We start from the raw sequence: 44628 nt of genomic DNA, 5'->3' as shown, positions 1-44628 counted from the left end.
CGCCATCGACGGTCTGGCCATGGCGCTGGTTTGCCGCCGGGTTGCAACCATTTACTCCGCGATGGTGGCCGGAAAGCCGATTCCGGACGCCTACTTCGGTTCGGTGCAGGACTTGGTGGACTTGGAGTCGGGGTACGAAGCCTCCGACGACTACGCCGAAGACAAGGCCTATTGGAGCGAGCACCTGCCGCCGGAGAGCGGACCGGTTGACCGCCTGCCCGAGGCCGTCGGCGAGCGCGACCATTACTCGCCGTCCGCGTCCGTCCAGTTGGACCCCTCGGTTGCCAACCGCATCAAGGAGCTGTCGAAAAAGCTTGCCATCAGGCGCTTTTCGGTCACCACCGCCGCGTGCGCCCTTTTGGTGCGCGGCTGGTCCGGTAGCGGCTCGGAGGTGGCGCTCGACTTCCCGGTCAGCCGGCGGGTGAGTCCGGAGTCGAAAACGCTTCCCGCGATGCTTGCCGGCGTGGTGCCGCTGGTCCTGGCGACGGAGCCGCAATCGACCGTCGCCGATTTCTGCAAGCACGTCGACAAGCGCATCCGCGAGCTGTTGCAGCATCAGCGCTTCCCGGTGCACACCCTGGACGGCGACGGGCTGCGGCAAGCGCCGAATCGGGTCGGGATCAATTTTCTCCCGATGAGATTGACCCTGGACCTCGCCGGCTCGCCGGCCACCGCGTCGTATACGAACCACGGCCCGGTCGGGCACTTCGGACTGTTCTTTCTCGGCGCGGGTGACCAGCTGCACCTCAGCACCGCGGGCCCGGGCCAGCCGTTCGCCAGCTTCGGCGTCGCCGACCTGGCGGGCCGCTTGCAGCAGATCCTGGAAGAGATGATCGCCGACCCGGAGCGGCCGCTGTCGTCGATCGATCTTCTGACACAAGACGAGCCCGCCCTCCTGGACGAGTGGAGCAACCGGCCGGCGCTGCACGAGCCCGTGCCCGCCCCCGAGTCGATCCCCAAGGCATTCGCCGAGCACGTGCAGAGCACGCCCGAGGCGGTCGCGGTGACATTCGCCGGCCGCTCCATGACATACGCGGAACTCGACGAGGCCTCCAACCGGTTGGGCCATCTGCTCGCCGACCACGGAGTCGGCCCGGGGGACTGCGTGGCGGTGCTGTTCCCCAGGTGCGCCGACGCCATCGTTTCGATGATGGCGGTGCTCAAGACCGGGGCGGCGTACGTGCCGATCGATCCGGCGCACGCATCGTCACGGATGGATTTCGTGCTCGAAGACGCGGCACCCAGCGCCGTGATCACGACGGCGGAGCTGCGCTCGCGGCTGGACGACCATGACGTTCTGGTCGTCGACGTGCACGACCCGGTCGTCGACAGCCAGCCCAACACCGCCCTGCCGCTGCCGGCTCCCGAGAACACCGCCTACATCATCTACACCTCCGGAACCACCGGAACCCCCAAAGGCGTTGCGATTCCTCACTTCAACGTCGTGTGGCTGATGGAGTCGCTCGACGCCGGCTTGCCCAAGGGGGATGTGTGGACGCAATGCCACTCCTCAGCCTTCGACTTCTCGGTGTGGGAGATCTTCGGCGCCCTGCTGCGCGGTAGGCGGCTGCTGGTCGTACCCGAATCGGTGGCGTCCTCGCCGACGGATCTGCACGATCTGCTGGTCGCGGAGAAAGTCAGCGTGCTGACCCAGACCCCGTCGGCGGTGGCGATGCTGCCGGCCGACGGCCTGGAGGCCACGGCGCTGGTGGTAGCCGGCGAGGCCTGCCCGACCGACGTCGTCGATCGGTGGGCAGCGCCCGGGCGGGTGATGCTCGACGCCTACGGTCCGACCGAGACCACGGTATGCGCGTCGATCAGCACGCCGCTGGTGCCCGGATCGCCGGTGGTGCCGATCGGCTCCCCGATAGCCGGTGCGGCGATGTTCGTACTTGACCAGTGGCTGCAGCCGGTCCCCGCCGGCGTGGTCGGCGAGTTGTACCTGGCGGGGCGCGGGGTCGGGCACGGTTATGTGCGCCGGCCCGGCCTGACCGCATCGCGGTTCGTGGCCAACCCATTTGGCGGCCCGGGCGCGCGGATGTACCGCACCGGCGACCTGGTCTGCTGGGGCCCCGACGGGCAGCTGCAGTACCTGGGCCGCGCCGACGAGCAGGTCAAGATCCGCGGCTACCGCATCGAACTCGGCGAAATCCAGGCCGTGTTGGCCGGACTCGACGGAGTGGACCAGGCCGCGGTGATCGCCCGCGAGGACCGCCCCGGCGACAAGCGTCTGGTCGGCTACATCACCGGAACCGCCGACCCCGCGGCGCTGCGCGCCGCGCTGGCCGACAAGCTTCCGCCCTACATGGTCCCGACCGCCGTGATGGTGCTGGACACCCTGCCGCTGACCGGCAACGGCAAGCTCGACAAGCGCGCCCTGCCCTCGCCCGAATACGCCGCGAGCGAGTACCGGGCCCCGGCCGACGCGATCGAGGAGATCCTGGCCGACATCTACGCCCAGGTGCTGGGCGTGGAGCGCGTCGGCGTCGACGACTCTTTCTTCGATCTCGGCGGCGACAGCATCCTGTCGATGCAGGTGGTGTCGCGGGCCCGCACGGCCGGCGTGATCTGCCGCCCGCGAGACATTTTCGTGGAGCAGACGGTCGCTCGCCTGGCACGGGTGTCCGAGGTGGCGGCCGACGGCGAGTTCGGTGCGGCCGACGAGGGGATCGGGCCCGTGGTGGCCACCCCGATCATGCGCTGGCTGCAGACCATCGACGGCCCGATCGACGAGTTCAACCAGACCATGGTGCTGGCGGCTCCCGCCGGCGTGAGCGAAGCGGACGTGGCGGCGGTGCTGCAGGCGCTGCTGGATCGTCATCCCATGCTGCGGCTGCGCGTGCAGGACGACGGCGCCGGCGGCTGGTCCCTGGAGGCGCCCGAGGTGGGCTCGGTGCAGGCCGGCGACTGCCTGCGCGTGGTCGAAACGTTGTCCGACGCGGCGCTGATCGAGGCCCGCGGCCGGCTCAATGTGGCCGACGGGGCGTTGGTGAGCGCGGTATGGGCAAGTGCGACAAGCCAATTGGCGTTGGTCATTCACCACCTTGCCGTCGACGGCGTCTCGTGGCGGACCCTGATCGAAGACCTCAACATCGCCTGGGCCCAGCTGCACAACGCCCAGCCGGTGGCCTTGCCGGCGCCCGGAACATCTTTTGCCCGTTGGTCTTCGCTGCTCGCCGACTACGCGCAGACCCCTGCGGTGACCGCGCAGGCCGACGCCTGGCGGCAGGTGGCCGCCACCCCGGCGGCACTGCCGGCGGTGCAGGCCGAGGACACCTACGCGACCGCGGGGCAGTTGACGGCGTCGCTGGATGTCGACACGACGCGGCTGCTGCTGGGGGAGGTGCCCGCGGCGTTTCACGCTGGGGTGCAAGACATTCTGCTGATCGCGTTCGGGCTGGCGTTCACCGAATTCTTGGGCGAAGCCGCCCCGATCGGCATCGACATCGAAGGTCACGGCCGCCAGGAAGAGGTGGCGTCGCGCGTGGACCTGTCGCGCACGGTCGGCTGGTTCACCACCAAATACCCTGCGGCGCTGAAGATCAACGGCACGCTGAACTGGTCGCAGGTGGTCGCCGGTGAGGCCGCGCTGGGCGCGGTGATCAAGGACGCCAAGGAGCAACTGCGCGCCCTGCCCGACGGGCTGACCTACGGGCTGTTGCGTTACCTGAACACCGAAGTCGACCTGGACGGTCCCGACCCGGTGATCGGGTTCAACTACCTGGGCCGGTTGGGGGCGGGAGCCGATCTCTCCGAGGATTTGTGGCGCGTCAGCGAGGACAGCCTGTCGTCGGCCGCCGTGGCCACCGCGGTCGCAATGCCGTTGGCGCACACCGTGGAACTCAACGCCGGCACCATGGACACCGAGGCCGGGCCGAACCTGCACGCCAACTGGCGGTGGGCCCCGTCAGCGCTGACCGACGAGCAGGTAAACCGGTTGAGCCAGTTGTGGTTTGAGGCCCTCACCGGGATCTGCGCGCACGTGCGTGCCGGGGGCGGCGGGTTGACCCCGTCCGACATCGCCCCCGCCCGCCTGGACCAGCAGCAGATCGACGAGCTCTGCCGGCAGCACCAGATCGCCGACGTGCTGCCGCTCAGCCCCGTCCAGCAGGGCCTGCTCTTCCACACCAGCTTCGCGCAGGAACTCGAAGACCTCTACGCGGTGCAGCTCGGCATCACGGTGAGCGGTTCCCTTGACCCGCAACGGCTTCGCGACGCGGTGCAGGCCGTCGTCAACCGCCACCCCAACCTGGCGGCCCGGTTCCTCGACGAATTCGGCGAGCCCGTGCAGATCATCCCGGCCAAGCCGGTGATGGCGTGGAACTACGTCGAGCTGACCGGCGGTGACGTCGACGAACAGGTCGAGCAGCTGTCCGCGGCCGAGCGCACCGCCGTCTGCGACCTGGCCGGCCAGCCCGCCTTCCGGGCCGCGTTGATCCGCACCGCACCCGATCGGCACCGGTTCCTGCTCACCATTCACCACATCGTCATCGACGGCTGGTCGTTGCCGGTCCTGATGCGCGAGGTGTTCGCCGGCTACTACGGCGAGCGGCTGCCCGCGCCCCCGTCGTATCGCAGCTACCTGATGTGGCTCGCCGCTCAGGATCGAGCCGGCGCCCAAGCGGCCTGGGCCGAGGCGCTCGACGGATTCGAAGCACCCACGCTGGTGGCGCCGCCGGGCAAGATCGGCCGGCGCGCCGTTGCCACCTATACGGTCTCGGCGGACACCACCCGCGCCCTGAGCGAATTGGCCCGCTCCAGCCGGACCACCGTCAGCACCGTGCTGCAGGGTGCGTGGGCGCAACTGCTGACCTGGCTGACCGGCCAGCACGACGTGGCCTTCGGCACCGCGGTCTCGGGCCGGCCAACCGAATTGCCCGGCGCGGACGCCATGGTCGGTTTGTTGATCAACACCGTTCCGGTGCGGGCCAACATCACCGCCGCGACCACCGTCGCCGACCTGCTCGAGCAGTTGCAACGCGTCCACGCCGAGACTCTCGAGCATGAACACTTGGCGCTCAACGAGATTCACCGCGTCGCCGGCCACGACCAACTGTTCGACACGCTCTTCTTGTACGAGAACTACCCGATCGATGCGGGTGCGCTGCTGGGCGTCCAGGAGTTGGCCGTCACCGAATTCAGCAGCCGCGAATTCAACCACTACCCGCTTTCTGTGGTGGCCACGCCGGGTCACGAACTGAGCCTGCGCGTCGAGTACGACACCGAGGTGTTCGAGGCGTCCGGCGTCGAAAGGCTGATCGAGCGGTTGCGTCAGGTGATGGCAGTCATGACCGCCGATCCCGCACAACGGCTTTCGTCGATCGATCTGCTCGAGGCCGCCGAGCACGAGCGGCTCGACGCCTGGGGCAACCGGGCGATGCTGACGCGCCGGCCGCGCGAGCAGGCGTCGATTCCGGAGTTGTTCGCCGCGCAGGTGGCCCGCGCCGCCGATGCGGTGGCGATCACCTGCGGCGAGCGGTCGTGGACATACCGCGAGGTCGAGGAGTCGGCCAACCAGCTGGCGCACTTGCTGACGGAGCAGGGCGCCGGTCCGGGGCAGCGGGTGGCAGTGGTGATCCCGCGGTCCGCCGAAGCGGTGATGGCGATCTTCGCTGTGCTCAAGACCGGGGCGGCCTACGTGCCGATCGACCCGGGCGTGCCGGCGGCGCGCCTGGAGTTCGTGCTCGGCGACGCCGCACCGGTCGCGGCCGTGACCACCGCCGAGGTACGCTCCCGGCTGGACGGGTTCGACGGCCTGATCGTCGACATCGACGACCCCGCCGTGCGCACCCAGCCGACGACCGCCCTGCCGGTGCCGGCATCAGAAGACATCGCATACATCATCTACACCTCGGGCACCACCGGAACCCCGAAGGGCGTCGCCATCCCGCACCGCAACGTGACGTTGTTGCTGGAGACACTTGATGCTCAACTCGGGTTGGGCCAAGTGTGGACGCAATGTCATTCGCTGGCGTTTGACTTCTCGGTATGGGAAGTCTTCGGGTCACTGCTGTACGGCGGACGCCTGGTGGTCGTGCCGGATGCCGTGGTGCGCTCCGCTGAAGACCTGCATGCGTTGCTGGTTCGCGAGCAGGTCAGCGTCCTGAGCCAGACCCCGTCGGCGTTCTACGCGTTGCAGAGCGCCGATGCGTTGGCGCCCGAATTGGGTGAGCAGCTGAAGTTGCAGACGGTGGTCTTCGGTGGTGAGGCGCTGGAGCCGCACCGGTTGTCGACGTGGCTGCACCGTCACCCGGGCCTGCCCCGCATGATCAATATGTATGGCATCACCGAGACGACGGTGCACGCCTCGTTCCGCGAGATCGTCGACGGAGACGTCGACGTCAACGTCAGCCCCATCGGGGTGCCGCTGGCCAACCTCGCCTTCTTCGTGCTCGACGGCTGGCTGCGCCGGGTGCCCGTCGGCGTGGTCGGCGAGCTGTACGTCGCCGGCGGCGGGCTGGCCGCCGGCTATGTCGGCCGCCCGGGACTGTCGTCCACGCGATTCGTGGCCTGCCCGTACGGGGCCCCGGGTGCGCGGATGTACCGCACCGGGGATCTGGTCCGCTGGGGTGCCGACGGGCAGCTGCAGTACCTGGGCCGCGCCGACGAACAGGTCAAGATCCGCGGCTACCGCATCGAACTCGGCGAAATCCAGGCCGCGCTCGCCTCGCTGGACGGCGTCGAGCATGCGGCGGTGATCGCCCGCGAGGACCGCCCCGGCGACAAGCGCCTGGTGGGCTACGTGACCGGAGCCGCCGACCCGGCGGAGGTTCGCGCCCAGCTCGGCGAGCGGTTGCCGAGCTACATGGTGCCCACGGCGGTGGTGGTGCTCGACGCGCTGCCGCTGACGGTCAACGGCAAGCTGGACACCCGCGCGCTGCCGGCGCCGGAATACCAGGACGCCGACCGCTACCGGGCGCCGGTGAGCGCGATCGAGGAGATCCTGGCCGGCATCTACGCCCAGGTGCTGGGGGTGGAGCGCGTCGGTGTCGACGACTCCTTCTTCGACCTCGGCGGCGACAGCATCCTGTCGATGCAGGTGGTAGCGCGCGCCCGGGCGGCCGGAGTGGTGTGCCGCCCGCGGGACGTCTTCGTCGAGCAGACGGTGGCCAAGCTGGCGCGAGTCGCCACGGTGGCCAGCGGCGACGACGACGTGGTCGACGAGGGGCTCGGCGCAGTGGTGGCCACCCCGATCATGCGCTGGCTGCAGAACATGGACGGCCCGGTCGAGCAGTTCAACCAGACCATGGTGCTGGCGGCGCCCGCGCAGGTCACGTTCGACGACGTGCCGGTAGTGGTGCAGGCGCTGCTGGATCGGCACGCGATGTTGCGGATGCGCGTCGAGGACGACGGCGTCGGCGGCTGGTCGCTCGAGGTGCCCGAGGCGGGCTCGGTGCAGGCCGGCGACTGCGTGGAGTCGGTCGACGTGTTGTCCGAAGCGGCGCTGGTGGACGCCCGGTCGCGGCTGAACCTGGCCGACGGTGTGCTGGTGCGTGCCGTATGGGCAAGTGCGACAAACCAATTGGCGTTGATCATTCACCACCTGGCCGTCGACGGGGTGTCCTGGCGGACCCTGATCGAGGACCTCAACATCGCCTGGGCGCAGCACCACAGCGGCCAGCCGGTGGCGCTGCCAGTGGGCGGCACCTCGTTCGCGCGGTGGTCGTCGCTGCTGGATGAATACGCGCGCCGGCCCCAGGTGGTCGAGCGGCTGGAGGAGTGGCGGCAGGTGGCCGCCATCCCGGCGGTGCTGCCGCAGGCGCAGCCCGAGGACACCTACGTGACGGCCGGACAGCTCTCGGCGTCGTTGGACGTCGAGACGACCCGGCTGCTGCTCGGTGAGGTGCCCGCGGCGTTCCACGCCGGTGTGCAAGACATTCTGCTGATCGCGTTCGGCTTGGCCTGGACCCAGTTCGTGGGCACCGGCGCGCCGATCGCCATCGACGTGGAGGGCCACGGACGCAACGAAGAGCTGGGCCCGCAGGTGGACTTGTCGCGCACGGTCGGCTGGTTCACCGCGAAGTACCCGGTGTCGTTGCGGATCGGTGGACTGTCCTGGGGCCAGGTGATCGGCGGTGACGCGGCCCTGGGCGGGCTGATCAAGGACGCCAAGGAACAGCTGCGCGCGTTGCCCGACGGCTTGACCTACGGGCTGCTGCGCTACCTGAATCCCGAAGCGGCACTGGATGTTTCGGATCCGGTCATCGGATTCAACTACCTGGGTCGGCTCGGCGGCGGCGCCGCCGAACTGTCGGCGGATCTGTGGCAGCTGGATCCGGACAGCTTCGAGCTGGCCGGTGCGGCCTGGGCGGTGGCGCTGCCGTTGCCGCACACGGTGGAACTCAACGCCGGCACCATGGACACCACGGACGGCCCGCACCTGCAGGCCAACTGGACGTGGGCGCTCTCGGCGCTGGACGAAAAGCAGATCAGCCGGCTCAGCGAACTGTGGTTCGACGCCCTGGCCGGCATCTGCGCGCACGTGCGCAACGGCGGCGGCGGCTTGACCCCGTCCGACATCGCGCCTGCCCGCCTCAGCCAGCGCGACCTCGACGAACTGCAGCAGCAGTACCAGATCGCGGACGTGCTGCCGCTGACCCCGTTGCAGCAGGGACTGTTGTTCCACACCGGCACCGCCCAGGGCGGCGAGGATCTCTACGCGGTGCAGCTCGACATTTCCGTGACGGGCGCAGTGGACCCGGAGCGGCTGCGGGAGGCGGTGCACACCGTCATCACCCGCCACCCGAACGTGGTGGCCAGATTCTCCGAGGACTTCGGGGAGCCGGTGCAGGTCATGACGACCGATCCGGAGCTGGCCTGGCAGTACGTCGAACTGGACACCGACTCCGACGTCGCGGAGCAGGTCGAGCTGTTGTCCACCGCCGAACGCGTGGCGGTCTGTGACCTGGCCGGGCAGCCGCCGTTCCGGGGTGCCCTGATCCGCACGGCGGAGAACACGTACCGGTTCGTGCTCACCAATCACCACATCGTGCTCGACGGCTGGTCCAAGCCAGTCCTGCTGCAAGAGATCTTCGCCAGCTACTTCGGGGTGCGGCTACCCGCGCCGGTGCCGTACCGCAGCTTCATCACCTGGCTGTCCGAGCAGGATCGTGCCGCGGCTCAGGCGGCGTGGCGCGAGGTGCTCGAGGGCTTCGACACCCCGACGCTGGTGGGCCCGTCGGGGCGCATGGCGCTTGGTCCGCGCGGGTTTGCGGAGTTCCACGTGTCCGCGGAGACCAGCCGTCTGTTGGGCGAATTGGCCCGCTCGTGTCGCACCACCGTCAGCACGGTGCTACAGGCGGCCTGGGCGCAGCTGCTGATGTGGCTGACCGGACAGCACGATGTGGTGTTTGGCACAGCGGTTTCGGGCCGTCCGACCGAATTGGCCGGATCCGAGGCCATGGTGGGCCTTTTAATCAATACCGTCCCGGTGCGGGCGACTATCGGCGCCGAAACCACCATCGCCGACCTGCTTGACCAGCTACAACGCACCTACACCGACACCTTGGATCATCAGCATTTAGCACTGAATGACATCCATCGTGTAACGGGACATGACCAAATTTTCGACACAATGTTCGTGTATGAGAACTATCCCATCGATACTGCCGCGCTTTCGGCCGTCGACGAGTTAACTATTACTGGATTCACCAATCGGGAATACAACCACTACCCGCTTTCGGTACAAGCCGTGCCAGGCCACGAAATAGGCCTTCGCGTCGAGTTCGATACAGACGTATTTGGCGAGGCGAGGATCGACAAGCTCGTAGAGCGGTTCAAGCGGGTGCTGGAAGCCATGACCGTGGACTTGGAGGAGCAGTCATGACCGTCGGTGCGGGACGGCGATTGTTGTCGATCGATCTGCTGGACGGCGGCGAGCACGATCGACTCGACGAGTGGGGCAACCGGGAGGTACTGACCAAGCCGGTCAAGACCCCGTTGTCGATCCCGGAGAGGTTCGCCATCCAGGTGGCGCGTGCTCCGCAGTCGGTGGCGCTGACCTTTGGCGATCGCTCTCTGACCTATCGCGAACTCGATGAGGCCGCGAACCGGCTTGCGCACCTGTTGGCCGACCAGGGCGCGCGCCCGGGCGAATGCGTTGCGCTGCTGTTCTCCCGTTCTGCCGAGGCGATCATCTCGATCCTTGCGGTGCTGAAAACCGGCGCAGCCTACCTGCCGATCGACCCGGCGCTGCCGTCGGCGCGGATGGAATTCATGCTCGGCGATGCCACTCCGATCGCGGTGGTGACCACGGCCAGCCTGCGCACCCGGCTGGACGGGTTCGACCTGCCCGTCGTCGATGTCGACGAAGCCGCGGCGGACGGCCAGCCCAGCAGCGCGCTGGCGGGGCCGGCGCCCGAGGACATCGCGTACATGATCTACACCTCGGGCACCACGGGGACGCCCAAGGGCGTCGCGGTCACGCACCGCAACGTGACCGAGTTCCTGCGGACGTTGCACGCCGATCTGCCGACCGGGCCGGGGAAGGTCTGGTCGCAGTGGCACTCGCTCGTCTTCGACGTCTCCGTCTGGGAGATCTGGGGCGCGCTGCTGCACGGCGGGCGCCTGGTGGTGGTGCCCGAGTCCGTCGCGGGCTCGCCCGACGAGCTGCACGCCCTGCTGGTCGCCGAGAAGGTCAACGTCCTGAGCCAGACCCCGTCCGCGGTGGGCATGCTCTCGCCGGAGGGTCTGGACTCCACGGCACTGGTGGTCGCGGGTGAGGCCTGCCCGGCCGAGGTGGTTGACCGGTGGGCGCCGGGACGCGTGATGATCAACGCCTACGGCCCGACCGAGGCCACCGTCTACGCGGCGATGAGCACGCCGCTGGCCGGCGAGTCGGGGGCTCCGCCGATCGGATCGCCGGTTCCCGGCGCGGCGTTGTTCGTTCTGGACAAGTGGTTGCGGCCCGCGCCGGAAGGCGTGGTCGGTGAGTTGTATGTGGCCGGCCGTGGTGTCGCCACCGGGTATGCCCGCCGGGCCGGACTGACGGCATCGCGCTTCGTGGCGTGCCCGTTCGGTGGGCCGGGCGCGCGGATGTACCGCACCGGTGACCTGGTCCGGTGGGGCGCCGACGGGCAGCTGCAGTACCTGGGCCGCGCCGACGAGCAGGTCAAGATCCGTGGCTATCGCATCGAGCTCGGCGAGATCCAGTCGGCCCTCGCCTCGCTGGACGGCGTCGAGCAGGCGGCGGTGATCGCCCGTGAGGACCGCCCCGGCGACAAGCGTCTGGTCGGCTACATCACCGGGACCGCCGACCCGACCGAGCTGCGCACCCAGCTGGGCAAGCGGCTGCCGGCCTACATGGTCCCGGCTGCGGTCGTCGTGCTGGAGACCCTGCCGCTGACGGTCAACGGCAAGCTGGACAAGCGCGCCCTGCCCGCGCCCGAGTACCACAAGCGGGGCGGCCAATACCGCGCCCCCGGCAACCACACCGAGGAGATCCTGGCCGGCATCTACGCCCAGGTGCTCGGCGTCGAGCGGGTCGGTGTGGACGACTCGTTCTTCGACCTCGGTGGGGACAGCATCCTGTCGATGCAGGTGGTGGCCCGGGCCCGCGCGGCCGGCGTGATGTGCCGCCCGCGTGATGTGTTCGTCGAGCAGACGGTCGCCCGGCTGGCCCGAGTGGCCACCGACGGCGCCGACGAGGCCGACGTGATCGACGAGGGGATCGGGCCGGTGCTGGCCACCCCGATCATGCACTGGCTGCAAACCGTGCAGGGCCCGATCGACGACTTCAACCAGACCATGGTGCTGGCCGCACCCGCCGGCGTCACCTCCGAGGACGTCGTGGTCGTGCTGCAGGCGCTGCTGGACCGTCACCCCATGCTGCGGCTGCGGGTGGAGGACGACGGCAATGGCGGCTGGTCGCTGCAGGCGCCCGAACCGGGCACCGTGCAGGCGGCCGACTGCCTGCAGTCGGTCGACCAGCTGTCCGACGCGACCCTGGTGGCCGCCCGGTCGCGGCTGAACCCGGGCGCCGGAGTGATGGTGAGCGCCGTCTGGGCAAGCGAGACAAGCCAATTGGCGTTGATCATCCACCACGTGGCCGTGGACGGCGTGTCGTGGCGGACCCTGATCGAGGACCTCAACATCGCCTGGGCGCAGCACCGCAGCGGCCAGCCGGTGGCGCTGCCCACGGGTGGCACTTCGTTCGCACGCTGGTCCTCGCTGCTGGCCGAGCACGCACAGAGCCCGGCGGTGGTCGAGCAGGCCGACGCCTGGCGCGAGGTGGTCGCGACGCCGGCCGTGCTGCCGGCGGTGCGCCCCGAGGAGGACACCTACCAGACCGCCGAGCAGTTGTCGGTGTCGCTGGATGTCGAGACGACCCGGCTGCTGCTGGGTGAGGTGCCCGCGGCGTTCCACGCCGGGGTGCAGGACATCCTGTTGATCGCGTTCGGCTTGGCCTGGACGGAGTTCCTGGGCAGCGGCACGCCGATCGGCATCGACGTCGAGGGCCACGGTCGTCAGGAAGAGCTCGGCCCGCACGTCGACCTGTCCCGCACCGTCGGCTGGTTCACCACCAAGTACCCGGTGTCGCTGACGGTCGACGGCCTGGATTGGGCGAATGTGGTCGCCGGCGACGGCGCGCTGGGCGCGGCGATCAAGGCCACCAAGGAGCAGCTGCGCGCCCTGCCGGACGGTTTGACCTACGGCCTGCTGCGCTACCTGAACCCCGATATCGACCTGGGTGGATCCGACCCCGTGATCGGATTCAACTACCTGGGACGGCTGGGCGCGGCCGCCGATCTGCCCGGTGAGCTGTGGCGGCTGAGCCCCGACAGCCTGTCGCTGAGCGGCGCGGCCGCGGCGGTGGCGATGCCGTTGATGCACACCGTCGACCTCAACGCCGGCACCATGGACACCGAAGACGGCCCCCACCTGCACGCCAACTGGACGTGGGCGGCCTCCGCGATGGACCGCGAGCAGATCAGCCGGCTGAGCCAGCTGTGGTTCGAGGCGCTGACCGGCATCTGCGCCCACGTGCAGGGCGGTGGCGGCGGGTTGACCCCGTCGGACGTCGCGCCCGCGCGCCTGAACCAGCCGCAGATCGACGAGCTGAGCAAGCAGCACCAGATCGCCGACATCCTGCCGCTGACCCCGCTGCAGCAGGGGCTGCTGTTCCACGCCAGCTTCGCGCAGGACCCGGGCGACGACGTCTATGCGGTGCAGCTCGGTATCACCGTGACCGGTGAGCTGGACTCGCACCGGCTGCACGACGCCGTGCACACCGTGGTCAACCGCCACCCCAACCTGGCCGCCCGGTTCTGCCCGCAGTTCGGTGAGCCCGTCCAGGTCATCCCGGCCGATCCGGTCATGGCGTGGCGCTACATCCAGCTGGGCGCGGAGGATCTCGACCCCGAGCAGCGGGTCGAGGAGCTGTGCGCCGCCGAGCGCGCCGCGGTGAGCGACCTGGCCAACCGCCCGGCATTCCGGGCCGCGCTGATCCGCACCGCGGACAAGAGGTACCGGTTCGTCCTCACCAACCACCACATCGTGATGGATGGCTGGTCGCTGCCCATCCTGCTGCGCGAGATCCTGGCCAACTACTACGGCGACCAGTTGCCCGCGCCGGCCACCTACCGCAGCTACCTGACGTGGCTGGCCGGACAGGACCGCACCGCCGCGCAAGCGGCGTGGCGCGAGGTCCTCGACGGGTTCGAGACGCCCACCCTGGTGGGCCCGGCGGGCCGGATGCGGCTCGGCCGGCGCGCCGTGGAGTCCTACCGGCTGTCCGCGGAGACCACGCGCGCCCTGGGCGAGCTGGCCCGCTCCTGCCACACCACCGTCAACACCGTGTTGCAGGCCGCCTGGGCGCAGTTGCTGATGCGTCTGACCGGCCAGCATGACGTCGCGTTCGGTACCGCGGTGTCGGGCCGACCGGCCGACCTGATCGGCGCCGAGTCCATGGTGGGTCTGCTGATCAACACCGTGCCGGTGCGGGCCAGCATCACCTCGGAGACCACCGTCGCCGACGTGCTGGAGCAGCTGCAGCAGCACCACAACGACACCCTCGAACACGAGCACCTGGCGCTGAGCGACATCCACCACGTCACCGGTCACGACGCGCTGTTCGACACCTTGTTCCTGTACGAGAACTACCCGATCGACACCAGCGTGCCGTTGGGCTTCCACGAGTTGGCCATCACCGATGTCACCAACCGGGAGTACAACCACTACCCGCTGTCGGTGATGGCGCTTCCGGGTCGCGAGCTGGGCCTGCGCGTCGAATTCGACACCGATGTGTTCGACGCGGCCGGCATCGAGAAGCTGACCGAGCGGTTCCAGCGGGTGCTGTCGGAGATGACGGTCGACCCGGCCCGACGGCTGATGTCGCTGGACGTCGTCGACGAGCACGAGCACGCGTGGCTCGACGAGTGTGGCAACCGCGTGGTGTTGAGCCAGCCGGCGACCGGCAAGTCCATCCCGGCCATGTTCGCCGCACAGGTGGCCAGCACCCCGGACGCGGCGGCGCTGACCTTCGACGGCCGCTCGATGACGTATCGGGAGCTCGACGAGGCCGCCAACCGGATGGCGCGCCTGCTGATCGAAGAGGGCGCCGGTCCGGGCGAGCGCGTCGCGCTGCTGTTCTCCCGCTCCGCCGACGCCATCGTCTCGATCCTTGCGGTGCTCAAGACCGGGGCGGCCTACCTGCCGATCGACCCGGCGCTGCCGGCCGCGCGGATCGAGTTCCTGCTCGCCGACGCCGAGCCGGTCGCCGTGGTCACCACCGCGGGACTGCGGGGCCGGCTGGACGGCTGCAGCCCGACGGTCATCGACGTCGACGACCCGGCGCTGGCCACCCAGGCCAGCACGGCGCTGCCGATCCCGTCCTCGGACAACATCGCCTACGTCATCTACACCTCGGGAACCACCGGCGTGCCCAAGGGCGTCGCGGTGACCCACGCGAACGTCGCGCAGCTGCTGGAGACGCTGCACGCCGACCTGCCGGAGGCGGGGGTGTGGGCGCAGTGGCACTCACTGGTGTTCGACGTGTCGGTGCACGAGATCTGGGGCGCGCTACTGCACGGCGGCCGCCTGGTGGTGGTGCCCGAGTCGGTCGCGGCTTCGCCCGACGACCTGCACGCGCTGCTGGTCTCCGAAGGGGTCACCGTGTTGAGCCAGACCCCGTCGGCGGTGGGCATGCTCTCGCCGGAGGGTCTGGAGTCGACGGCGTTGGTGGTGGCCGGTGAGGCCTGCCCGGTAGAGGTTGTCGACCGGTGGGCGCCCGGACGGGTGATGATCAACGCGTACGGCCCGACCGAAGGCACGGTGTACGCGGCGATGAGCGCGCCGCTGCAGAGCGGAACGGGATCGGCGCCGATCGGTTCGCCGGTGCCGCGCGCCGCGCTGTTCGTGCTGGACCGGTGGCTGCGCCCGGCGCCCGAGGGTGTCGTCGGCGAGTTGTACATCGCCGGCCACGGTGTGGCCACGGGTTATTCGCGCCGGCCTGGTCTGACGGCGGGGCGCTTCGTCGCCTGCCCGTTCGGCAGCCCGGGTGGGCGGATGTACCGGACGGGCGACCTGGTCCGGTGGGGCCGCGACGGTCAGCTCGAGTACCTGGGGCGGGCCGACGAGCAGGTCAAGCTGCGCGGCTACCGCATCGAGCTCGGTGAGGTGCAGGCGGCCCTCGCCGCACTGGACGGGGTCGAGCAGGCCGCGGTGATCGCCCGCGAGGACCGTCCCGGCGACAAGCGGTTGGTCGGTTACATCACCGGAACCGCCGACCCTGTAGGGATCCGCATCCAGCTGGCTGAGCGGTTGCCGGCCTACATGGTGCCGGCCGCGGTAGTGGCCTTGGATGCGCTGCCGCTGACCGTCAACGGCAAGCTGGACAAGCGCGCCCTGCCCGCACCGGAGTACCAGAAGCGCGGTGGCGAGTACATCGCGCCGGCCGACCCGACCGAAGAGATCGTGGCCGACATCTTCGCCCGCGTCCTCGGCATGGAGCGGGTGTCGGTCGAGGACTCCTTCTTCGAACTGGGTGGGGATTCGTTGTCCGCGATGCGGGTGATCGCCGAAATCAACACCGCCGTCGACGGCGCCCTGTCGGTGCGCACCCTGTTCGACTCGCAGTCGGTGCGCGCCCTGGCGCACCGGATCACCAGCGGTCCCGACACCGAGGGCGCCGCGGGACCCGGCTTCGCGGCGGTGCACGGCGCCGACGCCAAGGAGGTGTTCGCCCGCGACCTCACGCTGGACAAGTTCATCGACGCGACGACGTTGTCGACCGCGCCGACGCTGCCCGGTCCGAGCGCCGAGGTTCGGACGGTCCTGCTGACCGGGGCGACCGGTTTCCTGGGTCGCTACCTGGCACTGGAATGGCTCGAGCAGCTGGAACAGGTCGACGGCAAGCTGATCTGCCTGGTGCGGGCCAAGTCCGACGAGGACGCCTGGCGCCGTCTGGAGAAGACCTTCAACAGCGGTGACCCGGAACTGCTGCGGCACTTCCAGGAACTGGCCGAAGAGCACCTGCAGGTCGTCGCCGGTGACAAGGGCCAGGCCAACCTCGGCCTGGACGAGGAGACGTGGCAGCGGCTGGCCGACACCGTCGACCTGATCGTGGACTCCGCGGCCGTCGTCAACGGTGTCCTGCCCTACAACGAGCTGTTCACCCCGAACGTCGGGGGCACCGCGGAGCTGATCCGGTTGGCGCTCACCACGAAGAAGAAGCCCTACGCGTACGTGTCGACTTCGGACGTGGGCCGCCAGATCGACCCGGCCGAGTTCACCGAGGACGCCGACATCCGGGTCATCAGCGCCCGGCGCGTCATCGACGGCGGCTACGCCAACGGGTACGGCAACAGCAAGTGGGCAGGCGAGGTCCTGCTGCGCGAGGCCAACGACCTGTGCGCGCTGCCGGTCTCGGTGTTCCGCTCCGACATGATCCTGGCCGACACCACTTACGCCGGTCAGCTCAACGTGGCGGACATCTTCACCCGGATGATCCTGAGCGTCGTGGCCACCGGCACCGCGCCCAAGTCCTTCTACCAGCTGGACGCCGACGGCAACCGGCAGAGCGCGCACTTCGACGGCCTGCCCGTCGAGTTCGTCGCCGAGGCCATCGCCAAACTGGGCGCCCAGGTGATGGACGGGTTCGAGACGTACCACGTGATGAACCCGCACGACGACGGCATCGGGCTCGACGAGTACGTCGACTGGCTGATCGAAGCCGGCTACCCGATCGAGCGGGTCGGCGACTTCGGCGAGTGGCTGCAGCGCTTCGAGACCGGCCTGCGCGGCCTGCCGGAACGGCAGCGGCAGAACTCGGTCCTGCAGATGTTGACGTTGCTGCTGCGGGATCCGAAGAACCTGCAGGCCGCCGAGCCGGCCCGCGGTGCCTTCGCCCCGACGGATCGCTTCCGCGCCGCGGTGCAGGAAGCGAAAGTCGGTTCCGACAACGACATCCCGCATGTCAGCGCGCCGGTGATCGTCAAGTACGTCACCGACCTGCAACTGCTCGGCTTGCTGTAATCACTTCCGACGAACGCGAATGCGGCGTGGTCCATCCGGACCGCGCCGCATTCGTTTATCCGCCATTGGCGCTATTGGCATGTCGGGCTAGCCACGGCCTGCCGCCTATAACCCTGCGATAACGGTCGATGCGGCGATGAGCGGCATTCAAACGCCGAATGTCGCGCAGCCAATCCATACCGTATGTTGCTGGACTATCCATGATCAGTACTGAAAGTATGCACAGGCTGCTAATGCTGAGTCTTGATCTATCGTCTGGGGTAATTCACAGGACATTAAGTTTGAATAACACTGGACCTACGGGGTAGTCGTCTACTAGCCTTCCCAACTGTTGCACTCGTGTTGACTAGACGGTCTTTGGAGTCGGCGAGCCTCGCCAGTTCGATGGCGAATCCGACGGCATTGAACAAGCCGCGGTGCTTGTCCGTGAAGATGTCGGCGATATGCGTCTCGTCGGCTATGTGACCGGAGCCGCTGACCCGGCCGAGATTCGGGACCCGTCGGGTCAGCGGCTCCCCGCCTATATGGTGCCTTCGGCGGTGGTGGCGGCTTACGTCTCGGACATCTTCGCCCCGGTTGGTGCTCGGCATGGTGGGCAACGGCGTTTCCGCGCCGCGGTGCAGGAAGCCAAAATCGGCCCCGATAACGACATCTTGCAGATCGGCCCGTCGGTGATCGTCAAGTACGTGACCGACTTGCAACTGCTCGGGCTGCTCGAGCCACCGACCTGACGTCGCAGCCGCGGCGCGCTAGCGTGGCTGAGATGGCCGGCGAAGCGCAGCGCAGCTGGGAGTTCGTGGTGGCGCCGACGCGGATTGCGCCCGGCGTCACGTCGATGGTGGGTTATCGCGCGCTGGAGGTGCCCGAGACCGTGCATCGCGGTCTGCCGTCGTCGATGCTGACGTTCATCGTCAGCCTCGACGACGGGGTGGAGGCCGCACCCACCGCCGATGCGCTGGCGAGTTCTCGACCCAACCCGTTGGTCCTCGGTGGATTACACGTGCGGGCCAGCCGTGTGCGGCAGCGGCGTGCCCAAGCGGGCGTGCAGCTGGCGGTGCATCCTTTGGCGTCACGCGCACTGTTCGGTGTGCCCAGCGCCGAGCTGCCCGTCACCGCCTACGACGGCATCGATGTACTCGGCCGTCGCGCCATCGAACTCGCCGAGCGTGTCGCCGAAGCGCGTCAGTGGCCCAAGGTCTTCGCAACTGTGGCTGATTACCTCGTCGACGCCCGGCGCCGCCGCGACGATGTGACCGTGCGTCCCGAGGTCGCGTATGCCTGGCACCTGATGGAGCGCACTCAGGGACGAATTCCTTTGGGCGTGTTGGCAGATCGTGTCGGGGTGAGTGCCAGATGGATGAGTGCGCTGTTCCAGCGGGAGGTTGGCAGATCTCCAAAGACGGTGTCGATGCTCATGCGATTCCAGCACGCGACGGCCAGGATCGCGGCGTCGGCGCGTCGCAATGGCCGGGTCGACCTCGCCGCGGTCGCAGCCGATACCGGGTATTGGGACCAGGCCCACCTGACCCGCGAGTTCGGCCGGTTCGCCGGGGTGCCGCCGCGGGCCTGGCTGACCGAGGAGTTCCGAAACATACAAGACGGCGGACACTCGCCCGGTTCAGGATGGGACCATGACTACATCGAATCCGACCGTCTGGTTGACGCTGCAGGCACATAACGCTCTCAAGCTCATCGACTACTACGTCGACACGTTCGGCTTCGTCGTCGCGGCCCGATACGGCGACGGCGACAGGGTCGATCACGCCCAGCTGAATTGGCCGGAAGGCAGCGGTGGGATCATGCTGGGCAGCCACAAAGCCGGCGCGGACTGGTCGCGTGAACCGGGAACCGCCGGCGGCTACATCGTCACCGGCGATCCCGCTGCCCTCTACGAACGGGTGCTCTCACACGAGGCGGAGATCGTTCGCCCGCTCGCTAAAACCGATTACGGCGCAACAGAATTCGCCGTTCGCGATCCTGAAGGCAACTTGTGGTCATTCGGGGACTACGTGGGCGAACCAATGCCAAGCTGATCACCGAGACCTCCGCGCCTGACTACCATGACCGTAGAACTCGACGGTCCCGCCAGCACGGAGGAGTGCTCATCCGATGACAACAGCGCGCCTGCCTCGACTGCCACTCGCCGAAGCCAAGGCCGCCGCCGACGAAGCGGCCGTCCCCAACTACATGGCCGAGCTCAGCATCTTCCAAGTGCTGCTCAACCATCCGCCACTGGCCCGTGGCATCAACGACCTGCTGGCCACCATGCTCTGGCACGGGACGCTCGACTCGCGGCTACGCGAGCTGGTGATCATGCGGATCGGCTGGCTCACCGCCTGCGACTACGAATGGACACAGCACTGGCGGGTCGCATCCCGGCTCGGCGTTCCGGCCGACGACCTGCGGGGCGTGCGGGATTGGCCGAACCACGTGGGGTTCGGGCCCATCGAGCGGGCCGTGCTCGCGGCCACCGACGACGTGGTCCGCGACGGCGCGGTGAGCGCCGCGAGCTGGTCGGCATGCAAACGCGAATTCCAGGGTGACACAACGGTTCTCGTCGAACTGGTGACGGTCATCGGCGCCTGGCGGATGGTCGCGTCGATCCTGCAGAGCCTGGAGGTGCCGCTGGAGGAGGGCGTGTCGAGCTGGCCGCCGGACGGCCGGTCTCCCCGCTCTTAGCGCCGACGCGCACACCTGAGTTGCCCACGCGCCGTGGCCGATTGACTTAGCAGTCGATAACTCTTAGCGTCGGGCAATGAGAACCAGGGTGGCCGAGATGCTCGGTGTCGAATTCCCGATCTGCGCCTTCAGCCACTGCCGCGACGTGGTGGCAGCGGTGACCAATGCGGGCGGCTTCGGGATCTTGGGCGCCACCGCGCACAGCCCCCAACGCCTGCAGAGCGAGTTGACCTGGATCGAGGAACAGACCGGGGGCAAGCCCTACGGGGTCGACCTGTTGCTGCCGCCCAAATACGTCGGTGCCGAGCAAGGCGGCATCGACACCACGCAGGCCCGCACCCTGCTGCCCGACGAGCATCGCGCGTTCGTCGACGACCTCCTGGCCCGCTACGGCGTCTCCGCGACCGCCGAGGAGCCGCGCGCGTCGCTGGGTGGCCTGAACATCTCGCCCAGGACGTACGAGCCGCTGCTCGACGTCGCCTTCTCCAACAACATCCGGCTGATCGCCAGCGCGCTCGGCCCGCCCCCGGCGGACCTCGTCGAACGCGCGCACGACCGGGACGTGCTGGTGGCCGCGCTGGCCGGCACCACCCGGCACGCGCAACGGCACGCCGCCGCGGGTGTCGACCTGATCGTCGCGCAAGGCACCGAGGCGGGCGGGCACACCGGCGAGGTGGCGACCATGGTCCTGGTGCCCGAGGTCGTCGATGCGGTGGCGCCGGTGCCCGTGCTCGCCGCCGGCGGAATCGCCCGTGGGCGTCAGATCGCCGCGGCGCTGGCCCTGGGCGCCGAAGGCGTGTGGTGCGGCTCGGTGTGGCTGACCACCGAAGAGGCCGAGACGGTGCCCGTGGTCAAGGAGAAATTCCTGGCCGCCAGCTCGTCGGACACGGTGCGGTCGCGCTCGATGACGGGCAAGCCGGCGCGGATGCTGCGCACGGCCTGGACCGACGAGTGGGAGCGGCCGGAAAACCCTGATCCGCTGGGCATGCCGTTGCAGACCGCGCTGATCACCGAGCCGCAGGTGCGCATCAACCAGGCCGCCGCCCATCAGGGCGCCAAGGCGCGTGAGCTGGCGACCTACTTCGTCGGGCAGGTGGTGGGCTCGCTCGACCGGGTTCGCCCGACGCGTTCGGTGGTGCTGGACATGGTCGAGGAGTTCATCGACACCATCGGCCGGCTCGACGGCCTGGTGGAGAAGTGATTCGGGGGGGCCGGGCCAACCGCGCGAAATTGACGGATTCCTGACGGCTGGCGCGCGTATGCGCAGCTCAGCGGCGTGAACCTGACCGAATGCTGTGTGCGCCCCTAATGAATGCGTACAGAATCTCCGACACGCTATCCAGGGATTTGACCGCGTCATAGCCGTCGTGCATCATCGGTCGGGTAAGCACCTCGTTAGGTGAGGCGTCTACACGAATAGAGGCCACTGACCCCGAACGTCGAAAGACGCCCCGGGTCAGGACAGCTCCTCCCGGCTTAAGGGTTGAGCCCAGGTGGCTTCCGGAATTCCGGACACGTCGTGTGGTGCCGAATCTCTGACGAGTGGGGTGCGGATCCCCGACGGTCGTCGGGTTCTGCTCCTTTGCTGCGCATAGATTGCATGCGACCCGCGCATGCGTCGTGACCGCGAGGAGGTGAGGGACACATGAGTTCTAGCGACAGTCCGGACCGAAGTCCGAACTGTGTTTCGTCCCGATCCGGTCTCCGGCGCGACCTTCTCGGCTGAGTCGTCGCAACGCTAAGTGGTTATCGGCCAAGCGTTCTGAGATCGCACGGGATGGGACACGTCAGTCCAGTCAGTTCCCGTTGGATCTCCCCTCTAGGAGGCGATGATGACCGCAGTTTTCTACGACGAAGTGCTCACCGTAGCTCCCGCCCCCACGCTGACCGTGGTGCGCGACACCGACACGATCCCGGCTCCCGCTCAGGCTCCCGTGGCCAAGGCCCGCCGCGGGTCCGACAACGCACCGTTCGGCGCCGGGAGCGACCCGCTGGTCGACGGCGCCGCCCGTCTGCTGAGCGTCCCGCTGCGGCACGTGTACGCCGCGCTGTGGCGGGTTGGCGTCCTCGAAGTCCGGGCCTGAAAGCCGAACTTCGATGGACGTCGAGTACCTCCTGCTCCAAGGGGTCGCCTGGCCGCAGACGTAGTTCTGCGCCTTGGCGACCCCTTGGAGTGCACCCGGATTTGCGGGTCTTCGTAGAATCGATCTACTGGCGTCGATCCGGCCATCACCGGGGAGCCTTCGGAAGAACGGCCATCCTGGCTCAGTAGAACCGAACGGGTAGGCCCGTCACAGCCGTCATCGAGCGGCCACGCGAAAGCGCGGCAAGCGGGGTGGTACCGCGGCGCTCGCGCAGCCAGCGCGTCGTCGTCCCCGGTTTGCACCGTGGCACAGGAGACAACGCGCATCGTGACCGACACACCAGGCCCCGAAGCTGACCTCGAGACTCAGCCGGTGGACTCCGTCCAGGCCTACCCCAAGCTGGCCGGCGGAGCGCCCGACTTCCCGGCGCTCGAGCTCGAGGTGCTGGACTACTGGGCCCGCGACGACACCTTCCGGGCCAGCATCGCCCGCCGTGACGGCGCGCCGGAATACGTGTTTTACGACGGGCCGCCGTTCGCCAACGGGTTGCCGCATTACGGGCACCTGCTCACCGGATACGTCAAGGACATCGTCCCGCGCTACCGCACCATGCGCGGCTACAAGGTGGAGCGCCGCTTCGGCTGGGACACCCATGGGCTGCCGGCCGAACTCGAAGTCGAGCGCCAGCTGGGCATCACCGACAAGTCGCAGATCGACGACATGGGCATCGCCGCGTTCAACGACGCCTGCCGCGAATCGGTGCTGCGCTACACCGACGAGTGGCAGGCCTACGTCACCCGCCAGGCGCGCTGGGTCGACTTCGACAACGACTACAAGACGCTGGACCTGCCCTACATGGAGTCGGTGATCTGGGCGTTCAAACAGCTGTGGGACAAGGGCCTGGCCTACGAGGGCTATCGGGTGTTGCCCTACTGCTGGCGCGACGAAACCCCGCTGTCCAACCACGAATTGCGGATGGACGACGACGTGTACCAGAGCCGCCAGGACCCCGCACTGACGGTGGGATTCAGGGTGGTCGGCGGCCCGCTGGACGGGGCGCACCTGCTGGTGTGGACGACGACGCCGTGGACCCTGCCGTCCAACCTGGCCGTCGCCGTCAACCCCGACGTGACCTACGTCGAGGTCAGCGCCGAGGGCAGGCGTTTCGTCCTCGCGGAGCCGCGGCTGGGCGCCTACGCGCGCGAGTTGGGCTTCGAAAAAGGCGGTGCGCCCGAGATTTTGGCCACCTATCGCGGCGCCGACCTGCTCGGCACCCGCTACCTGCCGCCGTTCCCGTACTTCATGGATACGGACAACGCATTTCAGGTGCTGCCCGGTGAGTTCGTCACCACCGAGGACGGTACCGGCATCGTGCACATGGCGCCGGCCTACGGCGAGGACGACATGGCGACCACCGACAAGGTCGGCATCACCCCGGTCACGCCGGTCGATTCCAAGGGGCGCTTCGACGCCACCGTCCCGGATTACCAGGGGCAGCACGTCTTTGACGCCAACCCGCACATCATCCGCGACCTGAAGAACGGCAGCGGTCCGGTCGCGGCCAACGGCGCGGTGCTGCTGCGCCACGAAACCTACGAGCACCCCTACCCGCACTGCTGGCGCTGCCGCAACCCGCTGATCTATCGGGCGGTGTCCTCGTGGTTCGTCGCGGTCACCGAATTCCGGGACCGGATGGTCGAACTCAACCAGCAGATCACCTGGTACCCCGAACATGTCAAGGACGGCCAGTTCGGCAAGTGGCTGCAGGGCGCCCGCGACTGGTCGATCTCACGAAACCGCTACTGGGGCACCCCGATTCCGGTGTGGAAGTCCGACGACCCCGCCTACCCGCGGATCGACGCCTACGGCAGCCTCGACGAACTCGAACGCGACTTCGGGGTGCGGCCCACCAACCTGCACCGGCCCTTCATCGACGAGCTGACCCGGCCCAACCCCGACGACCCGACCGGGGCCAGCACGATGCGCCGCATCCCCGACGTCTTCGACGTGTGGTTCGACTCGGGATCGATGCCGTACGCGCAGGTGCATTTCCCGTTCGAGAACTCCGAGTGGTTCGACACCCACTACCCCGGGGACTTCATCGTCGAGTACATCGGGCAGACCCGCGGCTGGTTCTACACCCTCCACGTGCTGGCCACCGCGCTGTTCGACCGTCCCGCCTTCAAAACCTGTGTGGCGCATGGCATCGTGCTGGGATCCGACGGCCAGAAGATGAGCAAGTCGCTGCGCAACTATCCCGATGTCAGCGAGGTGTTCGACCGCGACGGCTCCGACGCCATGCGCTGGTTCCTGATGGCCTCGCCGATCCTGCGCGGGGGCAATCTCATCGTCACCGAGCAGGGCATCCGCGAGGGTGTGCGCCAGGTGCTGTTGCCGTTCTGGAACGCCTACAGCTTCCTGGCCCTCTACGCGCCCAAAGTCGGTACCTGGCGCACCGATTCGACGCAGGTGCTGGACCGCTACATCCTGGCCAAGCTCGCCGAGCTGCGCGACGACCTGACCCACGAGATGGACACCTGCGACATCTCGCGAGCCTGCGAGCAGCTGCGCCAGTTCACCGAGGCGCTGACGAACTGGTATGTGCGACGGTCGCGTTCCCGGTTCTGGGAGGAAGACGTCGACGCCATCGACACCTTGCACACCGTGCTGGAGGTGACGGCGCGGCTGGCCGCGCCGCTTCTTCCCTCGGTGACCGAGATCGTCTGGCGCGGCCTGACTTCTCAGCGGTCGGTGCACCTCACCGATTGGCCGCAGGCCGGCGACGTGCCCGCCGACCCCGACCTCGTCGCCGCAATGGATCAGGTGCGCGAGGTCTGCTCGGCCGCGTCGTCGTTGCGCAAGGCCAAGAAGCTACGGGTGCGGCTGCCGCTGCCGAAACTGACGGTGGCGGTGGATAATCCGGAGCGACTGGAGCCCTTCGCCGACCTGATCGCCGACGAGCTGAACGTCAAGAGCGTCGAGCTGACCGACGCGATCGACACCTACGGCCGCTTCGAACTCACCGTCAACGCGCGGGTGGCCGGGCCGCGGCTGGGCAAGGACGTGCAGGCGGCCATCAAGGCGGTCAAGGCAGGGGATGGCATCGTCAATCCGGACGGCACCCTGACCGCCGGACCCGCGGTGCTGCAACCCGAGGAATACAGCTCACGACTGGTCGCCGCGGACCCGGAATTCACCGCGGCGCTGCCCGATGGCGCCGGGCTGGTGGTGCTGGACGGCACGGTGACCCCGGAACTCGAGGCCGAGGGCTGGGCCAAGGACCGGATCCGCGAGCTGCAGGAGCTGCGCAAGTCGACGGGTTTGGATGTGTCCGACCGGATTTCGGTGGTGATGGCGGTGCCCGGCGAGCGGGCCGACTGGGCGCGCACCCACCGCGACCTCATCGCGGGCGAAATCCTGGCCACCAGTTTCGAATTCGGTGATCCGGCCGACGGCGCCGAGATCGGGGACGGCGTGCGGGTGAGCATCGCCAAGGCCTGAGCGGCCGCAACCGGGTCAGGCGCGAGATCGTAGCGCCCGATGGGCATGCGGCCAGAACGGCATGCCCACCACCACCGTCGCCCCGGTGGCGATCAAGCCGACTGCGACGTCGACGCTCTTGCGACCATCCGATGCCCAGTAGACGTCCTTGAGGTCCAACAGCAGCGCCAGCTCGTCGACGATCATGGCGTTCGCGGCGCCGTACGCCACCGCGGCCGCGGGATGCCGCCGTTGCTCTTCGCTTCCGCGCAGCCCCACGCCGGCCACCGTCGCCAGCATCCCGATGCCGATGTTGTAGTGGTGGAAGTGCTTGCCGCCCAACGACACACCGCCGCCGGAGGGTCCGTGGCCGGCGCGGATCCAGTGGGTGAGGCCGCGCAGGCTCGCGAAGGTGAGGGTGAACGACGCCCACGCCAGCACCGTGGTCTGCTCCCCGGGTTGCAGGCGTTCGTTCCATTGATGGCGCAGTCGCGCCCATCGCGTCGGGGGCGGCGCGCCCCCGTGCGGAACGGCCGCGTCGCCGGACCCCATGGCCATGACAAAACGTTAGTCCAACTGGCCCTTCGTGTGGGGCCCTAGCATCGAGCGTGTGGAGTCGCGGTGGGTGCTGCACCTGGACATGGACGCGTTCTTCGCCTCCGTCGAGCAACTGACCCGCCCGACGCTGCGCGGGCGCCCGGTGCTGGTCGGCGGTGTGGGCGGGCGCGGCGTGGTGGCCGGGGCCAGCTACGAGGCGCGCGTGTTCGGGGCGCGCTCGGCCATGCCCATGCATCAGGCCCGCCGGCTGGTCGGGGTGAGTGCGGTGGTGCTGCCGCCGCGCGGCGTGGTGTACGGGCTGGCCAGCAGGCGCGTCTTCGACACCATCCGCGCCGTGGTGCCCGTGGTCGAGCAGTTGTCCTTCGACGAGGGATTCGGCGAGCCCGCGCAGCTCGCCGGGGCGTCCGCCGAGGCCGTCGAGGCGTTCTGCGAGGACCTGCGGCGACGGGTCCGCGACGACACCGGCCTGATCGCCTCGGTGGGCGCCGGCTCCGGCAAGCAGATCGCCAAGATCGCCTCCGGGCTGGCCAAGCCCGACGGGGTTCGGGTGGTGCGCCGCGCCGAGGAACCGCTGTTGTTCGGCGGGCTGCCGGTGCGCCGGCTGTGGGGGATCGGCCCGGTCGCCGAGGAGAGGCTGCATCGCCTCGGCATCGAGACCATCGGCGAGCTGGCCGCGCTGACCGAGGCCGAGGCGGCCAACATTCTGGGCGCCACGATCGGGCCTGCGCTGCACCGGCTCGCCCGCGGGATCGACGACCGCCCGGTCGCCGAGCGCGCCGAGGCCAAGCAGATCAGCTCCGAATCGACCTTCGCCGCCGACCTGACCAGCCTGGAGCAGTTGCGTGAGGCCATCGAGCCGATCGCCGAGCACGCCCATCACCGCCTGCTGCGCGACGGCCGCGGCGCGCGCACCGTCACCGTCAAGCTGAAGAAATCCGACATGAGCACGCTGACCCGGTCCGCGACGCTGCCCTATGCCACCACCGAGGTCGCCGCGCTGGTGGGCATGGCCCGCCGGCTACTGCTCGATCCGCGCGAGATCGGGCCCATTCGCCTTCTCGGCGTGGGCTTTTCGGGGCTGAGTGACGTGCGCCAGGAATCGCTGTTTCCGGACTTGGATCTGGCGGCGCCGCAACCGGATTCACCGGCGGTGGAGACCGCGACCGAGACCATGTATGGGCCCGGACCCCAGACAGCAGAGGCTGCCGGGTGGCGGGTCGGCGACGACGTCGCCCACCGCGAACTCGGGCACGGCTGGGTGCAGGGCGCGGGCCACGGCGTGGTCACGGCGCGCTTCGAAACCCGCAGCTCCGGCCCCGGTCCCGCCCGGACGTTTCCCGCCGACGGCGGTGACCTGGTGCGCGCCAACCCGATCGATTCCCTGGACTGGCCCGATTACGCCGGGGGGCTGCAGGCCGATGCGCTGTCAGCCCCACCGGGCGACGACGTCGGCGACCGGTAGCTGCGCGGCCAGCGCGGCGATCAGCAGGACGCGCGCCTGAGGCGGTCGCAGCCGCTTCACCATCACCGCCCCGGCCGCCGCCATGTCATGGCCGGGGCCGTAGCTGGCGCCGACCCGCCCGCCGGGGACCCGGGTGGACACCGCCACGGCGACCCCGTCGCCGCAGTGCCGGCGCACCGCGTCGACCACCGCGGGTCCGGCGTTTCCCGAACCCAGCGCCTCGAGCACCAGGCCTCGCGCCCCGGCGGCCACGCACGCATCGAGGGCCACCGCGTCGCTGCCCAGGTATGCGGCGACGATGTCGACGCGCGGCGCGTCGGCGGCCCGCAGATCGCCGATATAGGGGCGGGTCTTCGGGCCGTCGAGGGTCACGTCGCCGGCCACGGCGCCCAGCAGCCGGCCGGTGAAGCCGCTCAGGTCCTCGGTGGCCACCTTGCTCATGCCCAGCGGTTGCAGCACCCGGCCGGCGAAACACAGCACCACGCCCAGGTCGCGGGCGGCCGGGCTGGCCGCCACCGCCAGGGCGTCACGCACATTCGCCGGGCCGTCCGCGTCGGGGGCGTCGGCGCTGCGCATGGCGCCGGTCAGCACGACCGGGGCCCGGCCCGCGTAGGTGAGATCGAGCCACAGCGCGCTCTCCTCCATGGTGTCGGTGCCGTGCAGCACCACCACACCGTCGGCCCCGCCGTCGACCGCGGCCGTCACCGCGTCGCGGATCCGGTCCCAATCGGCCAGCGTCAGCTCCGAGCTGTCGACCGCCAGCAGGTCGACGACGTCGACATCGTGTTCGTCGCGGAAGGGCGCCGTCAGGTCCGACCCGCTGTACGAGGGTCGGTGCACCCCGTCGACGCCGGTGCCGGTCGATATCGTGCCTCCGGTGGCGATCACGGTGAGGCGGGCCATGGTGGCATCATTGCGCATCGCCGCTGCGCGAACATGGCTAGCCTGCGTGGGGCAGTAGGGGATGATGGGGAAGTGCCTGAAGAACCAACGAAATCGACTGAGCCGGTGACCTCAGCCGAAGAGCCTGGTGAGGCCGCCCCGGTCGAGCGGGACGCGGAGCCCGAAACCGCCGCCGCGCCCGAGCCCGCCCCACGGCGGCTGCGGTTGTTGCTGTCGATCGCGGCGATAGTCCTGGCCCTCGATGTCGTCACCAAGGTGCTTGCCGTCAAACTGCTGCCGCCCGGCCAGCCGGTGCCGATCATCGGCGACACGGTGACCTGGACCTTGGTGCGCAATTCGGGTGCGGCCTTCTCGATGGCGACCGGATACACCTGGGTGCTGACGCTGATCGCGACCGGTGTGGTGGTCGGCATCTTCTGGATGGGGCGCCGGCTGGTGTCGCTCTGGTGGGCGGTGGGCCTGGGCATGATCCTCGGCGGCGCGATGGGCAACCTGGTCGATCGCTTCTTCCGCGCCCCCGGACCGCTGCGCGGGCACGTCGTGGACTTCCTGTCGGTCGGCTGGTGGCCCGTGTTCAACGTTGCCGATCCCTCGGTGGTCGGCGGGGCCATCCTGCTGGTGGTGCTGTCGATCTTCGGGTTCGACTTCGACTCGGTGGGCCGGCGCACCGGGGCCGCCCGGCGCAAGGACGAGGACGACGCCCAGGACAGCGCGGGTGAGTGACCGCTCAATGCCCGTCCCGGAGGGACTGGCGGGCATGCGTGTCGACGCCGGGCTGGCCCGCCTGCTGGGGTTGTCGCGCAGCGCGGCGGCCGCGCTCGCCGAGGACGGCGGCGTCGAACTCGACGGCGTCCAGGCCGGCAAGTCCGACCGGCTGACCGGCGGCGCCTGGTTGCAGGTGCGGCTGCCCGAGGCACCCGCGCCGCTGCAGAACACGCCGGTCGACATCGAGGGCATGACGATCCTGTACTCCGATGACGACATCGTCGCGGTCGACAAACCCGCGGCGGTGGCCGCGCACGCGTCGGTCGGCTGGACCGGGCCCACGGTGCTCGGCGGCCTGGCCGCCGCCGGCTACCGGATCACCACCTCGGGGGTGCCCGAGCGGCAGGGGATTGTGCACCGCCTCGACGTCGGCACGTCCGGGGTGATGGTGGTGGCGCTGTCCGAGCGCGCCTACACCCTGCTCAAGCGGGCGTTCAAACAGCGCACCGTCGACAAGCGCTATCACGCGCTGGTGCAAGGACATCCGGACCCGTCCAGCGGGACCATCGACGCGCCGATCGGGCGTCATCGCGGCGGCGAGTGGAAGTTCGCGGTCACCAAGGACGGCCGGCACAGCCTCACCCACTACGACACCGTGGAGGCCTTCGTCGCCGCCAGCCTGCTCGACGTGCACCTGGAAACCGGCCGCACGCATCAGATTCGGGTGCATTTCTCCGCGCTGCATCACCCGTGCTGCGGTGACCTCGTCTACGGCGCCGACCCCAAGCTCGCGAAAAAGCTTGGGCTGGAACGCCAATGGCTGCATGCCCGCTCGCTGTCGTTCGCCCATCCGGCCGACGGCAGGCGGATCGAGATCGTCAGCCCCTACCCGCCCGACCTGCAACACGCGCTGGACGTGTTGCGCGACGAGGGCTGACTCAGGCGGGCTTGCGGGCCTCGACGAGCACCCGCGTCGGGTAAGTGACGAACGGCCCGTCGGCCTCGATGCGCTCGTGAAGTTCGCGTAGCCGGTCCCGATAGCGCTGCACACTGAAGTCGGGCACCGTCCAGATCACCTTGCGCAGGAAGTACACGACGGCGCCGATATCGAAGAACTCGGCGCGCATCCGCTCCATCCGCAGATCGACGATCTCGAGGCCGGCGGCCTCGGCCTGCGCGCGCACGGTGTCCGGGTGGAACTCGGCCCACTTCTCCGGCTGCGGCCCGATGAAGTACTCGACCAGCTCACCCATGGTGGCCGGGCCGATGTGCTGCGCGAAGTAGGTGCCGCCGGGCCGGAGCACCCGGCGGATCTCGGTCCACCAGACCGAGATCGGGTGACGTGTGGTCACCAGGTCGAACGCGTCGTCGGCGAACGGCAGCGGCGGCTCGTCGCGGGTCGCGACGACCACCACGCCGAGCACGTGCAGGCGCCGGGTGGCCAGCGCCGCGTTCGGCGGCCACGTCTCGATGGCCGCCATGGTCGGCGGGAAGGGTGCCGCGCCGGACAGCACCTCCCCGCCGCCGGTGTGAATGTCCAGCGCGGCCGACACCGTCGCCAACCGCCCCCGGAGCAGCCGCTGGTAGCCCCACGACGGGCGTTCCTCGGTGGCCCGGCCGTCCAGCCACGAAAAGTCCCAGCCCTCGACCGGGGCGGCCTCCGCCTCGGCGATCAGGTCGTCAAATGTTCGCCGCATGTCAGGCATGCTAGGCGGCGAACCTGGCCCGCGACATGCCCAGATTGCCACCGTGGTCGTGCTGGAGCCGCACTCGCAGCCCGCACGGCAATCTCGGCGCGCGGCCCGCCTGAAACAGTCAGACCCGGACCCTGCCGGCGTCGCCCGTGGCGATCTCGGGGGCCAGCGGCGCGATCGCGCCGAGTATCTCGGTGACCGTCTCCGAAGGCACCCCGGCGGCGGCCAGCGCGTCGGCCAAATGCCCGGCCACCAAACCGAAGTGGTGCATGGTGATCCCGCGGCCCTGGTGCACCTGCTTCATCGGGGCGCCGGTGTAGGGCTCCGGGCCGCCCAGGGCGGCGGCGAAGAATTCCACCTGTTTGCCCTTGAGACGGTTCATGTTCGTACCGGTGAAGAAGCCGGACAGTTCATCGTCGGCAAGCACGCGAACGTAGAAGTCCTCGACCACGACTTCGATCGCCTCGTGCCCACCGATCCGGTCGTAGATGGGGGCCGGTGCGGCCTTGCGGAAGCGCGCCAGAATTTTCATAAGAAGGATTGGAACATTCCGGCGTTGCTCGTCAGTTAGTGCGCGATCACGCCCGGATTGCGCTGTGTAACAAGCGGATTGCCCACAGCTGGCGGCCGTTTCGGGCGAACCGTGAGACCCGGCGTCGCGTTACATGACGGCAATCTGCATCGAGGTGAGGGACTGATGTCATAGGTTGGCTTAATGACGCACGTCACATCACTCGCGCAGCCCCGCAAGGCGGTCGTGGTCAACGGGCAGGCCAGTTGCGGTCGGGGGGCTCACATCATCAGGAGCGCAAGCCGATGAATCTTGGTGACTTAACGAACTTGGTGGAGAACTCGATCGGGAACCTGGTGGAAAAGCCACTGGCCGCGGTGTCCCACATCGTCAACACCCCGAACTCGGCCGGACGGTACCGGCCGTTCTATCTGAGGAATCTGCTGGACGCCGTGCAGGGCCGCACGCTCGAGGAGGCCGTCGAGGGCAGGACCGCACTGATCACCGGGGGATCCTCGGGTATCGGTGAGGCCGCCGCCAAGAAGATCGCGGAGGCCGGCGGTGCGGTGGCGCTGGTGGCGCGCACCCGGGAGAACCTGGAGAAGGTCGCCTCTGAGATCCGCGCCGACGGCGGGACCGCCCATGTCTACCCGTGCGACCTCACCGACATGGACGCCATCGCCGCGATGGCGGATCGGGTGCTCGACGACCTCGGCGGCGTCGACATCCTGATCAACAATGCGGGGAAGTCGATTAGGCGCTCACTCGAGTTGTCCTACGACCGGATCCACGACTACCAGCGGACGATGCAGCTGAACTATCTCGGCGCGGTCCAGCTGATCCTCAAGTTCATCCCCGGGATGCGCGAGCGGGGATACGGGCACGTGCTCAACGTGTCCTCGGTCGGCGTGCAGACCCGCGCGCCGCGCTTCGGCGCCTACATCGCCAGCAAGGCCGCGCTGGACAGCTTGTGCGACGCGCTGCAGGCCGAGACCGTGAACGACGACGTGCGGTTCACCACCGTGCACATGGCGCTGGTGCGCACGCCGATGATCAGCCCGACCACGCTCTACGACAAGTTCCCGGCGCTGACGCCCGAGCAGGCGGCCGGGGTGATCACCGACGCGATCGTGCACCGGCCGCGGCGGGCCAGCTCGCCGTTCGGGCAGTTCGCGGCGGTCGCCGACGCGGTCAACCCGGCGGTGATGGACCGGGTACGCAACCGGGCGTTCGCCATGTTCAGCGATTCAAATGCCGCGAAGGGTGACGAATCTTCAACCGAGGCAACGACATTCGATAAGCGCAGCGAGAACTTCGTCCGGGCGACCCGAGGGATACATTGGTGACACGATGAGCCTTCCAAAACCTGACATTCAGACCACCGTCGTCATCACCGGCGCCTCGTCCGGCATCGGCGCCGAACTGGCTCGCGGGTTGGCCCGCCGCGGCTTCTCGCTGTTGCTGGTCGCGCGGCGCCGCGAGCGTCTCGACGAGTTGGCCAACGAGGTGGGCCAGGAGTACTCGGTCGCCGTCGAGGTGCTGCCGCTGGATCTCAGCGACGGCAAGTCCCGCGCCAAGCTGGCGAGCCGGCTGCGCAGCGAGCCGATCGCCGGCCTGTGCAACAGCGCCGGTTTCGGCACCAGCGGGGTGTTCCACGAGCTGCCGGTGGAGCGCGAGAGCGAAGAGGTGACCCTCAACGCCCTGGCGTTGATGGAACTCACCCACGCGACGTTGCCCGGCATGGTCGAGCGCGGCGCCGGCGCCGTGATGAACATCGCGTCGATCGCAGGATTCCAGCCCGTCCCCTTCATGGCGGTCTATTCGGCCACCAAGGCCTTCGTGCAGACGTTCTCCGAGGCGGTGCACGAGGAGCTGCACGGCACGGGGGTGTCGGTCACCTGCCTGTGCCCGGGACCGGTGCCGACCGAGTGGGCCGAGATCGCCAACGCCGAGCGGTTCAGCATTCCCATCGCGCAGGTGTCGCCGCGCGACGTGGCCGAGGCGGCCATCGGCGGCATGCTCGCCGGCCGGCGCACGGTGGTGCCCGGCGTGGTGCCCAAGGTGGTCAGCACCGGCGGTCGGTTCGTGCCGCGCAGCCTGCTGTTGCCGGGCATCAGGCTCGGCAATCGATTCCGCGGGGGGCCCAAGAACTGACGGGCCGGCCGTTGGCGGTCGCGGGATCACATTCGTCGCACCCGTCTCTCCGGGGGCAACTAACCACGTGCCTCGGCGATGGGACCGCAGTGGCGGATGTGACGAAGCGCTACGCTCAGCCGGTGGCTGCTGTGGACCTGACCGCCGACGTCCCGATGACCCCGCAGGACATGTGGGACCACGTCTCCGACCTGTCGGACCTGGGCGACTGGCTGATCATGCACGAGGGATGGCGCAGCGACCTGCCCGACGAGATCGCCGAGGGCACCCAGATCATCGGCGTCGCGCGGGCCAAGGGCCTCCGCAACCGGGTGACCTGGACGGTCACCACGTGGGACCCGCCGCACGAGATGGCGATGTCGGGGTCCGGCAAGGGCGGCGCCAAATACGCCGTCACGCTCACCGTGCGGCCCACCGGCGAGGGGTCGACGCTGGGTCTGCGCCTCGAACTGGGCGGACGGGCGCTGTTCGGTCCGGTGGGCTCGGCGGCGGCGCGCGCCGTCAAAGGCGACGTTCAGAAGTCGCTGAAGAACTTCGTCGAGTTGTACGGATAAACCGGTCGAGACACACGACGCGACACGCCGAACTCGTGTCGGTCCGCGGTCATAGACTGGCGTCCCTATGACCGGTTCGTCTGCTCCGAGCGCGAGCGCTCCTCGCGGGTCGTCCTTCGTGCACCTGCATAACCACACCGAGTATTCGATGTTGGACGGTGCCGCGAAGATCGCGCCGATGCTGGCCGAAGTGGACCGGCTGCAAATGCCCGCGGTCGGGATGACCGACCACGGAAACATGTTCGGCGCCAGCGAGTTCTACAACGCGGCGACCAATGCCGGGATCAAGCCGATCATCGGCGTCGAGGCCTACATCGCGCCGGCCTCGCGCTTCGACACCCGGCGGATCCTGTGGGGTGACCCGGGCCAGAAGTCCGACGACGTGTCGGGCAGCGGCTCCTACACGCACATGACGATGGTGGCCGAGAACGCCACCGGCCTGCGCAACCTGTTCAAGCTGTCCTCGCTGGCGTCCTTCGAGGGCCAGCTCGGCAAGTGGTCGCGGATGGACGCCGAGATCATCGCCGAACACGCCGAGGGCATCATCGCCACCACAGGCTGCCCGTCGGGGGAGGTGCAGACCCGGCTGCGGCTGGGGCACGAGCGCGAGGCGCTGGAGTCAGCCGCCAAGTGGCGCGAGATCTTCGGCGCCGACAACTACTTCCTGGAGCTGATGGACCACGGGCTGTCCATCGAGACGCGGGTCCGCGAAGGCCTGCTGGAGATCGGCCGCAAGCTGGGCATCCCGCCGCTGGCCACCAACGACTGCCACTACGTCACCCGCGACGCCGCCCACAACCACGAGGCGCTGCTGTGCGTGCAGACCGGCAAGACCCTCTCGGACCCCAACCGGTTCAAGTTCGACGGCGACGGCTACTACCTGAAGTCGGCCGCCGAGATGCGCCAGATCTGGGACGACGAGGTTCCCGGCGCCTGCGACTCCACCCTGCTGATCGCCGAGCGGGTGCAGTCCTACGACGAGGTGTGGGCGCCGCGCGACCGGATGCCGATCTTCCCGGTGCCCGAGGGGCACGACCAGGCCACCTGGCTGCACCACGAGGTGCTGGCCGGGTTGCAGCGCCGGTTCCCGTCCGGCGTCGGGCGCGACTACATCGACCGGGCCGAGTACGAGATCAAGGTCATCTGCGACAAGGGCTTCCCGTCCTACTTCCTGATCGTCGCCGACCTGATCAACTACGCGCGATCGGTCGATATCCGGGTGGGGCCGGGGCGTGGCTCGGCGGCGGGCTCGCTGGTGGCCTACGCGCTGGGCATCACCAACATCGATCCGATCCCGCACGGCCTGCTGTTCGAGCGCTTCCTCAACCCGGAACGTCCGTCGGCGCCCGACATCGATATCGACTTCGACGACCGTCGTCGTGGCGAGATGGTGCGCTACGCCGCCGAGAAGTGGGGCTCGGACCGCGTCGCCCAGGTCATCACCTTCGGCACCATTAAAACCAAAGCGGCGCTGAAGGATTCGGCGCGCATCCACTACGGCCAGCCCGGGTTCGCGATCGCCGACCGGATCACCAAGGCGCTGCCGCCGCCGATCATGGCCAAAGACATTCCGCTGTCGGGCATCACCGACCCGGGCCATGAGCGGTACAAGGAGGCCACCGAGGTCCGCGGCCTGATCGAAACCGACCCGGACGTGCGCACCATCTACCAGACCGCGCGCGGCCTGGAAGGCCTCATCCGCAACGCCGGCGTGCACGCGTGCGCGGTGATCATGAGCAGCGAGCCGCTGACCGAGGCCATTCCGCTGTGGAAGCGGCCTCAGGACGGCGCCATCATCACCGGCTGGGACTATCCGTCGTGTGAGGCCATCGGCCTGCTGAAGATGGACTTCCTGGGCCTGCGGAACCTGACGATCATCGGCGACGCCCTGGAAAACATCAAGAGCAACAGGGGAATTGACCTCGACCTGGAATCGGTGCCGCTGGACGACAAGCCCACCTACGAGCTGCTCGGCCGCGGCGACACCCTGGGCGTGTTCCAGCTCGACGGCGGCCCGATGCGAGATCTGTTGCGCCGCATGCAGCCCACCGAGTTCAACGACATCGTCGCGGTGCTGGCGCTGTACCGCCCCGGCCCGATGGGCATGAACGCCCACAACGACTACGCCGACCGCAAGAACGGTCGTCAGGCGGTCAAGCCGATCCACCCCGAGCTCGAGGAGCCGCTGCGCGAGATCCTGGCCGAGACGCACGGCCTGATCGTCTACCAAGAGCAGATCATGTTCATCGCCCAGAAGGTCGCCTCCTACACGATGGGCAAAGCCGACGCGCTGCGTAAGGCGATGGGTAAGAAGAAGCTCGAGGTGCTCGAGGCCGAGTACAAGGGCTTCTACGAAGGCATGACCGCCAACGGATTCTCCGAAAAAGCGGTGAAAGCCTTGTGGGACACCATCCTTCCGTTCGCCGGGTATGCGTTCAACAAGTCGCACGCGGCCGGGTACGGATTGGTGTCGTATTGGACCGCCTACCTGAAGGCCAACTATCCGGCCGAGTACATGGCCGGCCTGCTGACCTCGGTCGGCGACGACAAGGACAAGGCCGCGGTCTATCTGGCCGACTGCCGCAAGCTGGGCATCACCGTGCTGCCGCCGGACGTCAACGAGTCCCTGGTGAACTTCGCCTCGGTGGGCCAAGACATCCGGTTCGGCCTGGGCGCGGTGCGCAACGTCGGCGCCAACGTGGTCGGCTCGCTGATCGGCACCCGCAACGGCAAGGGCAAGTTCACCGACTTCTCGGACTATCTCAACAAGATCGACGTCGCGGCCTGCAACAAGAAGGTCACCGAATCGTTGATCAAGGCGGGCGCCTTCGACTCGCTGGGTCACGCCCGCAAGGGCCTGTTCCTGGTGCACACGGACGCGGTCGACTCGGTGCTGGGCACCAAGAAGGCCGAGGCGATGGGGCAGTTCGACCTGTTCGGCGGCGACGACGGGTGCACTGAGTCGGTATTCAACATCAAGGTGCCCGACGACGAGTGGGAGGACAAGCACAAGCTCGCCCTGGAGCGAGAGATGCTCGGCCTGTACGTGTCCGGGCATCCGCTAAACAAGGTGGCGCACCTGCTGACCGCGCAGGTCGACACCCAGATCCCGGCCATCCTCGACGGCGATGTGCCCAACGACACCCAGGTGCGGGTGGGTGGCATCCTCGCCTCGGTCAACCGCCGGGTCAACAAGAACGGAATGCCTTGGGCGTCGGCCCAGTTGGAGGATCTCACCGGTGGCATCGAGGTGATGTTCTTCCCGCAGGCGTACTCCGTGTACGGCGCCGACATCGCCGACGACGTCGTGGTACTGATCAAGGCCAAGGTGTCGCTGCGCGACGACCGGGTCGCGCTGATCGCCAACGAGCTTGTGGTGCCCGACTTCTCCAACGCGCAGCCGAACCGGCCGCTGGCGGTCAGCCTGCCGACGCGGCAGTGCACCATCGACAAGGTCACCGCGCTCAAGCAGGTGCTGGCCCGCCACCCCGGCACGTCGCAGGTGCATCTGCGGCTGATCAGCGGGGACCGGATCACCACGCTGGAACTGGATGCCTCCCTTCGGGTTACGCCGTCGCCGGCGCTGATGGGGGATCTCAAGGCGCTGCTCGGCCCGGGCTGCCTGGGCGGCTAAACGCCACTACGCGCCACGGCGGATCGCCGATCTCCGCGAGCGTGAAGTTAGTTTCACACTCGGCGCTCGAACGTGAAGCTAACTTCACGTTCGAGCGCCGAACGGCTACCCGGCCAATCGCAACGCCGCCTGGTGGTCGTGGGTCGGGATGATCGTGACCGCGTGCCGTGCCAGGTGCAGGCGCTGCAGGGTCCTGAAGGTCTCCTCGCGATCCTCGTCCACCAAATTGCCCGGGAAGCTTGCCTTCTGCCGGACCTTGTCGATTTGCAACTGGTGCCAGGCGGCGTCGCCGGCGATGAGAATCCAGCCCCGCGCGGTGTGCGCGAGCACCCCGACGCTGCCCGGGGTGTGGCCCGCCAGGTCCACCAGGATGACCGAACGGTCGCCGAAGACATCGCGGCTGGCGGTGAAGGTCAGCACCGGCGGCCCGTCCAGGTCGTATTCGTTGACGGGCCGGTCGCGCAGCGAATCGCGCACGCCGCCAACGGGCGCGACCGGACCCGAGCCGACCCAGTCGTGTTCGCGGCGGTGCAGGTGCACGGGCAGATCCGGCAGGTCCAGCAGACCCGACACGTGGTCCCAGTGCGCGTGGGTGGGGAGCGCGAAATCCAGGCGTGCCGCGTCGGGCGACCGGTTCAGTGCGGTGCGGGTGGGGATGGTGCCGGTCGGCGGGCGGACCGCGACCCGCAGCACGGCGGGCAGCTGGGCGATCGCGCGTCGCTCGACGTCGACGCAGACCGCGGGGTCGACGATGAACGTCGCCTCCGGGTGGGTGACGACGAACGAGGTCAGCGAGTTCTCGACGCGCGCCGGGGTGAAGGTGCCCTCGACGATGGCGGCGGTCGGCACCGGGCGTGGCAGTTGGGGCAGCGCGGTCACCGTCACGGTGCGGCCGGGAGTCGGCAGGCCCGCGTCGACGACGCTGCGCAGGAACCGCGCGTCGGGCCGCTTCGGGCGCACCATGCCGAGCGCCAATCCCGCTGCGGCGGCGCAGCATTGGCGGAAGCCGGGGGAGCGGACGGGATCGGACACCGTTGCGCGCGTCATGGCAGGTCCACCCGCACGATGACGCTGTCCGGCCACACCCCGCGGTCGCGGGCGCGCCGCAACTTCTCGCGCGCGCACAGGTCTTGGTGCACGTTGGTCACGCCGGGCACCTTGATCAGCGGGACGATATTCCACTGCCAGCCGTAGCGCCGGTGCAGCACGCGGTTGGCGCGGGCGGCCTCGGCGCCGGACAGCACCGTGGCGCACCCGGCCACCGACGTCGCGCCGGGGCGCGCCCGGCCCCGATGGTCGCAGGCCGCGAGTTCGACGTCACGGCGGGCGGCCAGCCGCCTGGTCTTCGGGCCCACCTTGGTCCGGAACAATAGGCCGGCGTCGTCGAACGCGAACCAGATCGGGGTGTCGACGGGTGTGCCGTCGCGGCGAAACGAACGCAGCAGGGCGTAGCGAGAACGGCCGAGTTCCGCGTGTTGGGGGATGGTCATGACCCCAGTCAAGGACTTAGAGTTGGCTCGAAGTCAAGCATCGAATTCCCGGGAGGCTGCGATGACGCCAAGCCTGACGATCGGGGAGGTGGCGCGCCAGGCCGGGGTGGCCGCGACGGCGTTGCGCTACTACGAGCAGATCGGCCTGGTGCCGCAGCCGGTGCGGCTGGGCGGTCAGCGCCGCTACGACGACTCGATTCTGGCCCGCCTCGAGGTGATCGCGCTGTGCAAGGCCGCCGGGTTCTCGCTGGAAGAGATCCAGCTGCTGTTCGCCGACGACGCCCCCGGGCGGCCGGCCAGCCGCGCGCTGGCCGAGGCCAAACTCGCCGAGATCGACGCCCAAATGGACTCGCTGGCCCGCGCCCGCGCCGTCATCGAGTGGGGGATGCGCTGCACGTGCCCCTCAATTGACGCCTGTACCTGTGGCATTCACCCACCCCACGCCGGCAAGGAGCCCACATGACCCAGCAGCACCCCATCGCCGTGCAGAATTTCTCGCACATCTGCATCGGCGTCTCCGACATCGAGGCGTCGCTGGCCTTCTACACCACGGTGTTGGGCATGGACGTGGTGTTCGACGTCGAACTTGCCGGGGCCGGATTGGATTCGGTCACCGGCGGCGCCGCCCAGCAGGGCCGCATGATCGGCGGGCTGATCGGGGCGGCGATGGTGGAGCTGTTGTCATTGGGCGCGGTGCCCGAGTGCCCGAGCGGCCCGCACCTGGGCTACACGAACATGTCGTTTCGTGTCGATGATCTCGACGCCGCCTACGACACCGTGACGCGCCACCACCCCGGCGTCCGGACCGACCCGCCCGTCGACATCGGGGGCGTGCGGATGTTCTTCATCCACGACCCCGATGGCACGCCGATCGAGCTGGTGGAACTGCCCGGCGGCGCGACGAGCACGGTGCAGCTCTGGCGCCCGGGGGCATGACCGGTGAAGTCACGCGATATGTTCCCTGCCCCTGTGCTCGGACGTAGGCTCACGAGGCAGTACTGATGCGGCGCCGAGGAGGACGGAAATGACGACAGCCCAGGATCCGGCCACCTTGTGCGAGGCGTTTCAGCGCAACGCCGCGGTTGACCCCGACGCCGTCGTGCTGCGCACACCCGGTGCAACCCAGACGATGACGTGGCGCGAGTGCGTCGAACAGGTGCGCAAGGTGGCCGCCGGCCTGGCGGGGTTGGGGATCCGGCGCGGCGACGCCGTGTCGCTGATGATGGCCAACCGGATCGAGTTCTATCCGCTCGAAATCGGTGCGCAACACCTTGGGGCGACGTCGTTTTCGGTGTACAACACGCTGCCCGCCGAGCAGCTGACGTTTCTGTTCGGCAACGCGGGCACCAAGGTCGCGATCTGCGAGGAGCAGTACGTAGACCGCATTCGCGCCAGCGGGGTGCCGATCGAGCACATCGTCTGCATCGACGGCGCACCGCCGGGCACCCTGTCGGTCGAGCAGCTGTACGCGGCGGCCGAAGACGACTTCGACTTCGAATCAACCTGGCGCGCGGTACAACCCGACGACATCGTCACGCTCGTCTACACCTCGGGAACCACCGGAAACCCCAAGGGCGTGGAGATGACCCACGCCAACCTGCTGTTCGAGTCCCAGGCCCTCAACACCGTGCTTCCGTCGAAGTTCGGTGACCGGGTCACCTCCTATCTGCCGACGGCGCACATGGCCGACCGGGTGATGGGGCTCTACGCCCTGGAGGTGTTCGGCGCCCAGGTCACCGTCGTCGACGATCCGCGGGCCATCGCCGCCGCGCTGCCCGACGTGCGGCCCACGGTGTGGGCCGCGGTGCCGCGGGTCTGGGAAAAGCTCAAGGCGGGAATAGAATTCACCGTCGCCAATGAGGCCGACGAGGTCAAGCGCCAGGCGTTGCAGTGGGCGATGGCGGTGGCCGCCAGGCGCGCCGACGCCCTGGTGACCGGTGGCCGGATGCCGGACGAGCTGGCCGCCGAATGGGCCCGGGCCGACGAGCTGGTGTTGTCGAAGCTGCGCGAGCGGCTCGGGTTCGGCGATCTGCGCTGGGCGGTCTCGGGTGCGGCGCCGATCCCCAAGGAAACGCTGGCCTTCTTCGCCGGCATCGGCATTCCGATCGCCGAGGTGTGGGGCATGTCGGAGCTGAGTTGCGTTGCGGCCGTGAGTCACCCGCGCGACGCCCGGCTGGGTTCGGTCGGCAGGCTGCTGCCCGGACTGGAGGGCAGGATCGCCGACGACGGCGAGTACTTGGTGCGGGGTCCGCTGGTGATGAGGGGCTACCGCAGGGAGCCGGCGAAGACCGCCGAGGCGATCGACGCCGAGGGTTGGCTGCACACCGGCGACATCCTGGAGGCGGATGCCGACGGCTACCTGCGCGTGGTGGACCGCAAGAAGGAGCTGATCATCAATGCGGCCGGAAAGAACATGTCCCCGGCCAACATTGAGAACGCCATCCTCGCTGCGTGTCCCATGGTCGGCGTGATGATCACCATCGGCGACGGGCGGCCATACAACACCGCACTGATGGTCTTCGACGCCGACTCGGTCGGCCCGTACGCGGCCCAGCGCGGCCTGCCCGACGCCTCGCCGGCCGCGCTGGCGGCCGACCCGGAGGTCGTCGCGCAGATCGCGGCCGGGGTGGCCGCGGGCAATGACAAGCTCTCCCGGGTGGAACAGATCAAACGGTTCCGTATCCTGCCCACCTTGTGGGAGCCCGGCGGTGACGAGATCACCTTGACGATGAAGCTCAAACGCAAGCCGATCATGGCGAAGTACGCCGACGAGATCGAGCAGCTCTACGCGGATCAACCACATCCTGAGGTGCACGAGCCCTCCCTAGCCGCCGCGGTGCAGCCGGCATGAGCCGGGGCCCGGTGGGGACCGCCCGCGACATCAGCCGGGCCGGCATGCGAAAGCTGTTGCAGCGCAGCGGCATCGTCGAGGAATCAACGTCGCCGCTGTCGACGGACCCGGCCGAGGTCGGCGAATTGCTGCGCGCGCCATGGTATGACGAGCGGCTGAGCCAGCTGGCCGACGAGCTCGGCCGCGAGCTGGGCAGCGTGCGCGCCGAGGCCGCCTGTTACCTGCGCGAGATGGCACCCTCGCTCGACGAGCGGGCGGTAAAAGCCTGGCGCAGCTTCAGTTGCTGGCTGATGCGGGCCTACGACGTGCTGACCGACGAGGATCAGATCGCCCAGCTGCGCAAGCTGGACCGCAAAGTCACGCTGGCGTTTGCCTTTTCGCATCGCTCTTACCTGGACGGGCTGCTGCTACCCGAGGTGATCCAGGCCAATCGGCTCTCGCCCGCGCTCACCTTCGGCGGGGCCAACCTGAACTTCTTCCCGATGGGCGCCTGGGCAAAGCGCACCGGAACCATCTTCATCCGGCGCCAGACGAAAAACATTCCCGTCTACCGCTTCGTGTTGCGCGCGTACGCAGCGCAGCTGGTGCAAAACCACGCCAACCTGGCCTGGTCCATCGAAGGCGGCCGGACCAGGACGGGCAAGCTGCGGCCGCCGGTGTTCGGGATTCTGCGGTACATCAGCGATGCGGTCGACGAAATCGACGGTCCCGAAGTGTATTTGGTGCCGACCTCGATCGTGTACGACCAGCTGCACGAGGTGGAAGCCATGACCACCGAGGCCTACGGTGCGACGAAGAGGCCTGAAGACTTTCGCTTCCTGATCCGGCTGGCGCGACAGCAGGGTGAGCGGCTCGGTCGCGCATACCTCGACTTCGGTGAGCCGTTGCCGCTGCGCAAGCGCCTCGAGGAGTTGCGGTCCGAGGAGTCCGGCACGGGCACCGAGATCGAACGCATCGCGCTGGACGTCGAACACCGGATCAACCGCGCCACGCCCGTCACCCCGACCGCGGTAGTCAGCCTCGCCCTGCTGGGAGCCGACCGCTCGCTGTCCATCAGCGAGGTGCTGGCCACCGTGCGCCCGCTGGCGAGCTACATCGCGGCGCGCAACTGGAAGGTGGCCGGCGCCGCCGACCTGACGAATCGCTCCACCATCCGCTGGACGTTGCACCAGTTGGTCGCCTCGGGCGTCGTCAGCGTGTACGACGCCGGCACCGAACCGGTCTGGGGCCTCGGGGCGGAGCAGCACCTGGTCGCCGCGTTCTACCGCAACGCCGCCATCCACATCGTGGTCGACCGCGCGATCGCGGAGACGGCACTGCTGGCCGCCACCGAGGACGCCGAGGCTTCGGTGGACGGGCTGGTGCAACCGATGGCTGTGCGCGATGAGGCGCTACGTCTGCGCGAGTTGCTGAAATTCGAGTTCCTGTTCTCGGCGCGCGCGCAGTTCGAGAAGGAACTTGCCGACGAGGTGCGCCTGATCGGGCGGGTGGACGACACCAGCAAGGCGGCCAGCGCGGCCGACGTGCGCGGCCTACTGGAAAAGGCCGACGTTCTGCTGGCGCACCTCGTGCTGCGCCCCTTCCTCGACGCTTACCACATCGTCGCCGACCGGCTCGCCGACTACGAGGACGAATCGTTCGACGAGGACGAATTTCTCGCGGAGTGCCTCGAAGTGGGCAAGCAGTGGGAGCTGCAACGCAGGATCGCCAGCGCCGAGTCGAGGTCGATGGAGTTGTTCAAGACCGCGCTGCGGTTGGCGCGCCACCGCGAACTGGTGGACGGCGTGGAGCACCTGGATATCGCCCGGCGACGCCGCGAGTTCGCCGATGAGATCGCGGCGGCTGTCCGGCGGGTCAACACCATTGCGGAGCTGGCCGGGACGCGGTGAGACGCGGTTCGACGACCGCACGGTACAACCCTGTGGCGCAACGTGATCGGATCAGAAGGGTCACTGGTGAATCAACCCCTCACCGATGCGATTCGAAGGGCACCGTCGCGGGAAGTTCGGCTCCTTTCGGTAGGACGAGCCGGCCGTCGGTGTTGTTGTAGCCGGACCGTTTCGTGGGCATCGGCAACACAGGGTTGGGGCAGGGCTGATCGGTGCCGTCACCGCAGATGCCACCGTTGAGGTAGGAACGCTTCTGAACATCTTCTGGCCAGGGGTCGGCATGCATGCCGATCCATTGCGCCGGGAGATTGTAAAAAAAGAAGAAGCAGGCGCTCACCGCGGCGAAGATCGCCAGGAAACGGGTCAATTGAACTTTCGCGAATCCGCCTCGCACATGGTCGAGTCCGCGCTCAGCGACGGTACGGCCACGGTCGTCGGTGAAGAAGCGTAGACAACACAGCGCGGTCAGGACACCGCCCCACATGAGCCCCTGTCTCTTATACACATC

The 44628-nt window shown here is 68.6% G+C and carries 24 protein-coding genes, 2 pseudogenes and 1 riboswitch; of the genes and pseudogenes, 19 read left to right on the top strand and 7 right to left on the bottom strand.

Annotation, left to right across the window (positions count from 1 at the left end; all coding sequences use genetic code 11):
* From A5760_RS27745 to ileS, 8 genes and pseudogenes are all read left to right on the top strand, one after another.
* Nucleotides 1–17472, top strand: a pseudogene (locus tag A5760_RS27745) (amino acid adenylation domain-containing protein); the annotation flags it as partial.
* Nucleotides 17473–18074: 602 nt separating this feature from the next.
* A pseudogene (locus A5760_RS27740) lies at nucleotides 18075–18203 on the top strand (hypothetical protein); the annotation flags it as partial.
* 104 nt (nucleotides 18204–18307) lie between these two features.
* Entirely contained in the window at nucleotides 18308–19150 is an 843-nt protein-coding gene (locus A5760_RS04375) for a helix-turn-helix domain-containing protein (protein ID WP_064878053.1), read from the top strand.
* On the top strand, nucleotides 19104–19505 hold the full coding sequence (locus A5760_RS04370) for a VOC family protein (RefSeq protein ID WP_064878035.1): 402 nt from the start codon (nucleotides 19104–19106) through the stop codon (nucleotides 19503–19505). The genes A5760_RS04375 and A5760_RS04370 overlap by 47 nt, the downstream gene beginning before the upstream one ends.
* Before the next feature lie 76 nt (nucleotides 19506–19581).
* Nucleotides 19582–20151: a carboxymuconolactone decarboxylase family protein gene (locus A5760_RS04365; protein ID WP_064878034.1), complete on the top strand. Its 570-nt coding sequence runs from the start codon at nucleotides 19582–19584 to the stop codon at nucleotides 20149–20151.
* A 76-nt stretch (nucleotides 20152–20227) separates the two neighbouring features.
* Nucleotides 20228–21352, top strand: coding sequence for an NAD(P)H-dependent flavin oxidoreductase (locus A5760_RS04360; RefSeq protein ID WP_064878033.1), 1125 nt, complete (start codon nucleotides 20228–20230; stop codon nucleotides 21350–21352).
* 183 nt (nucleotides 21353–21535) lie between these two features.
* Nucleotides 21536–21705: riboswitch (M-box (ykoK) riboswitch) on the top strand.
* 278 nt (nucleotides 21706–21983) lie between these two features.
* Nucleotides 21984–22235, top strand: a complete 252-nt coding sequence (locus A5760_RS04355) for an Rv1535 family protein (RefSeq protein WP_064878051.1) — start codon at nucleotides 21984–21986, stop codon at nucleotides 22233–22235.
* 372 nt (nucleotides 22236–22607) lie between these two features.
* Complete coding sequence (ileS, locus tag A5760_RS04350) at nucleotides 22608–25736, top strand: isoleucine--tRNA ligase (RefSeq protein ID WP_064878048.1); 3129 nt, start codon at nucleotides 22608–22610, stop codon at nucleotides 25734–25736.
* Nucleotides 25737–25751: 15 nt separating this feature from the next.
* Here the strand turns inward: ileS and A5760_RS04345 are convergent, their stop codons facing one another.
* Nucleotides 25752–26273 (bottom strand): hypothetical protein, encoded by a 522-nt coding sequence (locus tag A5760_RS04345; protein ID WP_196771980.1) that lies wholly within the window; start codon nucleotides 26271–26273, stop codon nucleotides 25752–25754.
* Between the two features lie 67 nt (nucleotides 26274–26340).
* Here A5760_RS04345 and A5760_RS04340 point away from each other — a divergent pair, with 67 nt between their 5' ends.
* Entirely contained in the window at nucleotides 26341–27735 is a 1395-nt protein-coding gene (locus A5760_RS04340; protein WP_196771981.1) for a DNA polymerase IV, read from the top strand.
* On the opposite strand, the gene A5760_RS04335 is transcribed toward A5760_RS04340, so the two are convergent.
* On the bottom strand, nucleotides 27700–28656 hold the full coding sequence (locus A5760_RS04335) for an asparaginase (RefSeq protein ID WP_064878029.1): 957 nt from the start codon (nucleotides 28654–28656) through the stop codon (nucleotides 27700–27702). The genes A5760_RS04340 and A5760_RS04335 overlap by 36 nt on opposite strands.
* A 54-nt stretch (nucleotides 28657–28710) precedes the next feature.
* On the opposite strand from A5760_RS04335, the gene lspA reads away from it, so the two are divergent.
* The gene (gene lspA / locus A5760_RS04330) at nucleotides 28711–29361 is read left to right on the top strand and encodes a signal peptidase II (RefSeq protein ID WP_064878027.1); all 651 of its coding nucleotides are present in this window, start codon (nucleotides 28711–28713) and stop codon (nucleotides 29359–29361) included.
* Nucleotides 29354–30280: an RluA family pseudouridine synthase gene (locus tag A5760_RS04325; protein WP_064878025.1), complete on the top strand. Its 927-nt coding sequence runs from the start codon at nucleotides 29354–29356 to the stop codon at nucleotides 30278–30280. Before lspA ends, A5760_RS04325 begins: the two co-directional genes overlap by 8 nt.
* A gap of 1 nt (nucleotide 30281) precedes the next feature.
* On the opposite strand, the gene A5760_RS04320 is transcribed toward A5760_RS04325, so the two are convergent.
* The gene (locus A5760_RS04320) at nucleotides 30282–31040 is read right to left on the bottom strand and encodes a class I SAM-dependent methyltransferase (protein WP_064878023.1); all 759 of its coding nucleotides are present in this window, start codon (nucleotides 31038–31040) and stop codon (nucleotides 30282–30284) included.
* A gap of 118 nt (nucleotides 31041–31158) precedes the next feature.
* Complete coding sequence (locus A5760_RS04315) at nucleotides 31159–31569, bottom strand: group I truncated hemoglobin (RefSeq protein ID WP_064878021.1); 411 nt, start codon at nucleotides 31567–31569, stop codon at nucleotides 31159–31161.
* Nucleotides 31570–31853: 284 nt separating this feature from the next.
* On the opposite strand from A5760_RS04315, the gene A5760_RS04310 reads away from it, so the two are divergent.
* The 4 genes from A5760_RS04310 to dnaE all read left to right on the top strand — a co-directional run bounded on the left by A5760_RS04310 (nucleotide 31854) and on the right by dnaE (nucleotide 37890).
* The gene (locus tag A5760_RS04310; protein ID WP_064878019.1) at nucleotides 31854–32894 is read left to right on the top strand and encodes an SDR family NAD(P)-dependent oxidoreductase; all 1041 of its coding nucleotides are present in this window, start codon (nucleotides 31854–31856) and stop codon (nucleotides 32892–32894) included.
* Nucleotides 32895–32898: 4 nt separating this feature from the next.
* Complete coding sequence (locus tag A5760_RS04305) at nucleotides 32899–33702, top strand: SDR family NAD(P)-dependent oxidoreductase (protein ID WP_064878017.1); 804 nt, start codon at nucleotides 32899–32901, stop codon at nucleotides 33700–33702.
* 122 nt (nucleotides 33703–33824) lie between these two features.
* On the top strand, nucleotides 33825–34256 hold the full coding sequence (locus A5760_RS04300; protein WP_064878039.1) for an SRPBCC family protein: 432 nt from the start codon (nucleotides 33825–33827) through the stop codon (nucleotides 34254–34256).
* Nucleotides 34257–34323: 67 nt separating this feature from the next.
* Nucleotides 34324–37890 (top strand): DNA polymerase III subunit alpha, encoded by a 3567-nt coding sequence (gene dnaE / locus A5760_RS04295; protein ID WP_064878015.1) that lies wholly within the window; start codon nucleotides 34324–34326, stop codon nucleotides 37888–37890.
* A 105-nt stretch (nucleotides 37891–37995) separates the two neighbouring features.
* Here dnaE and A5760_RS04290 read toward each other — a convergent pair whose 3' ends face one another.
* Nucleotides 37996–38937 (bottom strand): MBL fold metallo-hydrolase, encoded by a 942-nt coding sequence (locus A5760_RS04290; protein ID WP_064878013.1) that lies wholly within the window; start codon nucleotides 38935–38937, stop codon nucleotides 37996–37998.
* A complete protein-coding gene (locus tag A5760_RS04285) occupies nucleotides 38934–39380 on the bottom strand; it encodes a PPOX class F420-dependent oxidoreductase (RefSeq protein ID WP_064878011.1) in 447 nt (148 codons plus the stop codon). Before A5760_RS04285 ends, A5760_RS04290 begins: the two co-directional genes overlap by 4 nt.
* 61 nt (nucleotides 39381–39441) lie before the next feature.
* Here A5760_RS04285 and A5760_RS04280 point away from each other — a divergent pair, with 61 nt between their 5' ends.
* From A5760_RS04280 to A5760_RS04265, 4 genes are all read left to right on the top strand, one after another.
* Complete coding sequence (locus A5760_RS04280) at nucleotides 39442–39843, top strand: helix-turn-helix domain-containing protein (RefSeq protein WP_064878009.1); 402 nt, start codon at nucleotides 39442–39444, stop codon at nucleotides 39841–39843.
* On the top strand, nucleotides 39840–40316 hold the full coding sequence (locus A5760_RS04275; protein WP_064878008.1) for a VOC family protein: 477 nt from the start codon (nucleotides 39840–39842) through the stop codon (nucleotides 40314–40316). The genes A5760_RS04280 and A5760_RS04275 overlap by 4 nt, the downstream gene beginning before the upstream one ends.
* Before the next feature lie 88 nt (nucleotides 40317–40404).
* Nucleotides 40405–42231, top strand: a complete 1827-nt coding sequence (fadD11, locus tag A5760_RS04270) for a fatty acid--CoA ligase FadD11 (protein ID WP_064878006.1) — start codon at nucleotides 40405–40407, stop codon at nucleotides 42229–42231.
* Nucleotides 42228–44120, top strand: coding sequence for a lysophospholipid acyltransferase (locus tag A5760_RS04265; protein WP_064878004.1), 1893 nt, complete (start codon nucleotides 42228–42230; stop codon nucleotides 44118–44120). Before fadD11 ends, A5760_RS04265 begins: the two co-directional genes overlap by 4 nt.
* Nucleotides 44121–44199: 79 nt before the next feature.
* Here A5760_RS04265 and A5760_RS04260 read toward each other — a convergent pair.
* Nucleotides 44200–44628: spirocyclase AveC family protein (locus A5760_RS04260; RefSeq protein WP_155764199.1), on the bottom strand; the 429-nt coding region annotated here is incomplete at its 5' end.

The organism is Mycobacterium colombiense (genome assembly GCF_001665835.1).
GTDB classification, from domain to species: domain Bacteria; phylum Actinomycetota; class Actinomycetes; order Mycobacteriales; family Mycobacteriaceae; genus Mycobacterium; species Mycobacterium colombiense_A.
Note: the sequence above shows the minus strand (reverse complement) of the source record. Positions and strands in the feature narration are given on the sequence as shown.

Bases quoted from the DNA above. Each gene is read 5' to 3' on its own strand.
- A5760_RS04375 (WP_064878053.1), top strand. From the start codon at position 18,308: ATGGTGGGTTATCGCGCGCTGGAGGTGCCCGAGACCGTGCATCGCGGT.
- A5760_RS04370 (WP_064878035.1), top strand. From the start codon at position 19,104: ATGACTACATCGAATCCGACCGTCTGGTTGACGCTGCAGGCACATAAC.
- A5760_RS04365 (WP_064878034.1), top strand. From the start codon at position 19,582: ATGACAACAGCGCGCCTGCCTCGACTGCCACTCGCCGAAGCCAAGGCC.
- A5760_RS04360 (WP_064878033.1), top strand. From the start codon at position 20,228: ATGAGAACCAGGGTGGCCGAGATGCTCGGTGTCGAATTCCCGATCTGC.
- A5760_RS04355 (WP_064878051.1), top strand. From the start codon at position 21,984: ATGACCGCAGTTTTCTACGACGAAGTGCTCACCGTAGCTCCCGCCCCC.
- A5760_RS04345 (WP_196771980.1), bottom strand. From the start codon at position 26,273: ATGGCCATGGGGTCCGGCGACGCGGCCGTTCCGCACGGGGGCGCGCCG.
- A5760_RS04335 (WP_064878029.1), bottom strand. From the start codon at position 28,656: ATGCGCAATGATGCCACCATGGCCCGCCTCACCGTGATCGCCACCGGA.
- A5760_RS04320 (WP_064878023.1), bottom strand. From the start codon at position 31,040: ATGCGGCGAACATTTGACGACCTGATCGCCGAGGCGGAGGCCGCCCCG.
- A5760_RS04315 (WP_064878021.1), bottom strand. From the start codon at position 31,569: ATGAAAATTCTGGCGCGCTTCCGCAAGGCCGCACCGGCCCCCATCTAC.
- A5760_RS04310 (WP_064878019.1), top strand. From the start codon at position 31,854: ATGAATCTTGGTGACTTAACGAACTTGGTGGAGAACTCGATCGGGAAC.
- A5760_RS04305 (WP_064878017.1), top strand. From the start codon at position 32,899: ATGAGCCTTCCAAAACCTGACATTCAGACCACCGTCGTCATCACCGGC.
- dnaE (WP_064878015.1), top strand. From the start codon at position 34,324: ATGACCGGTTCGTCTGCTCCGAGCGCGAGCGCTCCTCGCGGGTCGTCC.
- A5760_RS04290 (WP_064878013.1), bottom strand. From the start codon at position 38,937: ATGACGCGCGCAACGGTGTCCGATCCCGTCCGCTCCCCCGGCTTCCGC.
- A5760_RS04285 (WP_064878011.1), bottom strand. From the start codon at position 39,380: ATGACCATCCCCCAACACGCGGAACTCGGCCGTTCTCGCTACGCCCTG.
- A5760_RS04280 (WP_064878009.1), top strand. From the start codon at position 39,442: ATGACGCCAAGCCTGACGATCGGGGAGGTGGCGCGCCAGGCCGGGGTG.
- A5760_RS04275 (WP_064878008.1), top strand. From the start codon at position 39,840: ATGACCCAGCAGCACCCCATCGCCGTGCAGAATTTCTCGCACATCTGC.
- fadD11 (WP_064878006.1), top strand. From the start codon at position 40,405: ATGACGACAGCCCAGGATCCGGCCACCTTGTGCGAGGCGTTTCAGCGC.
- A5760_RS04265 (WP_064878004.1), top strand. From the start codon at position 42,228: ATGAGCCGGGGCCCGGTGGGGACCGCCCGCGACATCAGCCGGGCCGGC.